We start from the raw sequence: 40857 nt of genomic DNA, 5'->3' as shown, positions 1-40857 counted from the left end.
GCTCTGGCGAAGCGCTCGATGCGCCGGTGCATGGTTTTGTGTGTCACCTCGATCTCGCACTGTAGTTGGCGAAGACTCGTGTTAAACCGGAGGAACGCGTAAATTGAGAACAACCACCGTCGGAGCTCAATCTTCGAGTGAGCGAAAATTGTGCCCGTCTTGTCGTTGAACGTGCGGTCGCAATTCTTACAGAGATACCGTTGAAACTCTCTGTAGCTGCCGTTTCTGACCGTCCGGTCAGAACGGCAGCGAGGACAGGTAACACCATCACGCCAGCGAACCTGCTCCAACAGGTCCGCTGCGATCGATTCCGACCCAAACACATCTAGCGGAATCATTCGTGTCGGGCACCGCTGACGCGGTGCCCTTGTCCTCTTCGACTCCACAGCCACCGCTCTGCAGTATCAACAATCTCCTACGCAAGAGCGAAGAGAGTAACATAGATAACATGGATTTCAGATATATGAGAGGCACTGATACGGGGACACTCAAAAATCTCCGAATGAACTTGATCCGATAGTAAATTCGAAGGCTGTACCCAGTTCATCTGCTCCTCCGCGCTATGCCACAAAACAGTGATATGTCCCAGTCTAGTTCATCGAATGTCGGAGTAATTTTATCCTACCATTGGAGATTAGTCTGTTTTCACCGTATTATTGGGGGGAGACGGTAGGATAGATTGGTAAGTAAATAGAGTATAAATGATGTGTAGATGCTGGGTATAAGGACGCAATCTTTAATATAGTAATTACACCTTTCCGAGATATGCTCGATGTAAGTGCAGTAGAGAGACAATTTAAAGATTGTCTTAATCTAAGAGTAGGGCTATGGGGCCAGGGTCAGAGTGCGCGGTTTACACACAAGCGATTGAATTTGTCAAGACCGGGAAATTTGAATGGAGTGGCGGCTGAATGATGTCCTCAGAGGAGTGGGAAGACGTACCGACAGATCCAGACTGGGAATCGGACCTAGGCTACGAGATGGAAGAACTAACTGTTGTCAAATCTTCGACTGATTCACAGTTGATATTTTTGCCGGAGCATGAGTCACAACTCGGTGAAGAAGAGTTCATCGTTATCCACTCGGATTCGCTTCGAGATCTACGCCGATAGCTGAACAACGTTACCAGCGGAAAAAATAGTGGTTTACCCACCGATGACAGGGCCGATTAGTAGCAGCATTACAATGTGGTATCTGGGAAAGCGTGTGAGTGATGAAAGCAGTAGTTCTCGCGGCCGGGAAGGGCACACGACTTCAGCCGCTGACTGATGACCTCCCGAAAGCGTTAGTTGAGGTAGACGAAAAACCGCTTCTGACCCACTGTCTTGACGAGCTCGTTTCACTTGATGCAGACGAGTTTGTTATCGTCGTCGGATACCGAAAAGAGCAGATTATCGACTATTACGGAAACTCGTATAACGGCGTCCCGATAACATACGTCCATCAGGAGGAACCTGCTGGGCTAGCGCACGCCTTGTTACAGGCCGAACCGGAAATCGAGGACGATTTTATGTTGATGCTGGGAGATAATGTGTTTCGAGGAAACCTCGACACAGTCGTACAACGACAACGAGAACAGCGTGTCGACTGCGCATTTCTGGTAGAGGAGGTTCCGGAAGACGAAGCGTCTAGATATGGCGTTTGCGTGACGAATAAATATGGTGAAATAACCGATGTAGTTGAGAAGCCGGACGACCCTCCGTCAAACCTGGTCATGACCGGCTTTTACACGTTTTCGCCAGCAATATTCAAAGCATGTAGTCTGGTTCAGCCCTCTGACCGTGGCGAGTACGAACTTAGCGATGCCATTGATTTACTGATGGACAGCGGAAGAACGATCGACGCTGTTCGTCTCAACGGGTGGCGTGTCGACGTTGGGTATCCTGAAGACAGGAAGACTGCAGAACAGCGCCTTTCAGAAGAAGCGGCTACACTAACCTGACATCGAAGGTTCACTCAAAAGATCTGTCCACTAGGATCACGACGATGTGGCACTGAGAGTTCCTATCAGTTAGCTATATAATTTATCGTGAGTTGATGGCGGATCCCAACGTCAGTTACTTCATTGGCTTCGAAATACTGTCCATTTCATTGCCAGTTTTCTATGGCAGAGATTGTGCGCCGGCAGTTACCACACGGTGGCTGCCGCTGTAAGGAGATCCAAACCACCTTCAAATAGTACGCGCTAGTAGTAGCATAACAAAACGGGAAGACCATGTATTGATTGGCTATGTGCGCTGGATGGGTTCGACAGTTCGTGGGAGTCTTCATCATCTGGCTCTCGGCGACGTTGGGGGGGATGATATTTATCGGCCGTTGGAACCCGTTGTTGTATTACCTGCTCAGCTACGCAGGCTTTCTGTTTGCGGTCGAACTCAGTAACCCAGACGGTGTCCGCCCAAAAAATCACAAACGACTACGCTGGGTTTCCATGGGTGGGTTCGTGGTGTTCATCTATGGAGTTGTATCGTGGGTACAGGCAGTCATTGCAACCATGCCAGGGTAGGACAGGTGAATGCGTTGCCTACTAATGACAGGATGCCTATACTAATGTCTTGAAGGGGAGTTCTACTTCATAGAAGAATTAATGGTATCGGTCAGCGTTGTTATCGCGACATTGAAGCCGCGGGATGAGATTGAAGCAATACAGTGCCTCAAAGAGCACGCGTTCGACGACTTTGAGGTTATCGTGTGTGATGAGAGCCCTGTGACTAGAGCCCGAAATGAGGGGATCAAACAAGCCACAACCGACAAGATCGTATTTCTGGATGATGATTCCCGACCTCGCCCAGAATATCTTCAAAAAGCGGATGAACTCCTCGAAACAGAGGCGGCATACGCCGGTCGAACCATTCACCCAGTCAATGATGTGTTTGCTCGCCATTTCACCACCCATTACGACTGGGGGGACGATCCTTGCTACGTCAACCACTTCTGGGGCTGTAACATGGGCGTTCACAGGGACGTGTTCAAGGCGGTCGGTGGGTGGGACGAACAGATGGGGTGGGGTCACGAGGAAAAGGAACTCGCCAGGCGAGTTAGAGCCGAGTTTGATATTCGGTACGATCCCGAACTCATCGTTGACCATCCGTACGCGTCGTCTATTACTGAATACTGGAAGAAACAGTATAAGCTCGAAACAAAGAGTCCGTACTACTGGTCAAAATGTAACGTCTCGCGAGCAGATCAACTCAAGAATATTTTCTGTGAGGTACTTGACCCGCTGAATTACGTCAGAATAACGCCGGTAGCTACCGTTATAGAAGCGGGCAGTACTGTTGCAAAGACAGCTGGACGTATTCGAGGATTCCTCAACCACACCCACTACGAAGAGGACAGAGGCGAAGTACCTAATATTGACCGACCCTCGGAATCCGCGGGACCGTCAGACTAACTGTCTCTGGGTCTCTTCGGTGTTCTGAATTTAGGCAAACTAGCAGCTGCTGGCCCAACTCTTTCCTCAGAGAGAGTCGTGATATATGCCGTACTAGTTACTCGCCGAACCCCTGTTCACCATACCCATCTTCGCCGTACCCACGATACAATATCTCCCGCTTCAAAAGCACTGCAACTCCGAACGAGAGTCCAGTCGCAACAAGGGATAGAATGGTCCGTCGGGTCGCCTGCTCCGACTCCACGGTTCTAGTCTCTTCATCTGAAGACATCAGTACGGTGAGATAGTCCCTCTCGCGACCGTAGCTACGCTTTGTCGGCGACGAATGTGGTCCATCGTTATCAAGAATCCAACGACGGAGACCGTTTTAGTAAACAGGCCATACCGGCAGCCATGCTGCAGCGTATCCTATCATTGATCACATATGATTTGGACAGGGACCCGGCTACTATACAAATAGGGGCATCCCGGGATTAAACGCCAACTGGTTTAGCTGGCTTCATATATTCGATCAAGAAGCGACCGTGGTCAGTTCACGAGTGAACAGATGCTTAGCTGGTGGTCTGATTGTCCTGGTTGGAATCCGCCAAGATCGCAGTAGTTAAGAGTCATATAATACACTGTGCGTGTTCTAAAACTACACGAGATGGCTGCGTACACCCTCTCTGATAGAAGGAGGCCAGAGTTTCAGATATATTGTCACGGTAGCATTGGTAGACCAGCCAGTCAGCGTGGACTGTCTGAATGAATCGGTACGAGGTTACTACTATTGAGGCTACTATCCCACCTTCCATCGATGACTTACACTGTCGCAGTCATTGGGACTGGTGCAGATCCGGACGACCCGGATACCGACGGGTTCGCAATGGCATATAGGCACGCAGGCGCGTACAGGCGGTTAGACTCGTGTGAACTTACCGCCTGTGCCGACGTCGTCCCTGAGAATGCGAGAAATTTCGGAGAACAATGGAACCTCCCGGACGGAAACGTCTACACGGACACTGAGAAGATGCTCACTGCTGTCGAGCCCGACATTGTCAGTGTCTGCGTTCCGCCCCATATCCACGCACCTGTCGTGATGACGTGTGCTGAGAGTGGGGTAATGGACGCGATCCACTGTGAAAAGCCGATGGCAACGAGATGGGAGGACTGTCAGAAAATGGCATCGGCCTGTAAGCGGGCCGGAATCCAGCTTACGTTCAACCACCAACGACGGTTCGGAAAGCCGTTCCGGACGGCCAAGTCGCTGCTTGAAAACGGAAAAATAGGCTCGTTAGAGCGAATCGAACTCGGTGGAAAAAATCTATTTGATTACGGGTCGCACCTGTTTGACCTCTGTGGGTACTTCACTGACCAAGTGATGTCGAAATGGGTGATGGCTGGGATCGAATACAGCGAGGAAAACGTGCAGTTTGGGGCCCACAACGAGAATCAGGCCATCGCGCAATGGCGGTATACGAACGGTGTCAACGGGCTCGCATCGACAGGGGACGGTGGCATTGTCGACTGTCATATGCGGTTGCTGGGCTCAGACGGAATGATAGAAATAGGTGGTGAGGTTCCGCTACGGGTCCGGACCGGGAAAAACTGGACAACGGTCAACACTGGGGGAGAGGACGTACATGGTCCCAACGAGACAATATTCGACGCTGCAAAACAGAAGATCAGCGCTCGTATACCGGGAGCCACTGTAGAAAACGCGAGACCTGAAACCTATATCGACCGTGCCATAGCGGACACCGTCGACGCACTGGACGCGGGTCGTGAACCTGAACTTTCAGCTGACAATGCTCTGCAGGCAACGGAGCTTATATTCGGGTGCTGGGAGTCAGCTCGGCGGTGTGGGCGAGTCGATTTCCCACTAGAAATCGACGACAACCCGCTGGAATCGATGGTCGAAAGCGGGCAAGTACTCACTGCTGACAATCGATAAATTCCAGTACACCCCGAACAGTTGCACACTGAGACTGAGTGGCAAGATACGCCCTGATAATGCGGCTGCGTCACAGTTACCCCGCCCATAACAAACAGATGGTATCCGAAGTATGTAGCAACGGAGAGTCTATGCAGGCACAGCAATATCGAGTACTGAGTCGGAAGAACACACTGGTGTCCGTCAATCGGCCTAGTGTTGTGGCTCGTCACACACGCAACAGGGAGTTCGAACGGCGATGCTAGATAAACTGAAACGGTTGATAAAGAGGCTGCTCCCGGCCAGTGATGACGTGATGGAGCAAACCGTAAAGAGTGGCGTGTGGGTCGGTGTGATGAACGTCACAGAACGGGGACTAGAACTGTTGTTGCTAGTCATCGTTGCTTCACTGTTGTCCCCGCGTGCAGTCGGGTTGATGGGAATCGCGCTGTTGACGCTCTCTTCACTCAAGAAGTTCTCCGAGTTGGGAATCAAGTCCGCTCTGATACAGGCCGAGGAGGACAACGTCGACGACGAGCTCAACACTGCTTGGACAATCGAGACAGTCAGAGGGACTGTAATTGCCGTTATTCTGTTCCTCGGGGCCCCGTTTATTGCGTCGTTGTTCAACGAACCTGCGGCGACCGATCTATTTCGGGTCATCGCCCTCTCACCGTTTATTGTTGGGTTACGAAACCCTGCTGTCGTCTATTTCCAGAAGAGTCTAGATTTCCACAAAGAGTTCGTGTATAGGGTCAGCGGCGCGGTGGCATACTTCGTCGTCACCGTAGGCATAGCTCTGTATGACCCAACTGTCTATGCACTGGCAATCGGATTTATCGCCGGGGACGCCGCCCGGTTTCTCGTCTCGTATCTGGCAGACGGGTACCGTCCGTGGCCTTCGTTCGATATCGATGTCGCGAAGAAGCGCTACAGTTTCGGAAAGTGGGTTACGGCCAATTCAATCCTGTATTTCCTGTACAGTAGAGGAGACGACGCGTTTGTCGGCTGGGCGCTCATGGCAAGTGCACTGGGATTTTACCAGCTCGCCTACCGGCTCTCGAACGCGCCGGCGACCGAAATCACACAGACAATCTCCAGTGTGACGTTCTCGGCGTATTCGAAAGTGCAGAACGACGTCGAGAAGCTGCGGTCCGGATACTTCCAGACGCTCAGAATGACCACATTGGCTTCGTTCCCAGCGGCAATGGGTATCGCGGCAGTCGCACCCGCGTTTGTCGAGGCGTTTTTTACCCCCGAATGGCAGCCGATGATACCAGTGATGCAGTTGTTGGCTATCTACGGACTGTTGCGTTCGATGGGTGCGACGATGGGACCGGTCTGGAAAGCAGTCGGGCGACCGGACTATATCGCTAAACTCACTGCTGTACGTGTGGCCCTCATTGCTGTATTCATCTATCCGGTCACGATGATGTATGGAATCGAAGGTACTGCAGCTCTCATTACGGGTATCTACATTTTCCCGATGATGCCGATCGACATCTATCTTATCGCCCGGACCGTGGAAGCGTCTCCGGTTCGAGTCCTCAAGGAGGTATCGTATCCACTGGTGGCGAGTCTTGGGATGGCAGTCGCAGTGGCCTACGTCTATCAGACGGTGACCCTCAATGCGCCGGTATTGGAGTTTATCCTGTTGGTCCTCGTTGGTATTGGAGTCTATGTGGCCCTGGCCCTGGCTCTCATGTTTAGTTTCAATTGGGAAGTCAAGCAGAACCTCGAATCAATATTCGATGCGTTGGCGTGATCGAAATGAGACAGACAATCCAAATCAATCGACCCGGCGAAAAGAGGAGCACAGCGCGATGAAGCGACGAACAGTGCTTGCTGGCGTCGTCCCGTTCTTACAGGTCGGGCGGTGGTTAGATCAGCTGCTGCTCGTGAATCAAGGTGAGATAGTTCAAAAGCGGTTCATCGGCATCGCCGAGGGGGAGACGACTGAGATCACCGTCACTGACGATGACGGGACAACTGTTTCATCCGAACACGAGGGACAGCTTGGGCAGTCACCAGCAGAGATATCACCTGAGGTTGCAACCTCCCTGCGGGAAAGGTACGACTCGATACGGTTCCACGTCACAGTAAACCACCACAACGACAGTCCCAAAGCGTTCAGTCGGACCGGAACGATAGAATACCGGACATCCAGAACGCTCTACAGCGGGATTGGAGTGGGCGACCACATTTCGTTTCAGACATCTCTCCTGAACGCTGACACCATCATTTCGCTGTCGTGCCTGGCAAACGAGAAGGAGTCCCTACAACGTCGGTGTCGAGTCGGAGTCGAGGACCCGACCGCGGAATGAGATAGACCGCTCCAAAGTAGAGCCTCATTCAGAAATATCGCGTGGAGCGTGGGACGCATTTTCCCAGAGAATATCGCCTTTGAATACACTCTGCGTTAGGTCCAGCAACAAGGTTGTTTTCGAGAGAATTCATCGCAATCGAAAATGCCAGTACCGAAGTATTGCACGAGGTGATTCACAAATGTCAATCCGCATCTTATGAGCAGCCCAATAGTACGGCTGCTGAACCGAATATACTCCGAGAGGCTGTAATGGTTCACAGCTACAGACGTGAGTGACAGCCATCTTGTACTCATTGCTGAGAATAGCATGTAAATCGGACAGGACTGATAGAGACCACAAAATTACTCGCAAACGGCTTGAACATCTTGCCACCACAAGAGAATTTGAGCGACGAGGTCGTGGTCTCTGAAACAGGACTCGGTGACCTAGGCCGATTGACTTTCAGATCGAGCGGATCTGCTGGTCACGAAGTAGAGTGATATCAGATGGTAGTACCTTCCTAACATTACAAAGATACCGTAATGCTACCATACTAAACGAGTATTAGTTTCCCAACTGCCATTTTCGATTATAATATTTGTTCCAAATGTGGTATGCAAGAAAGTATCGCATGGTCAGCAAGTTATGCAAACAAGATTCAACCGGTAACAACGAATAAAATAGTAAATAGGGATTACCGGAGTGTGACCAACGAAGAACAGAATCGCTCGCACGACAGTGGTGAGGTGTCGCGAGATAAAAGTAGTACGACGGGAACAACCGTCATAGACCGCCGCACGTGCATGAAATTAGCAGGTGTTGCCGCTGCGTCTTTGGCAGGATGCGCCGGTAAAGGTGATCCTACCGCAGGAGGATCGGCAGCAAAATTCGGATACGGTGGTGAGCCTGCAGTTACGACACAACTCAGCGCAGTCGATGTTTCGAAGGTGGCCGAAGACACCAGTATGGCAAGTTCGGTCAGCAGCCTCAGCATCGATTCTCCGCTCTCAACAACACTGTCTCCAAGCTCCTCTGATCTCTTTGCGTTCAGGCCCGACAGCGAAAATGTAGCGGTTAAATTCACACCGGGTACAGACACAGGTGCTGCTGCGGTCGGACTGTTCAATCCGGATGGTGAATTACTCTCCCAGGCGTACGCGAGTTCAGATGTCCCGGTGTATCTGCCGGAATCACTCTCAGCCGGTAGTACACACTACCTGCAAGTCATGGACGTCAGTCGAAGCGGTGGCGATTACTCACTCACCATTTCGACGGATAGTACGACGCAGTCTCAGTCACCGTACAAAGGGACAGTCAGGGCAATTCCCGGACGTATTCAGGCCCAGAACTTCGACATCGGTGGCGAAGGCGAGGCGTACCACGACACGTCTAGCGGAAATATCTACGGTTCCGCTAACCGAGATACTGACGTTGATATCCGACCAACAGAGGACGAGTCAGGAAAGTACAATATCGGCTACTTTCAGGCCGGAGAGTGGCTCGAATACACAACTGATGTCTCGCCGGGGACGTACGATATTAGAGTCCGAGTGGCGTCAGCACTCTCTGATGGGCGACTCGAACTGTCTCTTGGAGATCGTACCCTCACGACGGTCGCTGTCCCTAATACGGGCGACTGGACCTCGTGGGAGACAGTCACAGTAGAAGACATCGAAATCGAGTCCGAGCAGCAATCGACGCTTCGCGTCGAAGCACTGGATTCCGGTGTAGAATTCAATTGGCTTGAATTCGATAGAGTCGATGCGCAGAAACCGTACAATGGGACTCTAGCAACGATTCCCGGGCGCATCGAGGCACAAAACTACGACACGGGTGGCGAAGGAGTATCGTACTCCGATACGACCGCTGGGAACGAATACGACACCAGTTACCGTGACACCGATGTCGACATCCGGCAGACCCAAGACGACTCTGGGGAGTACAACATCGGTTACTTCGAAGACGGCGAATGGCTCGAATACTCGGCTGATGTTTCGCCAGGCCAGTATGATCTAAAAGTCCGTGTCGCCACGACACAGGACGACAGACAGCTCCGGTTCCACTTGGGCGACCGAGAACTTGGAACGGTGGACGTGCCGAACACCGGCGGCTGGACGACCTGGGAGACGGCAATAGCTGAGGACGTGACCATCGATGCCGATGGACAGCAAGTGCTCCGGGTCGAAGCTATCGGGTCCGGCATCGATTTCAACTGGGCCGAGTTCGAGGTCGCCGGGAATCAGCCGTTCGACGGCGTCCCGACGCTTCCTAGCAGGGTACAGTCACAAGCATTCGACCTGGGCGGCGAGGGCGTGTCGTATCACGACACTACTGCCGGCAGTGAGTACGATCTCGGTTATCGGGACTCCGACGTCGATATCCGGGAAACGCAGGACAATTCCGGGAAGTACAACGTTGGGTATTTCGAGGACGGCGAATGGCTCGAATACACCGCGGAGGTGCCGGCCGGAACATACGACATCGACGTTCGCGTCGCGACGACACGAGACAACAGGCAACTGCAGTTCAGCCTCGACGGCGAGCAAATCGGGACAGTGGATGTACCGAACACCGGCGGCTGGACGACTTGGGAAACGGCAACGCTTCCTGACGTAACGGTCCAGGATGGTGGCGAGCACGTCATCCAGGTGAAAGCAGTTGGCTCCGGCATTGATTTCAACTGGTTCGAATTCCGCGAAGCGGCCGAGACGGAAACATCGACTGAAACTGAGACGGCGACACAGACACCGACCGAAACGGAGACGCCGACAGAAACCGAGACCATGACGGAGTCAGACACTGACGACTTCGGCAGCGACGGCTACGGAATGGGTGGGTACGGGGGTACCCAGTAATACAACAGAACAATGGCAGAACGATACAACACACCCGCGGAGGGCACGCTCGATTGGCACGTACCACTTAACGAAAACTTCGAAAAGCTCGACAGCCACGTCGAACTCCGGGACGCTGAGTCCAACATCAGCCAGTACGAACCGAAGACGGGGTCGAAGTTCCTCGCGACCGATACCGGCACGGTATACATTGGCGATGGCAGCAACTGGAACCGCGTCGGGAGCCTCAGTGCGTCCGACGACTCAGTTTCCGAGGCCGACGACGGTTCGCTCATCGCACCGCCGGGCGAAGTACAGTCCGTGATCGATCAAGCGTCCAAGTCACACACATGGGCACAGGGACCGAGCCGAACTGTAAAGCTCGTCTCCGGGGAGAACTACTTCCCGTCGGATACTATCAAACTGAAACGTAACATCCGACTCGAATGTAACGGCGCTCGGATCATGCCGGAAGGTGACTTCAACGTCATCGAGATGTACCGCGGGACGCAACTCATCGACCCGTTCATTGACACCCGATCGGTCAATTGGAATTCGACGCAGGTCGTCGTCGGCGCACCGGACGCAGACAAAATCGAACTGGCGAACCGCGCAACCGTCGAAAATGCCTATCTCTGGGGGACTCCCGGAGAGGGCATCGGACTCCAGTTCTTGGGCGGCTCGAAACCCTGCTCGATGCAGGTCGCCAGCGGAACAATACACGGATTCGATATCGCGATCGACCTCTATGCCAGCGGTGACGATTACAGCGGACAGGGCGACTGGTCGAACGGGAACCAGTTCTACGGCTCACTGGAAGCCTTCCGTGTTGGCGTCAACCAGCGCTCTGAGGGCGCCGAAGTTTCCGGTAACGTCTTCAAGTTGATGGTCCAGCCTGACAACGACGTGAGTGAATGGCTCTGGTACATGGAGGACGACCCCCGATCCGAAAGCGACCGAGACGACAATATGTACCGGAAGTCTGGGAACACCATGATGGTGTATCCGTGGGACAACAACAATTATATCGACAACAATCCCTTCGCTGAGAGTAGCGACCGTAAGCCGCCGGTGTGGTATATCGGCGAGGGAATAAACTACGGTAATTCACTCGTTGACCAGTCCGGAAAGCTCGGGAACCAGTATATCGTTAACAATTCGGATTACCCAGATCGGAACGGGATTTTTACCTATCATGGTGGCGAAGTCACCGGCACCAGGCAGTTCTCACACCCGCCTGCGTACCAGCGGAATAGCGAAAGTCGTATGTGGCACGAAGACTCAAAGAACTAAGGTCTGAGCGGCCCTTAGGCGATAATAGCGTGGGAGTAACTATCTACTCCGCATTGCGCGACTGCGGGTGCCAATGTCGGCTATCGTTTCGCTGATATGCCGGGTTTGTCTCAAACTCTGTTGTACCAACGACGAAGCCACCGTGTGCAGTGAAGATACCGTTTCGGTCGGGCGTATCTGAATCGTTGAGTACGTACTGGTTTCCTCGTACCCCGCTCAGATCCATGAGTGAATTTCCGTACCGACGACCACGTCCGATAAACCAGAATGGCGCATCTCGATCACTCTCTGAATAATATGAGTTGTTCTGCTTGAATGACGATACGTCCCACGGATAAGCCATTACAGTATTGCCTTTCATCACGAATTTGTTATCACCGCGAGACTCTCGGGGGTCGTCCTTCATGTACCAGAGCCATTCACTTACTTCTGGGTCAGGCTGAGTCTGTACGCGGACGGTATTCCCGCTCACCTCCGCACCGTCCGACCGCATACTAATCCCGATCCGGAAGTCCTGTATCCGCCCCCAGAACTGATTCCCGTTCGACCAGTCGCCTTGCGGATCGCGGTTCTCCCCAGCAGCGTAGAAATCTACTGCTCGATCAAACCCGTCGAGGGTCCCATTAGCGACCTGCATCGAGCAGGGTTTCGATCCACCACGAAACTGAATGCCGATACCCTTGCCTGTGTCTCCAAGGAGATACGCGTCCTTTACCCAGGCGCGGTTGGCCGTATCTAACTTCTGTGCGTCTTCGGGACCAATAACAATCTGTGTCGAACTCCAGTTTTTGCCGCGAGTATCGACAAACGGGTCAATCAGAACGGTATCACGGACGAGTTCGAAAACATCAAAATCGCCAGTCGGGACGACTCTAGCCCCATTACACTCCAGTCTAACACCTCTCTTGAGCCGGACAGTCTCGGATACTTCGTACGTCTCTCCGGAGACCATCTTGACTGTCTGTGCAGGAGCCTGTCCGAACTCAGATCCAGTAGATGCGGTATCGATAACGTCTTGTAGTTGTCCTGGTTGGGCGATGAACGTTCCGTCACTCATTACCGTGGCTCTCTCACTGGTCTCACCAAGCGAAACGGAACGTGCGCGGCCTGCCGTGCTTCCGAACTCCAGCCACTCTTCTCCGCTTCCCATAAATATGCGTCGCGAATCTGTCGCGAGGAACTTGGCCCCCTCTTTTGGTTGATACTGATCCAGATTTTCGGCAGCATCCTTGATCTCGACCTCAGTATCGATACGAGAGAAATTCTCGTTCAACGGGATATGCCAATCCTGTGTTCCGCGATCCGGACGCTGGTAGCTATGATTCGGCGTCTCTTCAGCCATATCTGTCAATTTACACAAACCAAGTAAAATATACTGTTGTTACTCTCCCGGTAAGCTTGCGGGGGACCGTTACCCGGTCAGCGGCTGTACGTAGGGGGTCTCTTCGGGCTCTGTCTCGATTTCCTGATACAATCGCTCGAACCCGTCCACCATCGATTCGATCGTAAACTCGCTTGCCGCCCGCTGTCCTGCGGCGGTTCCAAGCGTTTCAGCGAGTGGCTGGTGCTGATGTAGACGGATGGTGGCCCACGCAATTTCGTCGGGTGCCTGCACGTCGACGAACAACCCCGTCCGGTAATTCTCCAACAGATCGCTAGTACCATCCACAGGTGTCGCGACGATCGGAAGCTCCGCGGCCATCGCTTCGATCACTGCACCAGGGAGCCCCTCGTAATGAGATGGGAAGGCGAAGACATCCATCGCACCGAGAAGCGCTGGGACATCCTGTCGCGTTCCGAGGAAATGAACCGAATCAGCACATCCGAGTGAGTCGACCCGTTCCGCCATCCTCTCCCGATCGCGACCGTCACCGACGAAAACAAGATGTGCATCGGGTATCTCGGAGACGATAGACGGCCACGCATCAAGCAGATCGAAATGGCCTTTCCGCTCGACGAGACGACCGACGGTTCCGACTACAGTGGCCCCCATCGGGATGTCTAGCTCTGATCGCAGCTCCGCCGAGTCTGTCGTTCGGTACTGTTCGATGTTCCGGCCATTGTAGACCACTGCCACGTTTTCTTCCTCTGCACCGCGTTCAACAGCGTAGTCCCGTCCCGCTGTGGAGTTCGAAACGATCACATCTGAAAGTGAGATCGTCATCCGATCGATAACGCGGCGTACGAACGGTTCCTCGTTAGGTACTTCACGAATGCCGGTAATAATGGATGCAGAACAGAACACGCCGGCGAGCCTGGCAATTACGTTGTCGTAAAAGAGGAATGACTGTATGAGATCGGGTTGTTCACGACGGGCGGCGAGACAGAACTTGAGCGGGGCGAACAGATAGACGAGCGGGCTTTCGACGCCCTCTATCGCCCCGTTCGCAACACGACCAGCGTCCGTAAGCGACCGAACGGTGACCTCCGGTGAGAGTTCTGTTTCGAGCGGGTTCGTAGAGAATATTGTCCAGATGGTGACGTCGTACTCCTCTCCGTTGACTTCGTTCGCCAGGTCGATGAGTGTGCGCTCGGCACCACCGACGACAAGTGCACCGATAAAGTACCAGAGAGTCTTACGCTCCGCTGTCATTCCTGAATCACTCCATAGGGCTGTCTGCTATTTGTAAGATGAGGTGTGGACTCCGTGTTCACGGGAACGGTCATGCTCAAAGGTAACCCATGTTTTCGAGCTGTTCTGTCGTCTCCTCGTCGATGTCGCGTACTGTCTCCTCACTCTCCCCGGAGAGGATATCCGCGATCTCCGCCCGCGCTTCGTCCTCAGTAAACTTCGGGGCCCCATACGCCTGATGTCCCGGCAGGAACCGACAGTATGAATCTCGAAGCTTCCTGTTGTGGAAGACCTGTCGACCGAAGGGTTTCTGCAGTAGCAACGCCAGAAAGACAATCGATGATGTCGTTTTGTGTCCGTCCACGAACGTGTGGCCACCGTGTTCGTCCCAGAGGCTCCTGATTGTCCGCTCAAACCCGCCAGTGAGACTGACGAACGTCTCGGCGGGTCCCGGTAACGAGCCGTATCGAATGTGGTTCAGGTGCGTATAGCCCGTCGTCCGACCCTCTCCCTCTGTGTTCCCATCCACCCTACCGAAATCAGGTCGCGAGGACATCGCACGGGTGACCGTCGGTAAGATGTCCACATGGTGTAAGAGCCCGTTCTCGCCAGAGGAGTCCAGCTCCGGATGAATGAACGACGTCGGAACGTATACGACCTCAGGCGTCGCGAGGTGTGTGTGTCCGAAGTACCCGTACTCTCCGAGGACCTCACCGTGGTCACTGGTATAGATGACGAGGGTATCTTCCCGAAGGCCTCTGCGTTCAAGCGTCTGGAGGACGCGCTTGAACTCTTCGAACGACCGGTCTACACCATTGTAGTAGTCTTTTCTCGCCGTTTCCGGGTCCGACGATACGCGCCAGAGATATTCGAGAGCGGTCTCGTTGCGGTATTCGTAGTCGTCCCAGTCGAATCCGTCGTACGGCGCGTGGCCACCGGGCCGGCGCGCAACGTGGACGAATGGTGGCTCGACATCGTCAATCGATTTCCGTGGGGGATTAGCAAACATCTCCGCAATACTGTGATTCATGCCGCCCTGAGCAGCTATCGAAACCTCGTGACTCTCAATATCGAATACTGAGCGGACGTTTGCAGGCACAGAATGCTTGAAGCTGTGGATGTTGCTGTTCGGTGGTAACAGCCCGGTCAACAAACTCCCGAACGACGTGGGCGTGTGTGTTGATGCTGCAATCGTCTTATGGGTCTGCCCGAGTTCCGCGAGATCATCGTTAATTGCGTTATATCTGACAGCGTCGTCAACGTATATGAGGACGTTCTCTACGTCGATCTCCATGCTATCAGAGGGTGGCTACTACAACAATATAGTAAAGACACACCTACGAGGTATGAAACAGCACATAAAAAAACAGTACCCGGTGACTGGACGGGATATCTACCGAAAACATCTCATTTCGTAATTGTTTCAGTTTTAATCGAGTTGAGGGCCTTCATGGCGTTTTTCGCCGGCTTGTAGCTAAATCTGCCCCCAAGCGCAGCGAGTGCAAACAGCCACCTGTCGGTTCGAAACGGCCAATAATACACTGATTTAAGCAGTTGCGTTCTCGCATCAGAGTATGCTCTGGAACGTAACGCTTCTTGTCCAAGAATGAACAGCAGTGACGCGAGGAAGGCCCGTTCGTACCGGCGTCCGTACCCTGCAGCGAGTTCTCGGTGTTTCTCTACCATTAACGGGTAGGAGATATCCCGCTTCTCAGCGTAGTTATTGCTGATTCGGTCCGCTTTCTCAGGACAGTTCCGATATGTCAGTACTTCGGGGATCACGCGAAACTCGCTATGTAGCGAGAGTCGTATCAGCCACTCTCTATCTTGCCAGCTGGGAAACCGGTCGTCAGGCAGCCCGGCCTGTGGGATGATATCAGCCGAAACCATCAGTGTCGAGAATTCACCGAACGACTCCCCCAGGAGGAGGTCTTTGGTAACATTCCCTTCCGCCGTGAAGATAACGTCCCGTGTGTAGTCCCCGTAATCGTACTCACAGCCGGTGTAGACTACGCCGACGCTGTCAGCGCTCTCTGCCATCTCAGTAACCTGTCGAGCAATCTTTTCGGAGTCCCAGGCGTCGTCGTCATCTAATAACGCGATGTACTCGCCTTCTGCCCGCTCAATGCCTGTGTTCCTTGCCTGGTTCGCTCCTCTGTTCTCTTGGTGACGGACACAGTTGACTTCAATACCCCGTAGCGGCTCTCCGGCTAGTGTATCGGCTGCCGGCTGCGGGGAGTGATCGTCGATGACGATGAGTTCGATGTTTGGGTACGTTTGCTCTGCGACACTCCGTGCTGCACTCCGAAGTCTGTCCGGTCGTTTGTATGTCGGGAGGACAACGCTGACGAGCGGATTTGGCATATGGCTGGTGGTGGTTTGCGGCATCTAAAGTTAGTGTCTGGCTATGCGTGGCTCTGCTGGCTAATTTTGGGGCGCTACGGACCACCCAGTGAACCCACCGTTGGTATAAACCTTGTTTGCCGTTGGATCGTTGTGTATTCTCGCCAGACTGTCTTCACCGTATCGGAATAGATATTCCTGTTGGTCTTTTGTATAATACGAGGCAGTGTGCTGTTTGACATCGTGTGTCTTCGTGACAACGTAACTTCGGCCAAACGTATCAGAGGCGATAACATCCTGGCTGAAATAGCCGAGGTTCCGAGGCAAGTTATTGTTCATACCGAAACTCTGTGGGTAGTAGCGGGGATGGTTTGTGCCTAAGACGAACGCTTCCATCTTATGTGACGTATCCATTGCATGGATCGGAACCCCTTCGTCAATATTCGCTGCCATGAATTGAGACCCATCGTACTCTGCGTAGGTCATGTGACGGTTTGGCTCGTAGGCAGCACTTGCAGCGAGACAGGCACCTAGGAGTACGAGTACGGTCAAAGCAACGGTGGTTACCGAGTTGCGCTTGGTGGCGCTATGGATGAGTGCCATCCCCACGAGGACTGCAGCGAACAGGAGTGCGTATCTGTTTACTCTTATTATACCTTTCACGATGAGATTGCTAAGGAGGAAGATCGCTGCGATACCGAGTCCTGCAACGAAGTGAACCGAACCGAAGCCCCAGTCGTACCGCATCCGTTCGGAGAGAAACCAGTATAGGGTCAAAAGGACGAATGTCCCGGCGATAGTGAAGTAAATTGTGGTCGAGCCGTACAGAGTGATGAATTTCTCGGCGAGCTGTAGAGGTGAAAACTGGACTGAGCCGGCTCGTTGTACCTCTCTGGCTGCTGGGTTCATATCATCCTGTGCCGCAACGACTTTTATTATGGCCTGGCGTGTCTGACCGAAATTGGTGAGCCAGGCGAATAGGAGCGGAAGAAAGGCCACACCAAGCCGCGGACTGAGTTGCGGAGTGGACGATAGGGAAAGCCGTCCGAACAGCCCGGAATACACCGAGGTTAACAGTAATATACCTAGCATAAACAGGGTTGTCATCGGGTGTGAGTAGATGATGAACAGGCCAACCAGAAGAATCAAGAGCAGGTACTCGTTGTCGTTACTCCGTCGGTACAGTTCTGTGAGCGTGAGCAGGACCGGAACGATCATGAATGAGTTCATCGCCGGGTGGTTTGAGAGATGGAAGGTCGTATAGATGAGAGTGCTACCGGCTGCTAATCCGGCCGCGAGACTTCCCCGTTTACCCGAGAGCGTCTTCACAAGGACTCCGATTCCGATTATCTGAAGCGTCGTAAACAACAACGCTACCAAGTATGGCATCGCGTCAATCGGGACACCTAGCATCGCCATCTCGGCCATCAGCACATGTTCACCTGGATACCAGATTCCGGGAAGTGTTCCCGTTTCGAGAATCGCCCTAACATCGCCGAAGTGTTGCAGTGCATCTGCCGTTCCTTGTCCGTAAAACCGATAGCCGCGAGCTTTTGGGAGGAAGAAGTACAGCGCGTAGTTTGAAAGGACGAGGCCAAGACCATGTCGCCAGTACCTCGTTTGCGTAATAGCCGCTGCTATCAGCGTCAATATTCCACCGATCATGACCGAATAGAAAGTGAACCAGAACAGCTGGGACAGTCCATCTACCAGCGAAGTTTCATATCCGGTTACCGGTTGAATGGACAGGAAGAGCGCACTCTCGAGGATAAGGATACCGGATAGGAGTATGACCAGATATTCCTGTATGTCACGGTTGGCGAACTCGAAGCTGTCGAACGACTCCCGGTCGAGATTTGTCTCGTGACTCATTTATTACCCTTCTGGCTCGCGATGCAGTGTGAGGTCCACGTCTTTCCCTGCCTTGCATACGGTAGATATTAAGTAATCAGCGACTAACGCGCAGTGGATACACGCCCTCACCAAAGTCAGGCCTCGACCAGCTTCAATAGACCACCTGAACCGCAATATCGATTGGGCCACGAAAACGCGACAGTGGTGTGGAACTGTGCAACCGGAATCAGTCGAGGCTCGATTCGCCATTCGTTCAGATCTCGTCCTTGACCACAGGTGTGGGACTGCTGGTCGATTCCGTCTTGTCTCGAATCACGGAGTCACCGATTTCAGCCACTTGGCCCAGTATTTCCGTTGTCTCTTGCACTGTCTCTTCCCAGTTGTAACGCGTCGTGACGATTGCTCGGCCGTGTTTTCCCAGTTCTGAGAGGGCGCGCTGATCGCTGAGCAAATCAGAAATCGCCGTCGCGAATCCCTCGACGTTGCCAACTTGGACTGTTTCTCCCGTTTGGTTGACTATTTTCGAGGTCTGTTCGAGATCGCTGGCAACAACTGGTGTTTCACAGGCTAAAGCTTCGATAACTGTCCGTGGAAAGCCTTCAGTCCGACTCGGAAGGACGAACAGGTCCGCTGCTCTGAACACCGAGGGCATTTTCTGATAGGGGACCCGCCCCAGGAATTCTACAGCATCTGTAAGTCCCTCGTCAGCGACCGTCGATTCGAGACTGTCTCGAAGCGGGCCGTCGCCACAGAAGAACAGCGATGCGTCCGGACAGCGCTCTCGTACCGTATCGAATGCAGCTAACACGTCCTGAGGTCGCTTTCCGTCGACTAAGCGGCCGACAAACACGATTGCCTGGCCGCTCTGGTTCGCGATATCGGGATGGGTCTGTCCAGCAGGGGAGAAGCGGTTGGTATCGATTCCGTTGTTTACAACCGCGATGTCAGCGTCGACACCGAGGTCACGAAGTTTGGATTGCTCGACATCGGTGTAGCAAAGCGTGACGTCGGCCGAGTCATACGTCCACTTACCCAGCGTACGAAGGTGTGCACGCGAGAACCAGAACGGACCTCGTTGTGAGTTGAGGCCGTGACATGTGATTGCAATCGGGATGTTGGCCATTCGGCAGTACAGCGCGGCCACGTTACTCGAGAAGAACAGGTGAGAGTGGGTGTGAACCACGTCGAAGTCTTCCAGACCACGTAGATCACCGACAGTGTTGGCGAAGATCTGATTCCCGAGGAGCTCTAGCTTCGGCGGTTGTTTGATCAACGTATACCCGTCTTGATCAGTAACCTCTCGCTCTTCCACCTCTTCCGAGACAGTCAAGACGGTGACCTCGTGCCCCATCGCAGCCTGATCACGGCTCAGAGCATGTATGTGATATGGCGCACCACCGACAGTTTCAGGGAAGATGTCTTGGGCGACCCGGAGTATGTGCATTTATTTCGCCCGACTCTTACAGGTAGAGGGGTATAGTTAATAGTCCGATTTTTTGAGTAATAGGCCTCTATAGCCAGTACAAGACACCAGATGGTGGTATGTAGTCACACCTGCTACCGTATTCCTATTCGAGGACCCCCTGCTCTTGCATACGCACAGCCCAGTGCTTGAAGACGTAGACGGTCCAGAGGAACCGCGAGTGATCGTGGTTTCCATCAAGGTGTTCATCGAATAGTTCTAAAATCGCCGCGGTATCGAGAATCCCCAGATCAGTAGCACGGACCATCGAGACGAACTCGTCAGCAAGCTCGTGTTTAAACCACTCACCGATCGGCATATCGAACCCGTGTTTGTTTCGCTGTAAGATAGACTCCGGCAGTACATCATCGAAGGCTCGTTTCAGCACACGTTTTCGATCGCGGCCAGTTAGTTTGTGGTCTGTTGGGAGACTGAGTGCGTACTCAACGACATCAGTATCGAGGAACGGAACACGTACCTCGAGTGAGTTGTACATACTGGCCTGGTCGACTTTCATGAGCATCTGATCTGGGAGCGATAAGCGGGTATCGACAGCCTGTATCCGTGCCAAGCTCTCTCTATCGGCCAGTTCTGGGGATATCGCGGCGTGCTGTGTCCGGAGGGCGGTCTGCCCAGCTTCGATTGGGTCAACGTTCGTCACGGACTGGATAGCTTGGTCATCGGAGACACGCATTAAATCGAAGTGACGCTCCGGAACAGATCGTTCTCCGCTCCGATTTATGAACCACTGTCCTTTGTAAACGGCGTCGCCGACCGCAGTCCCTCGTGAGGCGGGTAGTGCATTCACAGCCGGCTCGACGGCGTATTTCCGTATCTGGGACGGAAGCGCTCGGTAGTACTTTGACAGGGACTCGACTCGGTACTTATCGTAGCCGGCGAACAGTTCGTCAGCACCGTCACCAGAGAGTGCGACCTTGACGTTATTTCTCGTGGCGCGAGACACAGCGTAACTCGGCATCAGTGCCGGATCGGCGAAGGGTTCCCCCAATTTATTCAGTACGTCCGGTACGGACTCGCGTACGTCATTCGCTGTGAGTGTGATCTCGTGATGGTCGGTATCGTGGAAAGACGCCACTTCTCGTGCCGCCCAGGATTCGTCGAATCGATCCTGATTGAAACCGACGGTAAACGTCTTCACGGGATCATCGAGTAACTGTGCCATCGTCCCGACGATTATCGTCGAATCGATCCCCCCGCTGAGGAACGCTCCGAGGTCAACGTCGGCCATCAGGCGTTTTTCGACCGCCGATTCGACGAGCGAGCGTAGGTGTGAGGCAGCGGTATCAATGTCGGGATCACGAGGCGTGATCGATGGCTCGTGGTATTTGTCGCGGTCGATACCATCGTCCGATATGAGTATCCGCTCGCCGGGTCTGACCTTCGAAACGTTACGGAAGGCCGTTTTCGGTGCCGGAATATATCCGAATGCGAAGTACTGAGCCAGTGCGTCCCGATCTATGCCGCCGAGGTCAATGTCGCTCTCGAACAGCGATGGGAGCTCGGAGGCGAACGCGAGCTTGTCGTCCGTTTCGGCGAGAACGAGAGGTTTGATACCCATCGGGTCACGGGCCAGTAACAGACGTTCTCGCTCACTGTCCCACAGAGCGAACGCGAACATTCCGTCGAGTTCGTCGACGAAACTTGGACCTTCTTCCTCATAGAGATGGACCAGTACTTCGGTGTCGGTTTGAGTGGTAAATCGATGTCCTGCGGACGTGAGTCGTTCCTTGAGAGCCCCGTAATTATAGATCTCTCCGTTGAAGATGACGGTTACGGTACCGTCCTCGTTGTGGATCGGCTGTCCCCCGTTCTCGGGGTCTATGATGCTGAGCCGGCGGTGTGCAAGTCCAACACTTCCATCTCTGAAAACCCCATCGTCGTCAGGACCTCGGTGACACTGGCAGTCGTTCATACGCTCAAGAACGTCGGTTTCAGGAGAGCCAGATCGAACATACTGACCACAGATTCCACACATTGTTCGCGTAATCTACATCGATGCTCAAAATTATACCCTCCCTACATGGGCGAGTCAGACGGGCTATCTTCTGCTCAACGCTGCCTATATGGGTCTGTCAGTCCGCTGTGGAACGTCCCCAGAGAAATTCTGGGCCGTTACGCTGCCTGAATGAACGATTCGAGCTATTCGAATCGACCAAAGCATTGCGGGAAGTCAAAAACGTGTCCCGAGAATCGGCGTAGGGTGAGTATAAACAAGCCCTTTCACACAGACTGTGAACTAATGGAAAACACTGGACCGATAGCGTTCTTCGTTCCCTCTCTGACAGTCGGTGGTGCCGAGCGTGTGACAGTTTCTGTCGCGAACGGGCTCTCTAAGCGCGGATATGACGTAGACCTTGTCGTGTCGTACAACGAGGGGGATTTCCGGACCGATGTCGCCGGAAGCGTAAACGTCGTCGACCTCGGAACACAGAGGATACCAGGGATAGGAATCGGTGCGAGCGTTCCCGCTCTCGTACGATATCTGCGGCGACAATCTCCCCAGATACTCTTCTCACAGATGACGTATGCCAACGATATGCACATGATTTCGCAGATTCTATCGGGCGCTGACACTACCGCCATCTCGACGATCCACAACACGCTCGGGATGCAAGAGGAATCGAAAGAGAAGCTCGTCCAGTGGCTGCAGCGTCGCCTCGCCGGTCAGTCGGACCAGTTCGTCGCCGTTTCAGAAGGTGTCGCTAAGAGCATCGTGGAACACGTCGGTGTCGACCGCGAGAAGGTGTCTGTCCTCCACAATCCGATCCCTGTCGATGAGGTCCAAGAGCGGGCAGGGAAGCCGGTGGATCATCCATGGATCGAATCGGCAAACATTGACGTCGTTCTCGGTGTCGGACGCCTGGAGAGAGCGAAGAACTTTGGATCGTTCCTCCGCGCTTTCGAACGGGTCCATGCCGCTCGACCGGACACGCGTGCGATTATTGTCGGCCGCGGGTCGAAGCGAGCCGAACTCGAAACCCTCGCGGCCGAGTTAGGTATCGACGCTGCGGTTTCGTTTCCCGGCTTTGTCGACAACCCTTACGGCTACATGGCGGGTTCGGACGTCCTCGCGATGTCTTCGGTCCACGAGGGACTGCCGACCGTGCTCATCGAGGCCCTTGCCTGCGGATGTCCGGTCGTCTCGACCGATTGTCCCAGCGGCCCGGCAGAGATCCTCAAAGATGGTGAGTACGGCCCGCTCGTCGATGTCGATGACGACGAGGGACTCGCAGCGGCCATCCGGACGACGCTCGACGAGCCACTCCCGAGCGATGTGCTGATTGAGCGTGCGAACGATTTCGCTCCCGCGGCTGTGATCGACCAGTACGAAGCGTTTATTCGAAATTTCGTATCGGTGGAGACCACCGATAGTGTCGATAAACGATCCGAGCCGCTCACCCCCTCGTGACTATAGTAGCCATTGAAAATCAATGCACACCTGATCGCACGACGGCAGTGCGATCAGTGTGTACATCGTTTCAATTGTTACTATAGCTCCGGTCTATACCATCCATCAGAACTGTCCAAAACCTACTCCCAGACTCCTGTCGTTGTTAGCTCACGTTATGTCGACCCAAATGTGAGCCTCACGGTACGCGTTCTCAGCTGTGGGTTGATCCGGCGGACTTCCCCTGTACAACAAATACGTCAACCGCAGGCGCTCGCCCTCCAGTACCGGCGTCACCGTGTGACGCTGCAGCCAGCGGTCTCCAGCCGCTGTCCGGTTGCTGTAAGTATCGAGACGTATGCGCTCGATGACCTCTCCTGTCGGTGCGGTTCTGGCCATCTGCACGACGACGACATACTCGGTTGTCTCCATCTCGTGATTCGTGGCGGTGAAGTACATCTGTTCAGGCTCGCCCAACGCGATCTGCTCCGGATAGCCGCTTGCCTCCAGATCGCCAGTCTCATTCTCGGTCAGCAGCCCGAATTCTGTGTACGCTTCGCCGCGCTGTGGCTGAGCCGCGACCAGCGTCACGCTGGCAAACGTCACGAGGATCGCCACACCGACAACTACGGTCCCCAGCTGGACTCCCTCCCCATCGGAACCACCGCTGGCCGCTCGTGAGTTTCCGAAGGGCATCGAGGTCTGGCTCAGGCCCGTCTGTGCCCTTTTGTAGCGCCGATACCACGCGATTCCGGTTGCCCCAACGGTTACGATAGCAAGGGCAGTGACAACCGGAGTCGGGCGAATCGGCCAGGGCGTGAACTCAAGATTGACTCCGACGATAATTGCCAAACAGATACTTGCTACAACCGAGTACAGCATCCGTTCTGTGGTAATCAGCCGGTGGTGTTCATCCTCCGGGTTCCGAGTTGGAAAAAGGGCCGCGACTACAGCATAGCCCGGGACGAACAGCAAGAAGGGTAACGCGACGGCCGCGAGGAGCACCCCTTCAAGAGACGACAGCGTTGCGAAGAGTACAACCGCTGTGTACCCCCCGGTAACAAGCAAATCGACAGTCGCTGGCGAAGTATCCGACCACCTGCCCATAAGTTCCGCTCACGCCTACGCCATGATAAGTAAAAACTGCATAACGGTCATTGACGGTGTCGAATGTGGTGTCAAAGAACGATATCCAACCGTTCAGAGTGATCACTCTGATTCTGTTCGGGAGAGATACTTTTGCTGTAACCGCCAGACGTACCCACGAAGTAACAGAATCGATAGTTTCGGAATGAACGAGCCGTATCGAATCCCGCTCGACTCGTCGCCGTAGAGTGCTTCCATCGGTACGTCCTGAACAGTCATCCCATTCGCATCTAAGTGAATTAGCATATCGTTCAGAAATCCGTAGTCGTCAAACAGATCGTTCAGCGAGAGCTGGTCAAGCGCCGTCGCAGAAATCGCGGTGTATCCGTTCTGTGGGTCGCGCATTTGCCAGTGTCCGCTCGCAATCTTGGTCAGCATCGTGAGGAGCGCATTCCCGAATAGCCGCCAGTTAGACATCTGAGTACAGTGGCGTCGCGATATGAGGCGGTTGCCTTTCGCGTAATCCGCATCCCCCTCAACGACTGGGTCGAGTATCTCATCGAGGATGTTCGGATCCATCTGGCCGTCGCCATCAAGGACTGCAACCGTATCCATGCCGCTCATAAGCGCTAGCTCGTATCCGGTTTGTACGGCAGCCCCGCGACCGCCGTTAGTCTGATGACGGACTGGGACGATCCGCTTATCGAGAAACGTCTGGCTTTCAGATACCGTTGTCCCGGCCCCGTCGGCGACAACTATTTGTTGTGCGGAGTCACCAGTCACACTTGCGTGTTTCACCTCAGTATCCACGTATTCCTTGATTTCGGTCCATGTGCCATCTGTCGAGCAGTCGTCGATAACGAACACCTGATCGACGTACTCCGGAAGTGAGTCGACGACCTCACCGATGAACCCCTCTTCGTTGTGTGCCGGAACGACGACACCGACGGTCGAGCCTTTATACACTCTATGTCCCCCCTGTTGGTGAGTGGAATGGGTCCGCTACGGTACGCACAGAGTTACCGAAAAGGGAGCTACTCATCTCGGGTCGGCTTTCATGCCAGACCCACGCGCCAATAGCAACCTCTGATTCAGTGATAGTCATGGTAGGTCGTAGGGCCGCTCACCGGCCACCAATAGGGCCCTCTCTGTCGCCATGTTGGACAAATCGATCTATTGTTATTCCTTACTTTCCAGGGTTAGCGGTCATATACAGTGGACTGTCGGATCGATAAATATCTCGTTAGGCCGATTCCGAAAAGCGCCCACGTACGGCGATTACTACTGTTAGAGGGAGTGGTTATTCGAATTGATCCTGATACGTCGTCCTGATGTCCGCCTGACGACTATCGGTTAGGTTCTCGTACGACTTCCCGTACGTGTCGTTGGCCAGTTCGTCCCAGGACTCGATTCGGTCACCGGAATCAGTCTGGAACTGTGCATCGAAGTCCGCTTCGACCTTCTGTTGGGTTTCGATTTCTAGTCCTGTGAAATTAAACTTCTCCCCAGCTTTCACATCGGCCCCGTACTCTTGCCGGGCGATTTCCTCACGCGTCCGCACCTCTACGGCCGCAAGACTGTCCGCGAACGGTTGGCGTTCGTGAATCTCTTCGATCTGGCGCTTCGTTTCACCGCTCACCTCATTATAGTAGCGTCCGTACTTGTCCTGGGTTATTTCATCAAGCGAAGCGCGGTCACCATCAGAGACACTGGTACTTCCGTCGGAACCGCTGGACCCGCCGTCTTTTGCCCATGACGGCTTGACCGACATAGCTGTTGACGCCCGCGCGTCTTTTGAGTAGATGCCATAGACGTACGTCTGCAGACTCAGTGGTTCTACGGGGTAATCCGTCGAGTCGGTTACCGTGTATTCAACCTCGAACCGAACGCGAGTCGACTCGCCGGGTGCGAGCGTGACATTTCTGTCGACTCCATAGGCTTCCGGTCGATCATCGTCATCGCTGTCGATACGATGCTGGATCGATTGAGTTCCGGTGGTTTCACCGGTGTTCGTTACGTCCGCGAAGAACACAGCCGTATCACCGACGTACAGGACATTCGGTCCAGCCAAATCCGACACCTCGAAATGACTGTCCTGTACCGTCATCGAGACGGTATCTATGTCGTCAGCAGTTCCAAGCGAATGGTTGTGTGTCCCGCGGCTCAAATTCGTCGTATTCACATCAATAGACACCGTTGTCGTTTCGTTGGCAGCAAGTGAAACGGTGCGGGAATAGGTGGTGTTCATGGAATTACTCCGTAGCGTGACGTTGTCGATCCCGTCCACGTCACCAACGTTCTCGACGACTGCTGAGACATTGGCAGTTTCCCCCCTCGTTACGTTGGCCGGTGCAGTCGTGTTCTGCACACGGAACGTCGCCGGTTGCTGGACATGGAGTGTTCCGGTCGTTGTCGTGTTTTCGGTGGCGACCCTGTATTGATATCGGCCAGGCTCCAGATCAGCAGTTCGGACCGTGGCAGTGCTCATCTGGCTCTGGCCGCCCGCAAGCGAGTGGACACTCTCGTTCAGCGTTTCAGCATCGGAGTACTGGCCGTTTTGGTCCGCATCGACAGCGATTCGCACTGTCTGGACGCCACGATATGCACCGACATTGGTCAGGTTTGCTCGGATGGAGGCGTTCGTTCCACGGACAATTGTAGCGTTTTCAGTGGTATCGGCGAGGACAAACGTAGGCGGGGTGAGGACAGCCACATTCCCAGTTGACTCCGGGGACGATGACTCACCGACGGCAACGGCGTACGTGTATTCCCCGGGACTGATTTGGTCAGGTTCGACAGCGAACGTCACGTCCGTCGGTTCTGCAGCCGCAACCTCGACTTGTTTTGTTGCCACCGTTTCAGGAGACTGTCCGTCCCTGTTCAATCGTAGCGCTACTTGTTGTGTTGTCGTTTCCGACCCCGCGTTTGTGATTTGAATATGCACACGCAACGGCTCATCCGGCCGAATTTCGGTCGGAGACTGCACAGTGCGTATCTCCAGTTCGTCCTCGCTCACAGTGGTCTCCGTATTTGCCGGTCTATCGGCGAAACCACCGATTCCAAGCCCCAGCGTAGCACCTCCAATGAGTAACAGTCCAGCGACGCACCCAATCAGTAACTTTCCGTAGCCTATGGACAACATGCGTACGCAGGTATGTTACAAATCATTATTGTTACGGCTGCTATACCCACCGTTAGACACTCTTTGCATTCAATATCGAAGAGCGGATTTCTACAGGGAGGTCTCAGAATGGGTAGCATACGTTTACCACCAGACACGTCCCCCAAAGTGGAGCTTTCAGCCATAGTCGTAGTGAGTCGATACCGTTCGTTGGCGCCTCAGTTTAACGACTACCGTTAGCTGAATCTATGGAAAGCACACCACCTTGTGGTGTAATGGAATATCGCATACGCGAGAGACCCACATCAAATTACAAGTTCAATTCGAATCGAAAACAGGGAGAGAGATGGTTCTAAGTCGACGCGACTGTGCAATCCTATCAGTTCGAGGCCGAGACGCGACAGTTACGCCATGTTCTTCCGTTCGATTGTTTCCCAAATATCGACACCCTTCTCAGTGATGTCGTACACGCGCCCTTTCTTCCGATCTTCGGAAACTAATAGGTCAACCAGTTCCGACTCACGGAGTTCCTGTAGGGCGCGCGAAACGTGAGCAATGCTCATTTCCCTGTCGTCCGCAATTAGCGACGGTGTCGCAGGGCCTTCTGACAACCGGCGGAGAGTCTCGACTCGATACCGTGAACTGATTACGTAGCTCACTTCGTCCCACTGATCAAAGTCTGCCATCGTATCTATTCGTATGCACGAGTGTACCAGCTACCTTCTTTGGACACAAACTCGTGTACAGTGATATTCCATGTGCCTGTGGTTAATTGTTTCGCTCGTGTCTCTTGGTCTCGCTTCGTAGCCATACACGATTCCGGTTGAGTACCCTGCATACTGAGTATGTGGTGAGTAATATCGCTCTTCCGCTCAATTCATATACCGCGCATTTCACCTACGTGTTCGGCAATCAGGCGACAACCGATCAACAACAGATACCGTGGAGATCGTAAGGCTCCAATTCCCGACGATAACCCAGAAGAGCATCTTATCGAGGACTTCGTTCCTTCAGGGACCTCTGTGCGGTCCAGATAGCTGTTTAATTGATACTGATAAGATTGCGTTACTTGCATGACTGATAGAAACGGTCCATATACGCTACGATTTACCCTGTGCGATTTCGAGGAAGTGAATGACGTGTAACCGTAGCAGAGGAGTGCCTCAGCGTTTTTACGGGTAGTCTACGTATTTTGCGTATCTCAACATACACTGTAGCGGACATTTATTATCGATCACCGAAAATTGATTCAAAGAACACTGTTACTCCCGGAATACCCAAACAACTACTGACTACCCCGGCGGTAACCAAAGAAAAATTATCTAATCGATTACATAACAAAGTATTAAGTGGCAAGGTGATGTTGATTTGAAATGCTGGCTGACAGCGTAACGCTCCGTCGATACAGCCGGGGGGCTGTGTGAGCGCGATTCCAGACGGGTGGACGATGTCGCAGCACACAGGAAGTGGGTAAATATGGGAGTCAAAGACACCGCACAAACGAAAGCAGAACCGAATAATAAACTAAGCGACGAATCTGTCCCATCGCCAAAAGGGAAAGAAAGCAGTGCGGACCAAGCGACGTCACAGGAGCAGGACGACTCAGGTGCATCTCTAGACGTTATTTTTGAAATACTGAAAAACAGCCGCCGCAGAGAGGTCCTCCACTTTCTTCGAGAACGAGGCGAACAGGTCTCTCTTGGAGAACTCGCAGAACACGTCGCGGCCATCGAGAACGAGACCACAACTGATGCGTTGACATCAAGTGAGCGCAAGCGCGTGTACGTAGGACTGTACCAGTGCCATCTCCCGAAGATGGACGACATCGGTGTCGTCGATTTTAACCAAGACCGAGGGCATATAACCCTTACCGAGAAGGCTGACGACTTCGAAAAGTACCTCAACCGTTCTGAAGAAGAGGCGGAGGGCCGACAGTGGTATCAGTATTACGCGGCCGTCTCGGTGCTCGGTGCGATGGTCCTAGCCGCCTCTGTCGCCTTCTCACTTCCCGGGAGCATGGTCTTAGGTCTGCTCTCCCTGGTAGTGGGTGTTGCAGGCGCATGTTCGGTGTATCACTGGTCAGTTGAGCGCGAAGAGCCGGACAGCGAGTAGCCCGATAAGAACGGTTTGGTTCCGCGCGCAGTTTTTACGCAGTACGCGTCACGAGTAGGCTATCCAGAGCGATACACTTCGTCGCCGGCAACATATGTTCGTGCTATCGATGGAACCGGGTCTGGATCAACGATAATCAGATCGGCCCTTGCTCCACACTCCAATCGGCCACGGTCGTACAGGCCGGCAGCGGCAGCTGGTGCAGTAGAGACACGTAACACCCGGTCTTTGAGAGGGTCACCGTTTTCGATGAAAACAGAGCTAAGCAGTGATTGCGGACGAAAGTCGCTACAGAGAATGTCGACAACACCGTCTTTGATTGCCTGAGACGCATCGGGCCCGTCCCACAGACTCCCACCGCGAACCACATTCGGCGCACCCATCGCAACGGCCAAGTTTAACTCGGTTGCCCGCTGGGCAACACGGTGGGAGAGCGGATATTCACTTATGTCTACCCCGATAGCAGCGGCGTTGTCCACGCTCGAAACGGTTTCATCGTCGTGTGAGGCGACTGGGATATTTCTATTGCTTGCTAGCTCTGTAATCTCTCGTGCGCGAGAGATTACTTCTGTTTCGGAGACACCATTGCGGCGTGTTTCGAGGGTCTGAAGGCTTGACTCTGAGACCCCGTCCGGAAGATTATAGCGTTGTGTAAGTGTATTTTCGCCAGCGAACTGGCCCGTTCCGGGAATGTGTGAGACAAGGGAGACGAGATCTCCCCCTGATTGGATTTCTTGCGAGACGGCGTCGACAGCCGTTTCGTTGGTGAGTTCACACCGCATATGGAGTCTGTTATCGACCCTGGCGCCGGTTTCGCAGTTGAAATCTCGGATATGCTCGGCCAAGCGACGGGCTAATTCGATACTCCGGTTATCATCTGGGACGTCTTCGAACGCAATGGCATGATACTTTGTCGTAACTCCCGCGCTGGCATTGGCAATATCACATCGGTCCAGAGCGACAGTCGTGTTGACGCGCTCACCAGCTCTCGGAAATAGGTGCCGTTCGATATCATCACCGTGAAGATCAACCAATCCAGGTAGGACATACTTCCCCGTCGCATCAATGTCCGGGGAGTCATGAGATTCTGCTTCCACCGAGACTATTTTTCCATCAGAGAATACTACTGTCCCGTTCTCAATTTCGCTGGTCGGCGTAACAACAGTGCCTCCCGAGATTAATGTTCGATTTGCAGTATTTTTCATTCAGCTTGGCACCCTGTAAGATTTTCCAATGTGTTTACAATCGACTTCCCAAAACATGAATATGCGCTTACTACGGCTATGCTACAGTCGGATATAGAGTACATATTTATATGTAATTGACAGCCGTAGCTGGTGTGCTTAATGAAATAATGGGAGACGAGGCCGTCAATCGTCACTATCAGTTGCTAAAGACGAACCTAGGACACTCCAACAATTCTCAGGGTTTGAATAGAGCCCCAATCCAGGGGATTTAAACCTACGCAGTGTTTCAAATAGTACATACAAATGTCAGCCTAACCTAATTTCTAAGTTATGATTATATAATACCTTCATAGAGTAGACAATTTGCGGGTAATTCTGGCGGATTCATATCCATTAGGATACACCTACCCGCATAATACCGTATTAACTGTTTGAACGAGTGCGTTTGAGCAGTAATTTCTTTCTATTTTTTCCATAGTGAGAAAGAGTATAATAGCACTAGCTGAAGAAGAGAGCCAGTAGTAACAAGATTACAGCATAGTACAGTGACATACTCCGGCGACGTCACCCCACCCACCAGCATGGTGTTTGCGTGTTCAGAAACCGAAGTTTTTAGCGTCAAGGTTTAAAACATATTTGTATGAAAGACTGGATTGATACGTATAACGAGCGTGACTGGCAAACCACCACGGACGGAACGGTTCGATACGCGCTGTTAGGACTTGGCTGGTGGACAATCGACCTAGCACTTCCCGCGATTCAGGACTCTGGTCTGGGTGAAGTTACAACGCTCGTCAGCAGTTCTTCGGAGAAAGCGAAACGTCTCGCCGACGAGAACGGTGTGGACTACGGGATCAGTTATCCAGAGTTCCACGACGGGGAGGCAGCCGACAGGTTTGATGCCATCTACATCGGGACACCGAACGCCTTGCATCTGGAATACGCCGAGACAGCCGCAGAGTTAGACAAAGCGATCCTGTGCGAGAAACCGATGGAGGCAACAGTCGAACGGGCCCAGAAAATGGTTGAGGTCTGTGCGGACGCCGCTGTGCCGTTGATGATTGCCTACCGGATGCAGACTGACCCCGCTGTTAGGCGTGCAAAAGAACTCATCGAAGACGGATTCATCGGTGAGCCAGTATCCGTATACGGAAACAATAGTCAGCCGCTGCTCGAGATGAATCCGGACACGGACCAGTGGCGGCTCGATCCGGAACTCTCAGGTTATGGCACCTCAGTGATGGATTTGGGGATTTACTCGATCAACACGACTCGGTTTCTGCTCGACCGGGAACCACTGGCGGTGCAGTCACAGATGGATTCTCATGGAGAGGCCTTCGACGACGTGCCTGATGAACGCTCCGGGGCATTGCTTGCGCTGGAAGACGGTATCAAAATGGTCACGACTGATAGCCAGAACGCCCACAGTGATACGCAACTGAAAATAACTGGGACGGACGGACAGATCGAACTCCGTCCAGCGTTCCATGGGAAAGCAAAACTCCACCTGTCCCGAAACGAGACGACAGTAACTGTCGAACACGAGAGTTTTGACGCGGAGGACGAAATGCGGGAGGAGTTCGACTACTTCGCTGACCGCGTTTTGACTGGTACTGACATTGGCCCGGACGGCCGCCACGGCCTCCAGGATATGCGAATCATCCGGGCAATTCACAAAGCCGCGGAGAGCGGCGACGTCGTCAAACTGTAACTGATTCGTTCGAATTTATCTGGTCCCAGCGCTGTCAGATTGGTTTAGATTTATTCAGGTGGCGATCACGGCTATCGCGTTATCCCAGTCAAAACGGAGTACAGCGTGATCACAGTATAATACTCAAGATCTGTGAACAGAAGCGACCCTGACATTGGTTTTACACTCACTGTATTGGGTGATCAATGATCAACAGCGGAAAATGCTATAAGCCGTCCGATTGGTTTGTTTGGGTAGACGTGACGAAACCACATTTGAACTGGTCGGCTTTGTTTAGACGCGGAGTAACAGCCAGTTCGTTTCGTTAATGACGATAAATCAGCCACTCAGTTAAACTGCAGATGCACCCCGACAACAGGATACAAGTGGCTAATGGTGCTACAAAATGGTATGGTTTCTGAACAATTCGACGCGTTCTTACTTGACCTCGACGGGGTAGTGTATCTCGGGGATGAGGCCCTACCGGAGGCGGTCGAGTCGGTGAATCGTCTTAATGAGCGGGACAATAAACTACGATTCCTGACGAACGACCCACGCTTTCAGCGTGAGACGATCGCGAACAGACTTCGCAAGCTGGGGATCGACGCCGAAAAAGACGAGATCATCACGTCAGGCTGGGCGACCGCCCACTACCTCTCCCAACAGGATGTGACCACCGCTGCTGTCGTCGGTAGCGCAGGGCTGGAAATCGAACTCCAAGAGGAAGGCATCGAAGTCACGGACGACGATCCCAATGCGATGGTCGTCGGCGCGGACGAGAAGACGTCATATCAAGACATCCAGCGGGCGGCGAGACACATCCAGCGGGGAGCGACGTTCGTGGGGACGAACCCGGATGGGTCGTTCCCGACCCCAGACGGGCCTGTACCCGGGGCCGGGGCCATTGTTCGAGCAGTCGAAACTGCGGCGGGAACAGAGCCAATGGTCGTTGGCAAACCCGAGCCGCTTATGTTCGAGATGGCTCTCGACGGGCTGGCTGACGACGTGCAAGCGGCCGCGATTGGCGATAATCCTGCCACGGACATTCTCGGCGCCCACCGTGCGGGGCTCACCGGGATTCTGGTGGCCGAGGACAAACCGACTGCCGCATCTGCTCGTGATCTTCAGCAACCTGATTTGACGATCTCGTCTCTTGCACACCTCTTCACGGACACAACCGACACATGGGAGGCACCACCCTATTCGTGGCCGGATGAGATACGTCCGGGCGTCGCTGCTGTCGTAGTGAATGACGTAGATGAGGTGCTGTTGCTGAAACGCGCCGACAAAGAGCAGTGGGCGCTCCCGACGGGCACGGTCGAACGGTGCGAACCAGTCGGGGACGCTATCACACGAGAGGTTGACGAGGAAACGGGACTGCAAATAGCGGTTGAGCGGCTGATAGGCGTCTATTCACACCCGGAACAGCAAGTGTTTTCGTATCCCTCAGGCAAGGCAGTTCACTTCGTCACGAATTGCTTTCGGTGTTCCATCGAAGGGGGTACACCCGAGGCCGACGAGGATGAAGCCCTCGAGGTCGGATTCTTCGACATGAACGATTTACCGTCGGATATCCTTCCGATGCAACCGCAGTGGATAGCCGATGCAAATGACGCAGATGGCTCACCTGCAATTCGATAAATTCACAGGCTGTACTGACCGATGTTACGGAGCAAGTTCGATATTTCTCAGAGTCGCTCTCAGAACGAGTTCACGGAGCTACGCGAACCACGTCCGTGGCCGAAGCGTGTCGCCGTACCGCTGCTCGAGCGAGAAAACCACAGCCTCGACGAGTGACCGTCGATGATCGGTATCGTCGTCATGGCGAGCGTCACGCACCATATCTATAGTAGCCATTGAAAATCAATGCACGCCTGATCGAACGACAGCAGTGCGATCAGTGTGTACATCGTTTCAATTGGTACTATAGCGGGGAGAACTCTCGGTGTTTGTTCACTGGCCCAACGTGGGGCTCCAGAAGTTCTTCCGGGATCGTCTCAATCAGACCTTCCTCAGCGGTCACCGTCTGTAGCCGGTCGAAGTTCCAATAGGTCTCTGCCCTCCGCTACCCAATCCGGAACTGGAGATCTGTTCTGGTAGTCATATTTGGGTGATAGTCGTGCGAAGGTTTACACTGTACCGCACCAGGTATCACTTAAAATGGCTGTGTCTCAGAGCTGAAGCAAGGAGGGTAATAACATCCGTACAGATGTTATTATTCGATGCCGGCGAACTCGACAGGCTCTCAGCGGCCGCTGGTATCAAAAGATCGTGTTTAGAATGGCAACTATCTGATTGGATGTCGCGCATATCACATCCGGATTGAAATTGAGTACGTTTTATTATCCAAGAAATGTCAGTCACAATGTAGAACCATATAGTCGTAGGAGTACGTTTTCACACTGTTAATATTGATCTCAGAGATAAGATCGAGCTTCCTGTGTTACGATCACGGTTTTGATGTCTAGATATTTTACTTATATATTCATAGTTGCCATATTTGACCAACGATGGGTATATAGTAGTATATCTATAACCAATTAGTTCATATAGATGGGATCCACAGACAACTCCGAAGAATCTGTCATAGAACAAAGTTGGTCGAGATTCACGGCGGTGATAGAGTGGTCAGTCCTTCGTCCTGCAAGCGAAGTACACTGGTTAATCCGAAAGCCATATACGCCATATTAGGCCAACCTAAACCATGGACGGGACAGACGGGACAGGTAGTCTCACCAGACGAGACTACCTCTCCGGCGGTGGTCTGCTGCTCGGCACGTCAATCGTAGCCGGCTGCTCCAGTAACGGTGGGGAACCGCCCAGTACAGCAACATCGAGTGACAAGGAAACGGGCACATCAACCCCGTCAGATGGGGGGTCCTACGTTGCCTCGCTTTCTCCTGTCGGAGAGGTCGAGTTCGACTCCGTACCGGAGAGCGTCTTCACGATGTACAATCAGTATGCAGATATGTTAGTCGCACTTAACCACGGTGACGCGGTCAATTCGATGTTCGTCCCAGATATGGCTGGGCCATCGATGAACCACTACTACGAACGGCTCTCTGGTGTCTCCTTTGAGTGGGAGAACCTTCCGAACCCCTACGACAATTTCAGCAAGGAGTTCTGCTACAGCCTTGGTAGCGACGTTCACTTCCTCGACCCCGCATGAGCGATTACCCAGGAGAACTGGGATATGGCCGATATCGAGGAAATTGTCGACAATGTCGGCCCCTTTTTCGGGAATTTCTACAGCGGAACACACGGTGACCCGCAAGAATCCTACAGTGTGAACTACCACTATTACACGCTGAGGGAGCTGTTCGGTCGTGTCGCCACCGTGTTTCAGGAACGAAAGCGTTACGAGCAACTCAGAGCCGTTCATCAAGAACTCATCGAGACCATCCAGACGAAGCTTCCACCCGAAGAAGATCGACCGACCGCGGTTCGGGTTACACTTGGCGACGGCCAATTCTGGACGTATCACCTGAACCGACCGGGGTTCTGGCTCGCCGACACGCGTCCGCTCGCAGCTAACGACGCCTTCGGGGACGAAACGTGGGACGGTCTCTGGGGTTCGGTCGGCTATGAAACGATGCTGGACGCGGACCCTGACGTAATCCTCCATCTCTGGGGGATGACACCTCGCTACGACATGGACGATGTCCGCGAGAGGCTCGCGTCACACAGCGTTGGAAAAGAACTCGCAGCGGTCAAAGACGACCGCGTATACGCACACGGAATGCGATATCACGGCCCGATCATGAATCTCTTCCAGATCGAAATGACCGCGAAACAGCTCTACCCGGATATCTTTGGCGAGTGGCCACCCTACGAGAACGGGAATCACTATCCAGAGATTCCATCGGATGAGCAGCTTTTCAGCCGCGACCGCGTTGCCAAGATCGTTACGGGCGGATAACTTCGGCTGGTTTCAGCAACGCTGTCGCCCGAATGGAGCAATTCGCCCGATCAGCGTGGGATTCACGACAGGATGACGACGTTGCCGACGCCGCGCCGCTTCCGTTCGATGAGGTTCTTGGCTTCGAGCGTATCGAGGGTCCGGCTGACAGTCGCCTTCGAGAACTCCGTTCGATCGACGATTTCGCTCTGTGGAAGAACCCCATCGGCATCAAGCATGATTTCATAAACGATCCGTTCGTTGCTCGCGAGGCGACTCGCAGTCTCTTCCCATTCCTGCCGACGGGCTTCGAGTAGGTCCGCTGTCGGTGCGTGGTCATGGTCAGCGTCCGGCGATCGAGTGTCCGGCGAGTCCGTAGCAGAACCCGATGCACCCCAATCGACACGGAACAACGCCACGGCACTCGCACCGGAGGTGAACGCAGCCACTGTGAGTACGGCGATATCGACTGTTCGGATGGACGGCCCCGGAGATCCTGATTGGACAGTGGTCTCGCCGATTGTGACTGTGGCTACTGTCGGCGTGATGAGATGGCCGGCCAGCAAAAGCATCAGGGCGGTCGAGATGACGAAGACGCCTGCCGCGACGGCCTCGCTACGTTGGAGGGTGTTTTCGATCATTGTTGAGACCAGCAATGTATCCGGACTACTCCGGTACCCCACGGAGTCGGACGAACGCGTCTATCCTCTCGTTTCGGATATCGACGACGACACTGTATCGGGTTTCCCGATCGATCGGTTCAACGACGACCAGTACACGGCGATCACTCAGTCGCTGCTCCGTCCGTTCAATGACGACGACCCCTGCAGTCGTGCCGTTCCGAACGGTGAAGGCGGACTCGTTGACTGCGGCGAGATCGTGCCACGACGCTGTCGGATCTGCACCGACGACCGCGGCTCTCTCGCTAGCTACCCCGCGTGGAACCGGCCGCATCGTGTACACTGCGTCGGCCGGTGATGCAACAGTATCGGGGACCGACCCGTCCGTCGTGATAATCCGCTTGGCTCGCGCTCGCTTCGAGCGGGACAGTTCGGGCGGTTCCCATGGTGTGGCCCGCACAACGGGGCTCCGGTTGAGATTCGTGATCTCTATATAGTTGACAGTTCTGACATCCGATACCAGAACCTCAGTGGTTCTGCCGCTCGTTTCGACAAGTGCATCGTCTTCAATAGCGAACTCGTATCCGGTATCAGCTGTCGCCGTCGCGGCGATACCAGTCGCGGTTGCGAAGACGGCGATACTCACACTGAGGACGGTGAGCGAGAGGACGAACACCAGACGGGACCGTCTAACCGACTCCATGTCCGTCGTGACCGGACGTTTTCGTATGAAAGTGCTGGTTTTCAGTAAACTGAAACGAATGGAACAATCTCTGAAACGCGTTTCAGATCCGTTTCACTCCCGTTTCCAACGGGGCTTTACAATGGTTTTCGTATAATCTCCTGATGCCGTGATCGGGCCAGCGCTCACAGCGAGCACACCGGCCCACAGCATATGCTCGGCCCGCCACTGCGAACTCGGCCCGCCGCTACGGGCCCGGCTCTACTGTACTGTGCTACCGACCGCGCTCGTGCGTCCTGTCCGATCACCCCCAATACAATGAAACGAAAACTTCCCCGCCAACGGAGTGATGCAGATGCATCGTGACTACCGACTCGCAGCGTACGCGGTTGCGGTATCGGCACTCCTGCTCACTGCCAGCGGCGCAGCCGTCGTAGCCGATGGGAGTGCCGGAAATGCCCCATCCGAATCGTCCCCCTCTGAGACCGAATCCAATGAAACGACCGGTAGCATCACAGTTACGAATTCGACGGCGTTCGAGGTGACAACGGTTTCCAACGATAGTGGCACGGTCACGTTCGATCAGGGCGACCGGACCTGTGGTGGCGGGTTCCGTATTGACACCCCGAACCGAACTCGGACTGACATACAGGTCCGCGGTGTCACCGTGACACTTGTCGAACAGCACAGCGGCGAGCCGTTCGACGAAATCGGCCGCGAGCAGTTCGCGTCACTGGTCTGGAAGGAAATATCAGGATACGCGGGGCTCGGCGCGTACGATCACATCGAAGTTCAGGTCAACCAGTACTACGAGACGGTCGCCCGGGACGAACCGTTAGACACCGTCGGCATCCACGCCCGTCCCGTAGACAATTGCCTCCCAGCTGTCGAAGGTGAAGTCGCCCTCAACAGTCAGTCGGTAGCTGTCCGTTCGAGCCACTCGGAGCTCGAAGGCCTCAATCTGAACATTACAGATACGATCGGCGCTCTCAACGAAAGCGAACGGGACTCCATCGACCGGCTCATCGAATCGAACGAACGCACCAGCTACGCCATCCAGACGGAGTTCGACGATCCGGACACGCTGGACGCGACCGTCGTCGAAGCAACGGACGACAGCCAGGTCAAACTCGAACTCACACGGCCAGGCGGCGGTCGCACGGTCGTCGTTCGAATCGATCTCGAATCGGAAACCGTCGAGCGTACCTGGACGAGGGTCGCAGTTGAGCGGATTGACGGTACCGATTCGGTGACCGTCGGTAACCACGGTGAGAATGAAACGACATCGTTCGAAGTGAACTACACTGAAGCTGCGTCGTAAAATCCGAACTGGTCTTCCAAGACACTATTGGGTTTCAGCCACACCGAACCGGAGCGGCAATTACATCGGGGCCGAAGCCCCACCTCAGGTACGTAGTCCGAATCGTACGGTCAAGTCCCCGTAACGACGCAGTAGGTCAGGTCGAGCCAGTCCAGTCGTACCGCATGACGAGGTCGTCCTCGTCGATCTCGCTGGCGAGTTTGTCCACGAGCTCGTCCCGTTCGAGGTCGTCAAACTGCTCCAGTTCGTACGGCTTGACCGTCACCGGCGAGGACTCGCCCTCGGCGATGCGCTCCTGCAGTTTGGCGACGCCGTAGATCAGCGCTTCGGGGCGTGGCGGACACCCCGGGACGTGAATGTCGACCGGAATGACTTGCTCCGCACCTTTGATGACGTTGTATCCTTCCTGAAACGGCCCACCGGAAATGGTACACGACCCCATCGAGACGACGAACTTCGGCTCGGGCATCTGGTCGTACACGCGCTTCATCCGCGGCGCGAACTTCGAAACGATGGTCCCCGGGACGATAATCAGATCTGCCTGCCGCGGTGATGCCCGAGGGACTCCGGCAGCAAAGCGGTCGAGGTCGTGTTTCGTAGCGAGAGTGCCCATCATCTCGATGGTGCAACAGGCGATGCCGAACTGCAGTACAAACATCGAGGAGCCCCGGACCCAGTTCATGAACGCGTCGAATTTCGTGAGAATGAACGGGGACGAACCGAGCACCTCCCGAAGTGTCGAATTAAATCGGGTATCCGTGTTTCTGCCGCAGCATATCCGCTCATCAGACTGTGCGTCGTCCATATTCCGCCGATCACTGCTCATGAACAGCTACGGATAGATATTGGGAGCGGATACGTGAACTGTCGTACACACTAGTGTCTTTATATGGGAGCCGCCACCAGGGCTCGTCCGTGAGATATCTCCGCTTAGAGATCCAGTATGCACCGGAATATCAGCGTCCGATGCACCGCTTTATGACCGAAAGCGATGCAATCAAACGCGAGTGGCTCGTTACGTGGAAAGTCGGGGTCGAGGACGAGATCGCCTATACGTTGTTTTATATCGTCGGCGATCGCGAACCCTACGAATCGGCGCTTTCTGCGGTCGAAACCATGGAAAGCTACGATATTACACCCGTTCGGGACCAGGCGTTCTACGCGTTCGTCCGTGGCCGGGAGACTGAACAATCACGACAGTTCTACGCGGCGTTCGAACAGCCGACGCTAATGGTGGTCCCACCGGTTGCCTACCGACCGCACGGAGTCGTGTTGTTCGATGTCGTCGGCGAACCCGCCACTCTCGAACAGGTCCGGGATGCACTTCCCGACGGAATCACGGTAAACGTCCGGAAGATCGGCGAATACGATGCCAGCCCTGGAACATTCGACATCGGCCTCACTTCACGTCAGCGCGAAGCACTCGCCGCAGGACGGGAAGTCGGTTACTACGACGTCCCGCGAAATGGGAGCGTCGAGGACGTCGCCGAGGAGCTCGGTTGTGCTCCGAGTACCGCATCGAATCATCTCAGAAAGGCGCAGGCACGGCTTGTTGAACGCGTATTCAGATGACAGCTAGCGTAGAAGGTATCGATGCACCACGACTGTGTTTGAACCGCTCGAATAGGAGGAAACAGCAGAACAAGATGGAAGGGAACAGCAGAACCCAGCGGGTGGATTGTTGGTTATCGCGATAGCTGGCAGACTGGGCTGTCGCTGAACAGTGTGCAAGTAGTATTCAGTGATCGGTTGAGTACAGTA

General features: G+C 54.0%; 29 protein-coding genes and 2 pseudogenes. 14 read left to right on the top strand and 17 right to left on the bottom strand.

Annotation, left to right across the window (positions count from 1 at the left end; all coding sequences use genetic code 11):
* Window positions 1-338, bottom strand: a 338-nt coding sequence (locus tag VI234_RS12545) for a transposase-like zinc-binding domain-containing protein (RefSeq protein WP_336330194.1), incomplete at its 3' end; no start/stop codon positions are given.
* An 875-nt stretch (window positions 339-1213) separates the two neighbouring features.
* Between VI234_RS12545 and aglF the strand changes: the two genes are divergently transcribed.
* The 7 genes from aglF (at window position 1214) to VI234_RS12510 (ending at window position 11739) form a co-directional block, all read left to right on the top strand.
* Complete coding sequence (aglF, locus tag VI234_RS12540) at window positions 1214-1942, top strand: UTP--glucose-1-phosphate uridylyltransferase AglF (RefSeq protein ID WP_336330193.1); 729 nt, start codon at window positions 1214-1216, stop codon at window positions 1940-1942.
* Window positions 1943-2587: 645 nt separating this feature from the next.
* Window positions 2588-3394 (top strand): glycosyltransferase family 2 protein, encoded by an 807-nt coding sequence (locus tag VI234_RS12535; protein ID WP_336330192.1) that lies wholly within the window; start codon window positions 2588-2590, stop codon window positions 3392-3394.
* A 796-nt stretch (window positions 3395-4190) separates the two neighbouring features.
* Window positions 4191-5327, top strand: coding sequence for a Gfo/Idh/MocA family protein (locus VI234_RS12530; protein ID WP_336330191.1), 1137 nt, complete (start codon window positions 4191-4193; stop codon window positions 5325-5327).
* A gap of 238 nt (window positions 5328-5565) precedes the next feature.
* On the top strand, window positions 5566-7071 hold the full coding sequence (locus tag VI234_RS12525) for a lipopolysaccharide biosynthesis protein (protein ID WP_336330190.1): 1506 nt from the start codon (window positions 5566-5568) through the stop codon (window positions 7069-7071).
* Between the two features lie 58 nt (window positions 7072-7129).
* A complete protein-coding gene (locus VI234_RS12520) occupies window positions 7130-7630 on the top strand; it encodes a hypothetical protein (RefSeq protein ID WP_008311660.1) in 501 nt (166 codons plus the stop codon).
* Window positions 7631-8838: 1208 nt separating this feature from the next.
* Entirely contained in the window at window positions 8839-10467 is a 1629-nt protein-coding gene (locus VI234_RS12515) for a carbohydrate-binding domain-containing protein (protein ID WP_336330189.1), read from the top strand.
* A 12-nt stretch (window positions 10468-10479) separates the two neighbouring features.
* Window positions 10480-11739, top strand: a complete 1260-nt coding sequence (locus VI234_RS12510) for a hypothetical protein (protein ID WP_008311664.1) — start codon at window positions 10480-10482, stop codon at window positions 11737-11739.
* Window positions 11740-11782: 43 nt separating this feature from the next.
* Here VI234_RS12510 and VI234_RS12505 read toward each other — a convergent pair whose 3' ends face one another.
* From VI234_RS12505 to asnB, 7 genes are all read right to left on the bottom strand, one after another.
* Window positions 11783-13081 carry a hypothetical protein gene (locus VI234_RS12505; protein WP_336330188.1) on the bottom strand — a complete coding sequence of 433 codons (1299 nt, stop codon included), beginning with the start codon at window positions 13079-13081 and terminating at the stop codon, window positions 11783-11785.
* 69 nt (window positions 13082-13150) lie between these two features.
* A complete protein-coding gene (locus VI234_RS12500) occupies window positions 13151-14332 on the bottom strand; it encodes a glycosyltransferase (protein ID WP_336330187.1) in 1182 nt (393 codons plus the stop codon).
* Window positions 14333-14408: 76 nt separating this feature from the next.
* On the bottom strand, window positions 14409-15605 hold the full coding sequence (locus tag VI234_RS12495; protein WP_336330186.1) for a sulfatase-like hydrolase/transferase: 1197 nt from the start codon (window positions 15603-15605) through the stop codon (window positions 14409-14411).
* Window positions 15606-15718: 113 nt separating this feature from the next.
* Window positions 15719-16675 carry a glycosyltransferase family 2 protein gene (locus VI234_RS12490; RefSeq protein ID WP_049943007.1) on the bottom strand — a complete coding sequence of 319 codons (957 nt, stop codon included), beginning with the start codon at window positions 16673-16675 and terminating at the stop codon, window positions 15719-15721.
* 60 nt (window positions 16676-16735) lie between these two features.
* The gene (locus tag VI234_RS12485; protein WP_336330185.1) at window positions 16736-18526 is read right to left on the bottom strand and encodes a hypothetical protein; all 1791 of its coding nucleotides are present in this window, start codon (window positions 18524-18526) and stop codon (window positions 16736-16738) included.
* A gap of 235 nt (window positions 18527-18761) precedes the next feature.
* Entirely contained in the window at window positions 18762-19952 is a 1191-nt protein-coding gene (locus tag VI234_RS12480; RefSeq protein WP_049943008.1) for a glycosyltransferase family 4 protein, read from the bottom strand.
* A gap of 124 nt (window positions 19953-20076) precedes the next feature.
* Window positions 20077-21966 (bottom strand): asparagine synthase (glutamine-hydrolyzing), encoded by a 1890-nt coding sequence (gene asnB, locus VI234_RS12475; protein WP_275039413.1) that lies wholly within the window; start codon window positions 21964-21966, stop codon window positions 20077-20079.
* A gap of 150 nt (window positions 21967-22116) precedes the next feature.
* On the opposite strand from asnB, the gene VI234_RS12470 reads away from it, so the two are divergent.
* Window positions 22117-23400 (top strand): glycosyltransferase, encoded by a 1284-nt coding sequence (locus VI234_RS12470; RefSeq protein ID WP_336330184.1) that lies wholly within the window; start codon window positions 22117-22119, stop codon window positions 23398-23400.
* A gap of 150 nt (window positions 23401-23550) precedes the next feature.
* Here the strand turns inward: VI234_RS12470 and VI234_RS12465 are convergent, their stop codons facing one another.
* From VI234_RS12465 to VI234_RS12450, 4 genes are all read right to left on the bottom strand, one after another.
* Complete coding sequence (locus VI234_RS12465; RefSeq protein WP_008311680.1) at window positions 23551-24486, bottom strand: DUF1616 domain-containing protein; 936 nt, start codon at window positions 24484-24486, stop codon at window positions 23551-23553.
* A gap of 102 nt (window positions 24487-24588) precedes the next feature.
* Window positions 24589-25431 carry a glycosyltransferase family 2 protein gene (locus VI234_RS12460; protein ID WP_008311681.1) on the bottom strand — a complete coding sequence of 281 codons (843 nt, stop codon included), beginning with the start codon at window positions 25429-25431 and terminating at the stop codon, window positions 24589-24591.
* Window positions 25432-25765: 334 nt separating this feature from the next.
* Entirely contained in the window at window positions 25766-27607 is a 1842-nt protein-coding gene (locus tag VI234_RS12455) for a COG1470 family protein (RefSeq protein WP_336330183.1), read from the bottom strand.
* Window positions 27608-27990: 383 nt separating this feature from the next.
* A complete protein-coding gene (locus VI234_RS12450; RefSeq protein ID WP_004515801.1) occupies window positions 27991-28272 on the bottom strand; it encodes a winged helix-turn-helix domain-containing protein in 282 nt (93 codons plus the stop codon).
* Between the two features lie 790 nt (window positions 28273-29062).
* Here VI234_RS12450 and VI234_RS12445 point away from each other — a divergent pair.
* Window positions 29063-29698, top strand: a complete 636-nt coding sequence (locus tag VI234_RS12445; protein WP_336330182.1) for a DUF7344 domain-containing protein — start codon at window positions 29063-29065, stop codon at window positions 29696-29698.
* Between the two features lie 59 nt (window positions 29699-29757).
* On the opposite strand, the gene VI234_RS12440 is transcribed toward VI234_RS12445, so the two are convergent.
* Window positions 29758-30903: an alpha-D-ribose 1-methylphosphonate 5-triphosphate diphosphatase gene (locus VI234_RS12440; RefSeq protein ID WP_336330181.1), complete on the bottom strand. Its 1146-nt coding sequence runs from the start codon at window positions 30901-30903 to the stop codon at window positions 29758-29760.
* 622 nt (window positions 30904-31525) lie between these two features.
* Here VI234_RS12440 and gfo6 point away from each other — a divergent pair.
* Window positions 31526-32596, top strand: coding sequence for a D-xylose 1-dehydrogenase Gfo6 (gene gfo6 / locus VI234_RS12435; protein WP_336330180.1), 1071 nt, complete (start codon window positions 31526-31528; stop codon window positions 32594-32596).
* 390 nt (window positions 32597-32986) lie between these two features.
* The gene (locus tag VI234_RS12430) at window positions 32987-34216 is read left to right on the top strand and encodes an HAD-IIA family hydrolase (protein ID WP_336330179.1); all 1230 of its coding nucleotides are present in this window, start codon (window positions 32987-32989) and stop codon (window positions 34214-34216) included.
* Window positions 34217-34294: 78 nt separating this feature from the next.
* Here VI234_RS12430 and VI234_RS12425 read toward each other — a convergent pair.
* A pseudogene (locus VI234_RS12425) lies at window positions 34295-34411 on the bottom strand (IS5/IS1182 family transposase); the annotation flags it as partial.
* Between the two features lie 868 nt (window positions 34412-35279).
* Between VI234_RS12425 and VI234_RS12420 the strand changes: the two are divergent.
* A pseudogene (locus VI234_RS12420) lies at window positions 35280-36494 on the top strand (ABC transporter substrate-binding protein).
* 62 nt (window positions 36495-36556) lie between these two features.
* On the opposite strand, the gene VI234_RS12415 reads toward VI234_RS12420, so the two are convergent.
* Window positions 36557-37114, bottom strand: a complete 558-nt coding sequence (locus tag VI234_RS12415; protein WP_008311700.1) for a helix-turn-helix transcriptional regulator — start codon at window positions 37112-37114, stop codon at window positions 36557-36559.
* Between the two features lie 25 nt (window positions 37115-37139).
* On the bottom strand, window positions 37140-37796 hold the full coding sequence (locus tag VI234_RS12410) for a hypothetical protein (RefSeq protein WP_008311702.1): 657 nt from the start codon (window positions 37794-37796) through the stop codon (window positions 37140-37142).
* A gap of 334 nt (window positions 37797-38130) precedes the next feature.
* On the opposite strand from VI234_RS12410, the gene VI234_RS12405 reads away from it, so the two are divergent.
* Window positions 38131-39096 (top strand): hypothetical protein, encoded by a 966-nt coding sequence (locus VI234_RS12405; RefSeq protein WP_014031340.1) that lies wholly within the window; start codon window positions 38131-38133, stop codon window positions 39094-39096.
* 136 nt (window positions 39097-39232) lie between these two features.
* Here the strand turns inward: VI234_RS12405 and VI234_RS12400 are convergent, their stop codons facing one another.
* Complete coding sequence (locus VI234_RS12400) at window positions 39233-39922, bottom strand: NADH-quinone oxidoreductase subunit B (RefSeq protein WP_336330178.1); 690 nt, start codon at window positions 39920-39922, stop codon at window positions 39233-39235.
* Between the two features lie 140 nt (window positions 39923-40062).
* On the opposite strand from VI234_RS12400, the gene VI234_RS12395 reads away from it, so the two are divergent.
* Window positions 40063-40668, top strand: coding sequence for a helix-turn-helix domain-containing protein (locus tag VI234_RS12395; RefSeq protein ID WP_442905024.1), 606 nt, complete (start codon window positions 40063-40065; stop codon window positions 40666-40668).
* The last annotated feature ends 189 nt before the right edge of the window (window positions 40669-40857 follow it).

It is taken from the genome of Haloarcula sp. CGMCC 1.2071 (assembly GCF_037078445.1).
GTDB classification, from domain to species: domain Archaea; phylum Halobacteriota; class Halobacteria; order Halobacteriales; family Haloarculaceae; genus Haloarcula; species Haloarcula amylolytica.
Note: the sequence above shows the minus strand (reverse complement) of the source record. Positions and strands in the feature narration are given on the sequence as shown.

Bases quoted from the DNA above. Each gene is read 5' to 3' on its own strand.
- aglF (WP_336330193.1), top strand. From the start codon at position 1,214: ATGAAAGCAGTAGTTCTCGCGGCCGGGAAGGGCACACGACTTCAGCCG.
- VI234_RS12535 (WP_336330192.1), top strand. From the start codon at position 2,588: ATGGTATCGGTCAGCGTTGTTATCGCGACATTGAAGCCGCGGGATGAG.
- VI234_RS12530 (WP_336330191.1), top strand. From the start codon at position 4,191: ATGACTTACACTGTCGCAGTCATTGGGACTGGTGCAGATCCGGACGAC.
- VI234_RS12525 (WP_336330190.1), top strand. From the start codon at position 5,566: ATGCTAGATAAACTGAAACGGTTGATAAAGAGGCTGCTCCCGGCCAGT.
- VI234_RS12520 (WP_008311660.1), top strand. From the start codon at position 7,130: ATGAAGCGACGAACAGTGCTTGCTGGCGTCGTCCCGTTCTTACAGGTC.
- VI234_RS12515 (WP_336330189.1), top strand. From the start codon at position 8,839: ATGGACGTCAGTCGAAGCGGTGGCGATTACTCACTCACCATTTCGACG.
- VI234_RS12510 (WP_008311664.1), top strand. From the start codon at position 10,480: ATGGCAGAACGATACAACACACCCGCGGAGGGCACGCTCGATTGGCAC.
- VI234_RS12505 (WP_336330188.1), bottom strand. From the start codon at position 13,081: ATGGCTGAAGAGACGCCGAATCATAGCTACCAGCGTCCGGATCGCGGA.
- VI234_RS12500 (WP_336330187.1), bottom strand. From the start codon at position 14,332: ATGACAGCGGAGCGTAAGACTCTCTGGTACTTTATCGGTGCACTTGTC.
- VI234_RS12495 (WP_336330186.1), bottom strand. From the start codon at position 15,605: ATGGAGATCGACGTAGAGAACGTCCTCATATACGTTGACGACGCTGTC.
- VI234_RS12490 (WP_049943007.1), bottom strand. From the start codon at position 16,675: ATGCCAAATCCGCTCGTCAGCGTTGTCCTCCCGACATACAAACGACCG.
- VI234_RS12485 (WP_336330185.1), bottom strand. From the start codon at position 18,526: ATGAGTCACGAGACAAATCTCGACCGGGAGTCGTTCGACAGCTTCGAG.
- VI234_RS12480 (WP_049943008.1), bottom strand. From the start codon at position 19,952: ATGCACATACTCCGGGTCGCCCAAGACATCTTCCCTGAAACTGTCGGT.
- asnB (WP_275039413.1), bottom strand. From the start codon at position 21,966: ATGTGTGGAATCTGTGGTCAGTATGTTCGATCTGGCTCTCCTGAAACC.
- VI234_RS12470 (WP_336330184.1), top strand. From the start codon at position 22,117: ATGAACGATTCGAGCTATTCGAATCGACCAAAGCATTGCGGGAAGTCA.
- VI234_RS12465 (WP_008311680.1), bottom strand. From the start codon at position 24,486: ATGGGCAGGTGGTCGGATACTTCGCCAGCGACTGTCGATTTGCTTGTT.
- VI234_RS12455 (WP_336330183.1), bottom strand. From the start codon at position 27,607: ATGTTGTCCATAGGCTACGGAAAGTTACTGATTGGGTGCGTCGCTGGA.
- VI234_RS12450 (WP_004515801.1), bottom strand. From the start codon at position 28,272: ATGGCAGACTTTGATCAGTGGGACGAAGTGAGCTACGTAATCAGTTCA.
- VI234_RS12445 (WP_336330182.1), top strand. From the start codon at position 29,063: ATGGGAGTCAAAGACACCGCACAAACGAAAGCAGAACCGAATAATAAA.
- VI234_RS12440 (WP_336330181.1), bottom strand. From the start codon at position 30,903: ATGAAAAATACTGCAAATCGAACATTAATCTCGGGAGGCACTGTTGTT.
- gfo6 (WP_336330180.1), top strand. From the start codon at position 31,526: ATGAAAGACTGGATTGATACGTATAACGAGCGTGACTGGCAAACCACC.
- VI234_RS12430 (WP_336330179.1), top strand. From the start codon at position 32,987: ATGGTTTCTGAACAATTCGACGCGTTCTTACTTGACCTCGACGGGGTA.
- VI234_RS12415 (WP_008311700.1), bottom strand. From the start codon at position 37,114: ATGATCGAAAACACCCTCCAACGTAGCGAGGCCGTCGCGGCAGGCGTC.
- VI234_RS12410 (WP_008311702.1), bottom strand. From the start codon at position 37,796: ATGGAGTCGGTTAGACGGTCCCGTCTGGTGTTCGTCCTCTCGCTCACC.
- VI234_RS12405 (WP_014031340.1), top strand. From the start codon at position 38,131: ATGCATCGTGACTACCGACTCGCAGCGTACGCGGTTGCGGTATCGGCA.
- VI234_RS12400 (WP_336330178.1), bottom strand. From the start codon at position 39,922: ATGAGCAGTGATCGGCGGAATATGGACGACGCACAGTCTGATGAGCGG.
- VI234_RS12395 (WP_442905024.1), top strand. From the start codon at position 40,063: ATGCACCGCTTTATGACCGAAAGCGATGCAATCAAACGCGAGTGGCTC.